This is a genomic window from Photobacterium sp. GB-1 (assembly GCF_003026165.1).
Taxonomy (GTDB): Bacteria; Pseudomonadota; Gammaproteobacteria; order Enterobacterales; family Vibrionaceae; genus Photobacterium.
Window position 1 is genome coordinate 1 of sequence record NZ_PYOB01000029.1, and the last position, 52,879, is coordinate 52,879.

The 52,879-nt window shown below is 42.3% G+C and carries 41 protein-coding genes, 6 tRNA genes and 1 pseudogene; 29 read left to right on the forward strand and 19 right to left on the reverse strand.

Annotated elements, in window-relative coordinates:
• The first annotated feature begins 21 nt into the window (after positions 1 to 21).
• Positions 22 to 98, forward strand: a tRNA-Trp gene (locus C9J45_RS19130).
• A gap of 106 nt (positions 99 to 204) precedes the next feature.
• Here the strand turns inward: C9J45_RS19130 and C9J45_RS19135 are convergent.
• The gene (locus tag C9J45_RS19135; protein ID WP_107292882.1) at positions 205 to 1,410 is read right to left on the reverse strand and encodes an NAD(P)-binding domain-containing protein; all 1,206 of its coding nucleotides are present in this window, start codon (positions 1,408 to 1,410) and stop codon (positions 205 to 207) included.
• A 37-nt stretch (positions 1,411 to 1,447) separates the two neighbouring features.
• The gene (gene ilvY / locus C9J45_RS19140) at positions 1,448 to 2,398 is read right to left on the reverse strand and encodes an HTH-type transcriptional activator IlvY (protein ID WP_199187167.1); all 951 of its coding nucleotides are present in this window, start codon (positions 2,396 to 2,398) and stop codon (positions 1,448 to 1,450) included.
• An 80-nt stretch (positions 2,399 to 2,478) separates the two neighbouring features.
• On the opposite strand from ilvY, the gene ilvC reads away from it, so the two are divergent.
• Complete coding sequence (ilvC, locus tag C9J45_RS19145; protein WP_005372215.1) at positions 2,479 to 3,963, forward strand: ketol-acid reductoisomerase; 1,485 nt, start codon at positions 2,479 to 2,481, stop codon at positions 3,961 to 3,963.
• Positions 3,964 to 4,030: 67 nt separating this feature from the next.
• Here the strand turns inward: ilvC and C9J45_RS19150 are convergent, their stop codons facing one another.
• From C9J45_RS19150 to C9J45_RS19175, 6 genes are all read right to left on the reverse strand, one after another.
• Positions 4,031 to 4,300, reverse strand: coding sequence for an accessory factor UbiK family protein (locus C9J45_RS19150; RefSeq protein ID WP_107208548.1), 270 nt, complete (start codon positions 4,298 to 4,300; stop codon positions 4,031 to 4,033).
• A gap of 108 nt (positions 4,301 to 4,408) precedes the next feature.
• Positions 4,409 to 7,486, reverse strand: a complete 3,078-nt coding sequence (locus C9J45_RS19155; protein WP_107208549.1) for a multidrug efflux RND transporter permease subunit — start codon at positions 7,484 to 7,486, stop codon at positions 4,409 to 4,411.
• Between the two features lie 16 nt (positions 7,487 to 7,502).
• Positions 7,503 to 8,606, reverse strand: coding sequence for an efflux RND transporter periplasmic adaptor subunit (locus tag C9J45_RS19160; protein WP_107208550.1), 1,104 nt, complete (start codon positions 8,604 to 8,606; stop codon positions 7,503 to 7,505).
• Between the two features lie 27 nt (positions 8,607 to 8,633).
• Positions 8,634 to 9,245 (reverse strand): TetR/AcrR family transcriptional regulator, encoded by a 612-nt coding sequence (locus tag C9J45_RS19165; protein WP_107208551.1) that lies wholly within the window; start codon positions 9,243 to 9,245, stop codon positions 8,634 to 8,636.
• A gap of 205 nt (positions 9,246 to 9,450) precedes the next feature.
• Positions 9,451 to 12,582: an efflux RND transporter permease subunit gene (locus C9J45_RS19170; RefSeq protein WP_107261860.1), complete on the reverse strand. Its 3,132-nt coding sequence runs from the start codon at positions 12,580 to 12,582 to the stop codon at positions 9,451 to 9,453.
• A gap of 9 nt (positions 12,583 to 12,591) precedes the next feature.
• On the reverse strand, positions 12,592 to 13,740 hold the full coding sequence (locus C9J45_RS19175) for an efflux RND transporter periplasmic adaptor subunit (RefSeq protein ID WP_107208553.1): 1,149 nt from the start codon (positions 13,738 to 13,740) through the stop codon (positions 12,592 to 12,594).
• Between the two features lie 310 nt (positions 13,741 to 14,050).
• Between C9J45_RS19175 and rep the strand changes: the two genes are divergently transcribed.
• Entirely contained in the window at positions 14,051 to 16,066 is a 2,016-nt protein-coding gene (gene rep, locus C9J45_RS19180) for a DNA helicase Rep (RefSeq protein ID WP_107208554.1), read from the forward strand.
• Between the two features lie 92 nt (positions 16,067 to 16,158).
• On the opposite strand, the gene C9J45_RS19185 is transcribed toward rep, so the two are convergent.
• Positions 16,159 to 16,566 carry a cytochrome c5 family protein gene (locus C9J45_RS19185; RefSeq protein WP_107288078.1) on the reverse strand — a complete coding sequence of 136 codons (408 nt, stop codon included), beginning with the start codon at positions 16,564 to 16,566 and terminating at the stop codon, positions 16,159 to 16,161.
• 278 nt (positions 16,567 to 16,844) lie between these two features.
• Between C9J45_RS19185 and C9J45_RS19190 the strand changes: the two genes are divergently transcribed.
• From C9J45_RS19190 to C9J45_RS19230, 9 genes are all read left to right on the forward strand, one after another.
• Positions 16,845 to 16,921: transfer RNA gene (locus tag C9J45_RS19190), tRNA-Arg, on the forward strand.
• Positions 16,922 to 16,956: 35 nt separating this feature from the next.
• A tRNA-His gene (locus tag C9J45_RS19195) sits at positions 16,957 to 17,032 on the forward strand.
• A gap of 76 nt (positions 17,033 to 17,108) precedes the next feature.
• Positions 17,109 to 17,185 (forward strand) — tRNA-Pro (locus C9J45_RS19200).
• Between the two features lie 9 nt (positions 17,186 to 17,194).
• Positions 17,195 to 17,270, forward strand: a tRNA-His gene (locus C9J45_RS19205).
• A gap of 53 nt (positions 17,271 to 17,323) precedes the next feature.
• Positions 17,324 to 17,400: transfer RNA gene (locus C9J45_RS19210), tRNA-Pro, on the forward strand.
• A gap of 900 nt (positions 17,401 to 18,300) precedes the next feature.
• Positions 18,301 to 20,019 (forward strand): ABC transporter ATP-binding protein, encoded by a 1,719-nt coding sequence (locus C9J45_RS19215; protein WP_107208556.1) that lies wholly within the window; start codon positions 18,301 to 18,303, stop codon positions 20,017 to 20,019.
• A gap of 56 nt (positions 20,020 to 20,075) precedes the next feature.
• The gene (locus tag C9J45_RS19220) at positions 20,076 to 21,635 is read left to right on the forward strand and encodes an ABC transporter substrate-binding protein (protein WP_107208557.1); all 1,560 of its coding nucleotides are present in this window, start codon (positions 20,076 to 20,078) and stop codon (positions 21,633 to 21,635) included.
• Positions 21,636 to 21,710: 75 nt separating this feature from the next.
• Positions 21,711 to 22,688 carry an ABC transporter permease gene (locus C9J45_RS19225; protein WP_005372184.1) on the forward strand — a complete coding sequence of 326 codons (978 nt, stop codon included), beginning with the start codon at positions 21,711 to 21,713 and terminating at the stop codon, positions 22,686 to 22,688.
• 3 nt (positions 22,689 to 22,691) lie between these two features.
• Positions 22,692 to 23,630 carry an ABC transporter permease gene (locus C9J45_RS19230; protein WP_006647518.1) on the forward strand — a complete coding sequence of 313 codons (939 nt, stop codon included), beginning with the start codon at positions 22,692 to 22,694 and terminating at the stop codon, positions 23,628 to 23,630.
• Positions 23,631 to 23,687: 57 nt separating this feature from the next.
• Here C9J45_RS19230 and C9J45_RS19235 read toward each other — a convergent pair whose 3' ends face one another.
• Positions 23,688 to 25,106, reverse strand: a complete 1,419-nt coding sequence (locus tag C9J45_RS19235; protein WP_107292883.1) for a hypothetical protein — start codon at positions 25,104 to 25,106, stop codon at positions 23,688 to 23,690.
• 275 nt (positions 25,107 to 25,381) lie between these two features.
• A complete protein-coding gene (locus tag C9J45_RS19240; RefSeq protein ID WP_107208559.1) occupies positions 25,382 to 26,749 on the reverse strand; it encodes a YjiH family protein in 1,368 nt (455 codons plus the stop codon).
• A 459-nt stretch (positions 26,750 to 27,208) separates the two neighbouring features.
• Between C9J45_RS19240 and C9J45_RS19245 the strand changes: the two genes are divergently transcribed.
• Entirely contained in the window at positions 27,209 to 27,796 is a 588-nt protein-coding gene (locus C9J45_RS19245) for a hypothetical protein (RefSeq protein ID WP_107208560.1), read from the forward strand.
• A 570-nt stretch (positions 27,797 to 28,366) separates the two neighbouring features.
• Here the strand turns inward: C9J45_RS19245 and gorA are convergent.
• Together gorA and C9J45_RS19255 are read right to left on the reverse strand one after the other, a co-directional pair.
• A complete protein-coding gene (gorA, locus tag C9J45_RS19250; protein ID WP_107208561.1) occupies positions 28,367 to 29,722 on the reverse strand; it encodes a glutathione-disulfide reductase in 1,356 nt (451 codons plus the stop codon).
• A gap of 206 nt (positions 29,723 to 29,928) precedes the next feature.
• Positions 29,929 to 30,768 (reverse strand): 23S rRNA (adenine(2030)-N(6))-methyltransferase RlmJ, encoded by an 840-nt coding sequence (locus C9J45_RS19255; protein WP_107247861.1) that lies wholly within the window; start codon positions 30,766 to 30,768, stop codon positions 29,929 to 29,931.
• Positions 30,769 to 30,984: 216 nt separating this feature from the next.
• On the opposite strand from C9J45_RS19255, the gene prlC reads away from it, so the two are divergent.
• Positions 30,985 to 33,027, forward strand: coding sequence for an oligopeptidase A (prlC, locus tag C9J45_RS19260; RefSeq protein WP_107292884.1), 2,043 nt, complete (start codon positions 30,985 to 30,987; stop codon positions 33,025 to 33,027).
• Positions 33,028 to 33,090: 63 nt separating this feature from the next.
• On the opposite strand, the gene gppA is transcribed toward prlC, so the two are convergent.
• Positions 33,091 to 34,581, reverse strand: coding sequence for a guanosine-5'-triphosphate,3'-diphosphate diphosphatase (gene gppA / locus C9J45_RS19265; protein ID WP_107208576.1), 1,491 nt, complete (start codon positions 34,579 to 34,581; stop codon positions 33,091 to 33,093).
• 22 nt (positions 34,582 to 34,603) lie between these two features.
• Positions 34,604 to 35,917 (reverse strand): ATP-dependent RNA helicase RhlB, encoded by a 1,314-nt coding sequence (gene rhlB, locus C9J45_RS19270; RefSeq protein ID WP_107208564.1) that lies wholly within the window; start codon positions 35,915 to 35,917, stop codon positions 34,604 to 34,606.
• 112 nt (positions 35,918 to 36,029) lie between these two features.
• On the opposite strand from rhlB, the gene trxA reads away from it, so the two are divergent.
• The 6 genes from trxA (at position 36,030) to fre (ending at position 42,046) form a co-directional block, all read left to right on the forward strand.
• The gene (gene trxA / locus C9J45_RS19275) at positions 36,030 to 36,356 is read left to right on the forward strand and encodes a thioredoxin TrxA (protein ID WP_005372169.1); all 327 of its coding nucleotides are present in this window, start codon (positions 36,030 to 36,032) and stop codon (positions 36,354 to 36,356) included.
• Between the two features lie 197 nt (positions 36,357 to 36,553).
• Positions 36,554 to 37,819 (forward strand): transcription termination factor Rho, encoded by a 1,266-nt coding sequence (gene rho, locus C9J45_RS19280; RefSeq protein ID WP_005372168.1) that lies wholly within the window; start codon positions 36,554 to 36,556, stop codon positions 37,817 to 37,819.
• A 126-nt stretch (positions 37,820 to 37,945) separates the two neighbouring features.
• Positions 37,946 to 38,959 (forward strand): hypothetical protein, encoded by a 1,014-nt coding sequence (locus tag C9J45_RS19285; protein ID WP_107261866.1) that lies wholly within the window; start codon positions 37,946 to 37,948, stop codon positions 38,957 to 38,959.
• A gap of 167 nt (positions 38,960 to 39,126) precedes the next feature.
• A complete protein-coding gene (gene ubiD / locus C9J45_RS19290; RefSeq protein ID WP_107292888.1) occupies positions 39,127 to 40,986 on the forward strand; it encodes a 4-hydroxy-3-polyprenylbenzoate decarboxylase in 1,860 nt (619 codons plus the stop codon).
• A gap of 73 nt (positions 40,987 to 41,059) precedes the next feature.
• On the forward strand, positions 41,060 to 41,326 hold the full coding sequence (locus tag C9J45_RS19295) for a 2Fe-2S iron-sulfur cluster-binding protein (protein ID WP_199187169.1): 267 nt from the start codon (positions 41,060 to 41,062) through the stop codon (positions 41,324 to 41,326).
• Positions 41,327 to 41,335: 9 nt separating this feature from the next.
• A complete protein-coding gene (gene fre, locus C9J45_RS19300; protein ID WP_107247864.1) occupies positions 41,336 to 42,046 on the forward strand; it encodes an NAD(P)H-flavin reductase in 711 nt (236 codons plus the stop codon).
• 64 nt (positions 42,047 to 42,110) lie between these two features.
• Here fre and C9J45_RS19305 read toward each other — a convergent pair whose 3' ends face one another.
• The gene (locus C9J45_RS19305; RefSeq protein ID WP_107291382.1) at positions 42,111 to 42,983 is read right to left on the reverse strand and encodes a carboxylate/amino acid/amine transporter; all 873 of its coding nucleotides are present in this window, start codon (positions 42,981 to 42,983) and stop codon (positions 42,111 to 42,113) included.
• Positions 42,984 to 43,129: 146 nt separating this feature from the next.
• Positions 43,130 to 43,552: a universal stress protein gene (locus C9J45_RS19310; RefSeq protein ID WP_107208568.1), complete on the reverse strand. Its 423-nt coding sequence runs from the start codon at positions 43,550 to 43,552 to the stop codon at positions 43,130 to 43,132.
• Between the two features lie 254 nt (positions 43,553 to 43,806).
• On the opposite strand from C9J45_RS19310, the gene ftnA reads away from it, so the two are divergent.
• The 4 genes from ftnA to C9J45_RS19330 all read left to right on the forward strand — a co-directional run bounded on the left by ftnA (position 43,807) and on the right by C9J45_RS19330 (position 47,329).
• Entirely contained in the window at positions 43,807 to 44,331 is a 525-nt protein-coding gene (gene ftnA / locus C9J45_RS19315) for a non-heme ferritin (RefSeq protein ID WP_107208569.1), read from the forward strand.
• Between the two features lie 69 nt (positions 44,332 to 44,400).
• Complete coding sequence (uspB, locus tag C9J45_RS19320) at positions 44,401 to 44,736, forward strand: universal stress protein UspB (protein WP_105061214.1); 336 nt, start codon at positions 44,401 to 44,403, stop codon at positions 44,734 to 44,736.
• A 150-nt stretch (positions 44,737 to 44,886) separates the two neighbouring features.
• The gene (locus C9J45_RS19325; protein ID WP_107208570.1) at positions 44,887 to 45,996 is read left to right on the forward strand and encodes a mechanosensitive ion channel family protein; all 1,110 of its coding nucleotides are present in this window, start codon (positions 44,887 to 44,889) and stop codon (positions 45,994 to 45,996) included.
• A gap of 145 nt (positions 45,997 to 46,141) precedes the next feature.
• Complete coding sequence (locus C9J45_RS19330) at positions 46,142 to 47,329, forward strand: NAD(P)/FAD-dependent oxidoreductase (RefSeq protein ID WP_107292885.1); 1,188 nt, start codon at positions 46,142 to 46,144, stop codon at positions 47,327 to 47,329.
• Between the two features lie 76 nt (positions 47,330 to 47,405).
• On the opposite strand, the gene C9J45_RS19335 is transcribed toward C9J45_RS19330, so the two are convergent.
• Complete coding sequence (locus C9J45_RS19335; RefSeq protein WP_107292886.1) at positions 47,406 to 48,314, reverse strand: LysR substrate-binding domain-containing protein; 909 nt, start codon at positions 48,312 to 48,314, stop codon at positions 47,406 to 47,408.
• Between the two features lie 147 nt (positions 48,315 to 48,461).
• On the opposite strand from C9J45_RS19335, the gene C9J45_RS19340 reads away from it, so the two are divergent.
• From C9J45_RS19340 to C9J45_RS19360, 5 genes are all read left to right on the forward strand, one after another.
• Positions 48,462 to 49,031, forward strand: coding sequence for an isochorismatase family cysteine hydrolase (locus C9J45_RS19340; RefSeq protein ID WP_107208578.1), 570 nt, complete (start codon positions 48,462 to 48,464; stop codon positions 49,029 to 49,031).
• 31 nt (positions 49,032 to 49,062) lie between these two features.
• Positions 49,063 to 50,130, forward strand: a complete 1,068-nt coding sequence (locus C9J45_RS19345) for an FUSC family protein (protein ID WP_107292887.1) — start codon at positions 49,063 to 49,065, stop codon at positions 50,128 to 50,130.
• Between the two features lie 283 nt (positions 50,131 to 50,413).
• Complete coding sequence (locus C9J45_RS19350; protein WP_370444651.1) at positions 50,414 to 50,647, forward strand: cold-shock protein; 234 nt, start codon at positions 50,414 to 50,416, stop codon at positions 50,645 to 50,647.
• A gap of 338 nt (positions 50,648 to 50,985) precedes the next feature.
• On the forward strand, positions 50,986 to 51,195 hold the full coding sequence (locus C9J45_RS19355) for a hypothetical protein (protein ID WP_107208574.1): 210 nt from the start codon (positions 50,986 to 50,988) through the stop codon (positions 51,193 to 51,195).
• A gap of 225 nt (positions 51,196 to 51,420) precedes the next feature.
• Positions 51,421 to 51,633 carry a cold-shock protein gene (locus C9J45_RS19360; protein WP_006647467.1) on the forward strand — a complete coding sequence of 71 codons (213 nt, stop codon included), beginning with the start codon at positions 51,421 to 51,423 and terminating at the stop codon, positions 51,631 to 51,633.
• 176 nt (positions 51,634 to 51,809) lie between these two features.
• On the opposite strand, the pseudogene C9J45_RS19365 reads toward C9J45_RS19360, so the two are convergent.
• Positions 51,810 to 52,879 (reverse strand): annotated as a pseudogene (locus C9J45_RS19365) (arginine decarboxylase); the annotation flags it as partial.

The window sequence follows — 52,879 nt, forward strand, 5'->3', positions numbered from 1 at the left end:
TTAAGTCTTTAAAATAACTACAGGGGTGTAGCTCCAATTGGCAGAGCAGCGGATTCCAAATCCGCGTGTTGGGAGTTCGAATCTCTCCACCCCTGCCATCTTCAAGAAAGCCTCGTCAGAAATGACGAGGCTTTTTTACGTCTGTATGATTGTAAATTCCCACATAAAGAAAGCCCCACGATAAAGTGAGGCTTAATATGATGATCATTGATAGTGATAAAAGTGACGTAGCCAACGTTCAGCTATCATTATTTCGTCATCTTCACATAATGATTGAATACCTGGTTTAAATTGCGTGGCATCTTTAATGAGCTTTAATCCTGCAAGCATATGAGCCGCTTCAAATAAATACAGAGTTGGATCGCCCATCCCTGTTTTAAAAGGCGTATTTGCTGATTCCCCCCCCGCAAAGAGATACACGCTGTACCCATGACGTGTTTTATATTCTTTGGTTAAATTATTGGTTTTCACTTCGGTGAGTACACCTTGTTGTAATAAATCAGGCAAATGAAGTTCATCATCAGCAGAGGTAACTGTGCTGATAAACATTGGTTGTGAAAGTGCATCAATCATCTCAGGTGTAATTGATTGATTGCCTGTGCAACAAAACAACATATTACAATGTTCGACTAAATATTTGATTGAGCAAGCTTGAATGCCGTCACGAGGAAACTGAGTTAATCTTCTTGGGTCGATATCAGTAACATGAATATTGGTAATACCTTTTGATCTGAGATGTTTTATCACACCGCGGCCAAGGTTTCCCGCTCCGATTACGCCAGTTTTTAGAAAGCCTGAATTATTAATTTTAAGGCCAAATTCTTCTCGTAATATTTGATCGGAATAGTGAACAATACATTCAGAAGCTTCAAAATCTGCTGGCGCTTTGATACTCAGATGGGAAACCGTAACAAGAGGCTTTGAAATTGATTTATTAAGATATTTTTGTAAGCCATTCGCGGTTAACTCAGTAATACCAATGCATTGTTCTTTGAAGGTGTCGCAAATATGTGTAATAGAGGACGAGAAATATCCACCGTGATCAAGAATAAGGAAATGAGTGTCAGGAGTAATATGTTGGCGGATAAACATCTCACAATACTCAATATTTTTTAAATGAGCTTTATTATTGTGAGTCGAAACAACATGACAACGTGGGATTTTCTTTATCGTTGCGAGAAGTTCTGGGTTTGCGCCTACAGTGGCATCTTTGGGAATGAATATAAGTTTGTCTGCGAGCTCGGCAAGAACGTTAATATAGGGTAAAGAGCCTTCATAGCAATGCATGACAGAAAAAATCACAAGATTATTAGGGAGAACATATTCTTGTGAGAGTTTTTTTAGAAATTGATAACCATGATCAGCATAAAAATCAGCACAATATGAATGCGTTAATATTGGACTAGGCACTACTGTTGTTCCTTGAAAAATGCACTAATAAAACGAGCTAAAGTAAGTTATCTACATAGCTATCATTAAAAAGCTGTAGTAAAGCATGCAATAGAGGCTCTTGCTCACGGGACTGTTTACAACATAAACCTAAACTCATCGGCTCTATTGATTCTGTGTTAAACCGTTGTACTTTATCACTAACAGGACTGTTGTTAATAACAACATCGGGCGCTATGCCTACACCACAGCCAAGCGCAACCATACTAACAATGGCTTCATGGCCTGATATTTGGGCATAAATAGAGGGTGTTATTTTCTTTTTCTTGAACCATTTATCAGCACGGGTTCGCGCAGGTCCAGATTCTGGCAGTATAAAAGATAAAGATTTCCAATCTGGATCATAAGTTAAGCTTTTTTGTAATGTGGGTGATGAGATTAATGGCCCAATCAACGACATCTGGATTTGATCAACTTCGATGTAAGTTAATTTAGACGGTAGGGTGTCTGGTTTAGCAGCAATAGCGATGTCGACATCACCGGATAGGACTTTCTCTATTGCGAGGGCAGGATCCCCTGTTTGAAGTTGAATTTCGATATGGGGATAAATGACGCGAAACTTATTTAAGATATTAGGAAGGTGGCTATAGCTTGCCGTCACCGAACAGAAGAGGGTTAATTTCCCTTGTAGCTGAGAATGATCTTCCTGTAATTCACTTTTTAATTCGAACCAATTACTCACAATTAAAGATGCGACGGGAAGCAATTTCTTTCCAGCTAGCGTTAATTCAACACTGCGATTATCACGCATAAATAAGGTTTGGCTTAACTCCTCTTCGAGACGCTGAATAACGCGACTTAATGCCGAAGGGCTGATATGCATGGCTTGTGCTGTTTGGCTAAAGTTATGGGACTCACAAAGGTGAATAAATAGTTGCAGATTTTTAATATTCATCATCCATGTTGCACAATTTGCAATTAGTTGTTGTGAATATAGCACTTTGCGCAACAAATTACCTGATCTACTATCAGGTTATTCGACAATAATATGTCGACTAAAGGATTTATTTTTTCACGGAGTTTGTTGTTATGGCTAATTATTTTAATACCCTGAACCTACGTCAGCAGTTAGATCAACTAGGTCGTTGTCGTTTTATGGATCGTGCGGAATTCGCAACAGAAGCTGATTACCTTAAAGGTAAGAAAGTGGTGATTGTTGGTTGTGGTGCGCAAGGTCTAAACCAAGGCCTAAACATGCGTGACTCAGGTCTAGATGTCTCTTATGCGCTACGCCAAGCGGCGATTGATGAGCAACGTCAATCATTTAAGAATGCAAAAGAAAATGGGTTTGAAGTAGGTAGCTACGAGCAACTGATCCCACAAGCTGATTTAGTGGTAAACCTAACACCTGATAAGCAGCACACGAATGTGGTTGAAACGGTTATGCCATTAATGAAGCAAGGTGCATCTCTTGGTTACTCACACGGTTTCAACATCGTTGAAGAGGGCATGCAAATTCGTAAAGACTTAACCGTTGTTATGGTTGCACCTAAGTGTCCAGGTACAGAAGTTCGTGAAGAATATAAGCGTGGTTTCGGTGTGCCAACACTGATTGCTGTTCACCCAGAAAATGACCCACAAGGTGATGGTCTTGAGATTGCTAAAGCATGGGCGGCAGCAACAGGTGGTCACCGTGCGGGCGTACTTGAGTCATCATTTGTTGCTGAAGTAAAATCTGATCTAATGGGTGAGCAGACGATCCTGTGTGGCATGCTACAAGCAGGCTCTATTGTTTGTTACGAGAAGATGATTGCTGATGGCATCGCACCAGAATACGCAGGTAAGCTTCTGCAGTACGGTTGGGAAACAATCACTGAAGCACTGAAGTTTGGTGGTGTATCTCATATGATGGATCGTCTATCAAACCCAGCTAAAGTAAAAGCGTTTGACCTATCGGAAGAGCTAAAAGATCTGATGCGTCCACTTTACAACAAGCACATGGATGACATTATCTCTGGTCACTTTTCTAGCACTATGATGGCTGACTGGGCGAACGATGATGCTGATCTTCTTGGCTGGCGTGGTGAGACCGCTGAAACACAATTTGAAAACTACCCATCTTCTGATATTCAAATCAGTGAGCAAGAGTACTTTGATAACGGCATCTTGATGGTTGCTATGGTACGTGCAGGTGTTGAGCTGGCATTTGAAGCAATGACGGCATCAGGCATCATTGATGAGTCAGCATACTACGAGTCGCTACACGAACTACCACTTATCGCGAATACTATTGCACGTAAGCGTTTATATGAAATGAACGTAGTGATCTCTGATACCGCAGAATACGGTAACTACCTATTTGCAAACGTGGCAACACCTCTACTTCGTGAGCAGTTCATGCCAAAAGTAGCGACGGATGTGATTGGTAAAGGCTTGGGTGAGACATCTAACTTTGCTGATAACCAGAAGTTAATTGAAGTGAATGAAGCGCTGCGTAATCACCCAGTAGAAGTGATTGGTAAAGAGCTACGTGGTTACATGAAAGACATGAAGCAAATTGCTGTTGGCGGTTAATTTTAGCGTTGATTAAATAGAAAAAAGCCCGGTTTATACCGGGCTTTTTAATGTCGGAATTTTCAAATTAAGCGTTATCGCTTTTCGCTTCAGCATCAAGTTTTGCTTCAAGCTCTGCCATTTTTTGCTCAAGTTCATTAAGCTTCTGTCGAGTACGAAGGAGAACCTGAGTTTGCACATCAAATTCTTCACGGTTCACGACATCTAATTTACCCAATTGCGCTTGGATCACTTGTCGTACTTTTTGCTCAACGTCATTGCCGAGCTCTTTTACTGGCTGTGGCATTGCGTCTTGAATTTGCTTAGCTACTTGCTCAAGCTTCTTTGGATCAAACATGATTCGCTTACTCCGTTGCGAGAATCGTTATTCTTCTATTGTAATCGTCGTACTAGCTAAAATAAAAGGGCGCGGAAGTTCCAGCGCCCTTTTTCATTTATTTATTACTTAGAAATGGCTATCTGTTGCATCGTCATCTTCAACGAATACAGGTAGCGGTTTGTGTTCGCTTGCGAGGAATGTATAGATAACTGGCAGAACAAACAAGGTAAACAATGTACCGATAGAAAGACCGGCCACGATAACGATACCAATACTAAAGCGAGAGGCTGCACCTGCGCCTGATGCGTAAAGTAGTGGAACCAAGCCTGCAATCATCGCACATGTTGTCATTAGGATTGGACGAAGACGTATCTTCGCGGCTTCCATGACCGCTTCTAAGCGATTCTTACCATGGTATAACTGTTCTTCTTTTGCTACTTCACAGATCAAGATGCCGTGTTTGGTTATCAAACCTATCAAGGTTATCAAACCGATTTGTGAGTAGATATTCAAGGTCGTCGCTCCCCATGCCAGTGCGATTAACGCACCACAAATAGCAAGTGGAACTGACACAAGAATAACCAGCGGATCGCGAAGTGATTCAAATTGAATCGCAAGTACTAGGAAGATAACAGCCAATGCTAAACCGAAGGTTGCGTATAGTGCATTACCTTCTGTTACGTACTGACGGCTCTCACCAAGGTAGTTATAGCTATAACCTTTAGGGAGAACTTTTGCTGCTTCGGTATTTAACCAACTTACCGCTTCACCAATGGATGTGCCAGGGGCTAATACGCCACTGATGGTTGCTGCGTTTTGCTGGTTAAAGCTTGGTAACGTTGGTGGGGTTGATTTCACCGTGATGGTTACTAAGCTACCTAGTGGGATCAGATCACCAGTATTGGTTTTCACATAATAGTTGTTTAAATCATTTGGATTGAAACGATTCTTACGCTCAACCTGTGGGATCACCTTGTATGAACGACCTAAGATATCAACACGGTTAATATCACCACCGGCTAACATGGTACTTAATGTGTTACCGATTGATTGCATCGTCACACCATAAGCGCCTGCTTTGTCTTTGTTGATATTGATTTTCATATCTGCCGAGTCGTACTTCAAGTTAAGATCTGAGTAGACGAACATCGGGTTGTCTTTCACCTTAGTCAGCATATCAGATGCCACTTGGAACAAACTTTTAAAGTTATTCGGCGTGGTGATCACGAACTGCACAGGGAAACCACCGCCAGCACCAGGCAAGCTTGGCATTTGGAACGCAGCCACTGACATTTGAGGAATGTCTTTGATTTTCTTAGCAACCTCATTTGCCACTTCGGCTTGGCTCTGATCACGCTGACTCCAAGGTTTCAAGGTCGCTAGACCAAAGGCTTGGTTAGATGCAGGGATACCGGAGAATACCTGTGCATACTCTACGCTCTTTTGATCGGTTAGCACCTTGTTAACTTGGTTCATGGTGTCTTCAATGTAATCCAAGTTTGCGTTTGATGGCGCATTACCTTGGAATACCACCACACCATTATCTTCAGCTGGTGCCAGTTCACTTGGAATGAACTTAAATAAGAACGGTAAGCTCGCAAATGCACAAATTGCAAATACAATCACGACTGAACGCATCTTCATGATGCCACCTAGCATTTTTTCATAGCGTAGGGTGAGGCGATCAAGGAAGCGATGCACTGTTTGTTCAAATTTATTTGGCGCTGCGTTTTCTTTCAGGAAGTGGGCACACATTACCGGCGATAATGTTAGTGCGATGATCCCTGAAATAAATACGGCGCCCGCGAGTGTTAATGCAAACTCTTTAAACAGCGAGCCTGTTAAGCCACCCATTAATGCGATAGGTGCGTATACCGCGCCTAGGGCGATAGTCATCGAAATAACCGGAACGGCAATTTCACGGGTACCAATAATGGCAGCACGGAAAGGGCTTTGTCCCATTTTCATGTGACGCTCAACGTTTTCAAGAACAACGATGGCGTCATCCACCACCAGTCCGATGGCGAGTACCATGGCCAGTAGTGTCATGAGGTTCCAAGAAAAACCAAACATTTGCATCACGAGGGCGACACCAACAAGTGATAGCGGGATCGTGATGATTGGGATCAGTACCGAGCGTAGTGAACCGATAAATAGGGCTATCACCACTAATACAATCACGGCTGCTTCAAGGATGGTTTTAATGACCTCATGAATCGAGTCGTTAATCGCAATCGTTGAATCGTACATCACCGTCATTTTGATGGTGCTTGGCATATTACGTTCAATGGTTGGCAGTAGTTTTAGCACATCGGATGCAATATCAATTGGGTTTGCACTCGGCGCTGCTTGGATAGCGGCGACTACGGCTTCTTGACCATTTGCTGTCGCACGGTAGCTGTCACTGCTTCTTGATAACGTTACTTTAGCAATGTCACCTAAGCGAGTGACTTGACCATCTTTACTAGTAACAACTAACTTTTCTAGTGTTTCAGGACTATTTGATTGCGTGTTAGCGCTGCCGTTATAAAGTACAAAGTCGTTATTAACCTGACCAACAGCAGATTGGTAGTTATTGGCTTTGAGTACTTGAATAACATCGGCAGCTGATAGGTTAAATGCCGCCATCTTTTGTGGATCTAACCAAACACGTAAGGCGTAAGGAACACCACCGTACATATCGACTTTAGACACACCGTTAACGGTAAATAACTGTGGTTTAACCACTCGCTCAATGTAGTCAGTGATTTGACTCGAGTTTAAGCTCTTACTGGTGAAACCTAAGTAAAGCACACCGGTATCACCACCTGTTGATAAGGTGATCGTTGGATCTTGGGTTTCTGTAGGTAGTTGTGAACGTACTGAGTTTACCTTCGCCAAAATGTCAGCCAAGGCTGCATTGGGGTTGGTATTCAGTTTCATTTGTACCGTAATTGTCGACATCCCCAAGGTACTTTGGGCGGTGATGTAGTCAATATTATCGGCTTGGGCAATGGCTTGTTCTAAGGGCTGAGTAATAAAGCCCTGCATCAGATCGGCACTTGCACCGTAGTAAGCTGTGCTTACGGTTACTACGGTGTTGGTCATTTCTGGATACTGTCGAACCTGCATTTTGAAAATCGCCTGAAATCCGAGCAATGCGATCATTAAACTGATCGAAATTGCGAGGACTGGGCGTCTGATAAATATATCAGTAAAGCGCATACTGAGTGTTCTCCAATTACAACAGTGGGGTTACGGCTGGAGCTTTAAGTGCATCATTTTCAACGATATGTACTAGCGTCTTATTACTTAAACGGATTTGACCTGTAGTAACAATTTGCTCGCCAGCTTTAATACCAGAAAGGATTCGCACTTGATTACCATGATTTTGACCTGTGGTTATCACTGTTTGAATTGCACGTAATTTACCGTCTTGTTCTTTTAGTACGTATACCGTGTCACCGTATAAGGTGTAAGTAATCGCAGTTTGTGGGACGATAATTTGATCGGGAATGGTTGGTAAGATCACGCGTGCACGAGCAAACATACCGCTACGTAATTTACCGCCACTGTTTGGAATATCTGCTTGAACTTGGATTAGACCTGTCTGGGCATTTACTGCCGGCTCAATCGCTGTGATTTGCCCCTTGAAGTTAATATCTTGGTAAGCATCGACATTGATATCTACTTCTTGACCAATTTTAATCTTAGAAATATCTGTTTGAGGAACCGTAAAGCGAAAACGCATGGTACGGGTATCTTCAAGGCGAACAATTTGCGTACCCGGTTGAATGTATTGACCTAAGTAAACATTACGTAAGCCAACTTCACCAGTAAAGGGTGCCACGATATCACGGCGTTGGATTGATTCTTCTAACGATTTGATCTGTGAGACAAGTGCAAGGTAATTAGCTTTTGCTTCATCAAGGTTTGATTTAGATACCGAGCCTTTACGATATAGATCTTGGTAGCGCTTGTAGGTAGCCTCTACTGCCGGTAATTTCGCTTTAGTACTTTCTAGGCTAGAGACTTCTACATTAGAGTTAATTGATACTAACTCTTGACCGGCTTTAACATGCTGACCTGATTCAAATGCAATTTTGCTGATCACACCTGAGGCTTCAGAAGTTAATGTTACACCTTGTACTGGTTCAATAAAACCAATCGCTTGAATGGCTGGATACCAGTTCTCTCCTTTTGTTGTCATCGCCGTAACTGGATAATTGGGCTCTGGCATATTTGCCATGTACTCCGCGATTTTTTTCTGTTTGAACAAGTTGAAACCAATGACGCTCCCGAATAACAGGAGGACAAGAAGTAACACGACTATCCATTTTTTCATTGTAAAGTTTGCTCCGGTTTTACGCTATTAATGCAGAATGATGGCGTCCCACGAAGCATTGATTACTGCTTCAAGTTCGTCATCGTTGATCTGTAAACCACCATTGATTTGACGTCGAGCTAGGTTACAACTCGTCTCAAGGCTCAAAACACTCAGAACCTCGTTATCAATATTTTTAAATAAGCCGCAGGTTTTTCCTTCATTAAACATAGTTGCTACGGAAGAAAATAATTTTTGGCTTAAGTGCTTCTGCTCTTGTCTACTGCGACAAGGCAGATTTTGGAACTGACCCCGAATGATCAATGGGGCATCACCATTTAGTGTCATATGCCATAAATTAAGCCACATGGTGCGATAACGCTGCTTAATTGGCATGGTATCGACAACATTGTTACTAATTTGAGCGGCGATATAACTTAAAATATGATCATGTAATTGGTTGAGTAAGTCGTCTTTATCGTTGAAGTAACGATAAATAGTTCCTGCTGCAACATTGGCTTCTTTAGCCACCATTTGCATTGAAAGGCCGTGAAAACCAAATTCAGCAAGTAGCTTTTCTGTCGCTGCCAATATACGTACTTTTTTCTCATTCATAGTGGTAATCATATTTGGGGGTGCAATGAATGAACGCTCGTTCATTATTGTAGATAGTCACCCTTGATACGCAAGTTTTTAATATGGCTTTTGCACAATATTCATTGATTATTCAGTTTAAGTTATATGCTAGGCGAATGGTGGCTTTGAACTTATTTGTTAGATGTTATAGGTGTTGCTTTTAGAGGAAGTTAGAGGTAAAAAAACGCACACCCAAAGGCATGCGCTAATTTATTTTTCGGAGGAAGTATTACTCGGCTACTTGCTCTTTATTGTCGGTATTTTTCTTTTTGCCGCGGCTGAAAATACGCTCAACCACCACAAAGAATATTGGAATAAAGAAAATCCCAAGGAATGTTGAACTTAACATACCGCCAAGTACTGCAGTACCAATCGCATTCTTACCGCCAGAGCCTACACCAGTACTGATTGCCAATGGCACAACACCGAGACCAAATGCCAGTGATGTCATGATAATCGGGCGCAGACGTACACGAACAGCGTGGAGTGTTGCTTCAACCAGTCCAGCGCCTTTTTCGTAGTACTCCTTAGCAAATTCGACAATCAAGATGGCGTTCTTAGTTGCCAAGCCAACTGTGGTTAATAGACCTACTTGGAAGAACACGTCATTTGGCATACCACGAGCGTTCATGGCCAGTAGTGCACCGATGATCCCAAGTGGCACGACTAATACCACGGCAAAAGGAACAGACCAGCTTTCATACAAGGCTGCAAGTACTAAGAATACAACTAAGATAGATAACGCATACAGCATAGGTGCTTGGTTACCTGATAGACGCTCTTCATAGGATAAGCCATTCCACTCAACACCGAAGCCTGGTGGTAATTGTTTCACCATCTCTTCAATATCAAGCATTGCCTGACCTGTACTGTAACCTGCAACTACGCTGCCCTGAATGTTGACCGCAGGTGTCGCATTGAAACGCTCAAGTCGAGGTGATGCGTATTTCCATTCACCCGTCGCAAATGCGGAGAATGGCACCATTTCACCTTTGTTGTTACGGACATACCAGGTATCTAAATCCGTTGGTTTCATACGATATTGTGCATCACCTTGTACGAACACTTTTTTCACACGTCCGCGGTCGATGAAGTCATTCACATACGAACTACCCCAAGCGGTACCCAATACTTGATTCACCGATTGAATATCAATGCCGAGAGCACGAATTTTGGCTTGATCAATATTGATTTGGTACATCGGTGCATCTTCTTGTCCGTTAGGACGAACCCCAATAAGGTTTGGATTTTGTGCCGCTAGAGCTAATAACTGGTTACGCGCCGCGATCAGTTTATCGTGTCCTTGGCCGCTTCTATCTTGGAGATAGAAGTCAAAACCACTGGCAGTACCCAATTCAATCACCGCTGGTGGCGCAAATGAAAATACCAATGCATTTTTGATTTGATGGAAGTAAGCCATTGAACGATTAACGATAGATTTTACATCCATTCCTGGTAACTGACGATCTGACCAATCTTTTAATCCAACAAAGGCCATACCCATGTTTTGACCACTACCGGCAAAACTAAAGCCTGACACACTAAACACACTAGCGACGCTATCTTTTTCTTGAGTTAGGTAGTAATCAGAGACTTTATCCATCACCTCTTGGGTTTGTTCTTGGGTCGAGTTAACTGGCAAAATAGCCTGACTAAACAAGATACCCTGATCTTCATCAGGTAAGAACGAGGTTGGCATACGCATGAAGATCCAACCGACAGCAACGGTTAGGCCAAGGAAGATAAACATCACGCGAATAGAGCGCTTGATCATCGCCGCAACACTTGATTCATAGCGCTTGGTTAAGTTATCAAAGGTGCGGTTAAACCAACCAAAGAAGCCTTTCTTCTCTCCGTGCTCTACCGGTTTTAGCATGGTTGCACACAAGGCAGGGGTCAAAATCACGGCCACCAAGACTGAGAGCGCCATGGCGGTAACAATGGTTATTGAGAACTGACGGTAAATAACCCCTGTTGAGCCTGACATAAATGCCATAGGAACAAATACAGCAGAGAGGGTTAAGGCAATACCGACCAGTGCGCCCGTGATCTGATCCATCGACTTACGTGTTGCTTCAACGGCATTTAAGCCTTCTTCATGCATCACACGTTCAACGTTTTCTACCACCACGATAGCATCATCAACCAGCAAGCCGATGGCAAGCACCATCGCGAACATGGTTAAAGTATTGATGGAGTATCCCGCCAGAGACAGCACCGCAAAGGTACCTAATAGTACAACCGGAACCGCAATAGTTGGGATCAAGGTTGCACGGAAGTTCTGTAAGAACAGGTACATGATGATAAACACCAGTGCCACCGCCTCAAACAGTGTATGAACAACCCCTTCAATCGATTTTTCAACGAATGGCGTAGTATCGTACGGGTAAACCGCGGTTAAACCTTCAGGAAAGAAAGGTTTTAGCTCTTCAACTTTCGCTTTTACCGCTTCTGCTGTCGCAAGTGCATTAGCCCCTGTAGCGAGTTTTATACCTAAACCACTAGCAGGTTTTCCGTTGTAAAGTACTTGAACTGAATAACTTTCAGCCCCTAATTCAACTCGTGCAACATCACTAAGGTGGACTGTTGCGCCAGAAGAGTCAGATTTAACAATAATGTTTTTAAATTCTTCTGGTGTTTGTAAGCGGCTTTGTGCGGAAACTGTCGCGTTAAGCTCTTGGCCTGGCAGAGAAGGAGATGCACCAAGTTGACCTGCCGAGATCTGTGCATTCTGCTCTTTAATTGCCGAAATAACATCAATACTGGTAAGGTTATATTTGGTCAGTTTTAAAGGATCTAGCCAGATACGCATCGCATATTGTGCACCGAAAGTGGTGATTTCACCCACACCCGGAACACGACTCATAGGATCGGCAACATTCGAACTGATATAGTCCGAAATATCGTTTTTATCCATTGAGCCATCTTCAGAATAGAAACCAACAACCATCAAGAATGATGAGCTTGCTTTGTTTACCTTCACACCTTGTTGTTGCACTTCCATTGGTAACAGAGGAAGGGCTGATTGCAGTTTGTTCTGCACCTGTACCTGAGCGATATCAGGATCCGCTTCAGCATTAAAGGTGAGGGTAATTTGAGTATTACCAAAGCTATCACTGGTGGAGGATAAATAGCGCAGGTTATCGATACCTGTCATACGTTGTTCGATAACCTGAGTAACGGTATCTTCCATGGTTTTTGCGTTTGCGCCAGGGTAGCTAGCGCTGATCACCACCGTAGGTGGTGCAATACTCGGATACTGCGACACTGGCAATTTGAGAATTGACAGTACCCCCGCAAGCATCACGATAATTGCGATCACCCAAGCAAAAATAGGGCGATCGATAAAGAAACGAGCCATATCTTATCTCTACTTTTGTGGTTGTGTGTTATCGGCTATGGTCGGTTGAACCAAAGCACCTGGGCGAACTTTTTGTAAGCCATCAACAATGACTTGGTCACCATCTTTTAAGCCTTTGGTGATACGCCATTGGTTATCAATCACTTGTGCTGTAGTTACAAGGCGAGATTCCACTTTGTTTTCGGCATTAACAACCATGACCGTTGCTTCGCCTTTACTATTACGGGTAACGGCTTTTTGTGGAACCATGATAGCTTTAGGATCGGTACCTGTGTTTAGCACTGCGCGAACATACATACCCGGAAGTAAGATACCGTCTGGATTTGGGAATTCAGCGCGTAATGTGACAGAGCCTGTATTAGGATCAACGTTGACTTCAGAAAACTGTAATACGCCGTGATGAGGATAAACCGAACCATCTTCTAGGATAAGTTCAACATCAGCATTCTGGCTAGCTTGGAGTTCACCTTGCTTTAATGCCGCTTTTAAACGGAGTAATTGCGCACTAGATTGAGCAATATCGACATTAATGGGATCTAACTGCTGAATAGTTGCAAGTACTTGAGCTTGCCCTGCATTAACTAATGCGCCAGGAGTTACAGAAGATTGACCAATACGACCTGAAATTGGGGCTTTAACTTTGGTATAATCCAAATTGATTTTGGCTGTATTGACGTTTGCTTTTGCTACTTCAAGTCCTGCGATAGCAACTTTATAGGCAGCTTGGTTATCATCGTTAGTTTGTTTGCTGAAAGCACCGCGTTCTACTAGCTTTTTACTACGAATAGCTAATGCTTTTGCTGATTCTAACGTTGCTTGTGCCTTGGCAAGTTCTGCTTTAGCACTTAAGTAAGCGGCATTATAAGTTGCAGAGTCAATGTTATAGAGTGATTGGCCTTTCTTTACATCACTACCTTCGGTAAAACCACGGTTTGTGATAATGCCAGAAACTTGAGGACGAACTTCTGCTTCTAAATAAGCTTTGCTTCGACCGGGTAATTCCACGCGGATTTCTTGTGGGTGAGATGTAATGGCAATAGTACCGACGGGGATACTTTTTGCTGCTTGTTGCGCAGTATTTTCTGCCGCATTCTGATCACAAGCTGTTACCCATAGTGCCATACTGACAACCATGGCCATTTTTGCGATTTTCCGCATGAAATCTCCTAATTTTAAGCAATATAACCGAGCGTAAATATCCAAATATATGGATTTACAATAGAGTAACCACTATTTACCATTTTGTAACCTATGATAACCGTTTAAACACAGAACGGTTATTTTTGGCATAAAATAGAGTTTCTACCATGGAGTCACGTAGAAATTACTATTTATACCTTTAGGGGATTGTTAATCATTACGTATGATTTTTTGTGATTGGTCTGAGTTTTAGTATTTGCTAAATGAATAAAACTCAAGTTTAAAGTGAATGTATATGCACCTTTTTAAACGAGCGTCAGGATAACGAATGAAACTGAACCCAAGGCAAACAGAAGCAGTAAAATACGTTTCTGGGCCATGCTTAGTACTTGCTGGTGCAGGCTCTGGTAAAACCCGTGTGATCACTAATAAAATTGCTTATTTAGTACAGCAGTGTGATTACAAAGCACGCAATATTGCCGCGTTGACTTTTACTAATAAAGCGGCACGTGAAATGAAAGAGCGTGTAGGGCAAACATTGGGACGTCAAGAATCGAAAGGGTTGATGGTTTCTACCTTTCATACTTTAGGTTTGAATATCATTCGTCGTGAATATAAGCATTTAGGTTTAAAAGCCAGTTTTTCACTGTTTGATGATCAAGACCAAATGGCGCTTCTCAAAGAGCTCACCGAAGATGAGCTTGAAGGCGATAAAGATTTATTAAAGCAATTAATGTCCTCTATTTCTAATTGGAAAAATGACATGTTATCGCCAGCCGATGCGGCAGCACACGCCCGTAGTGAGCGCGATCAATTGTTTGCACATTGCTATGAAATGTACCAGCGTCAAATGAAAGCCTATAACGCATTAGATTTTGATGATTTGATTTTACTGCCTGTTTTGTTGCTGCGAGATAACGCCGAAGTGCGTAAACATTGGCAGAACCGTATTCGTTACTTGCTGGTGGATGAGTATCAAGATACCAATACTAGCCAATACTTATTTGTAAAACTATTGGTAGGTGAGCGTGCGCGCTTTACTGTGGTTGGTGATGACGATCAGTCTATTTACTCATGGCGTGGAGCGCAGCCAGAAAATCTAGGCTTGCTGAATAAAGATTTCCCTAGTTTAAAAGTGATCAAACTCGAGCAAAATTACCGTTCGACCAGCCGTATTTTGCGAACAGCGAATATTTTGATCGCTAATAACCCCCACTTATTTGAAAAAGCCCTTTTCTCTGAGATCCCTGATGGCGCGATGCTTAAAGTGATCACAGCGAAAAATGAAGAGCATGAAGCAGAAAAAGTGATTGGTGAACTCATTGCTCATCGCTTTATGAATAACACCGCTTATAAAGATTATGCGATCTTGTATCGAGGTAACCATCAGTCACGCTTGTTTGAAAAGTCGCTGATGCAAAACCGTATTCCTTATAAAATTTCAGGTGGCACATCATTTTTCTCACGTTCTGAAATCAAAGACATCATGGCGTACTTACGTCTACTGACTAACCTCGATGATGACAACGCATTTTTACGTATCGTCAATACACCACGTCGAGAAATCGGCCCAGTGACACTCGAGAAGCTTGGGACATACGCTAACATGCGTGGCAAAAGCTTGTTTGCCGCGAGTTTTGAGATGGGGTTAGAGCAACACCTATCAGGTCGAGGTTTAGAATCACTGCAACGCTTTACCCATTGGGTTAATCAATTAGCAGATAATGCTGAACGCGGTGATACGGTGGCGGCTGTGCGTCAATTAGTGCGTGATATTCATTACGAAGATTGGCTATACGAAACCTCACCAAGCCCAAAAGCTGCTGAGATGCGAATGAAAAACGTCTCTGATTTATATAGTTGGATCACCGCTGATTTAGAAGGTGATAACTATGATAATGAAGAGAAAACCTTAAAAGAAGTGGTGCAACGTTTAACCCTACGCGACATGATGGAACGAGGGGATGATGATGACGATGCTGATCAAGTACAACTTATGACGTTGCACGCCTCTAAAGGGCTGGAGTTTCCTTATGTGTTCTTAGTGGGGACAGAAGAGGGGATCTTGCCGCACCAAACCAGCATTGATGAAGAAAACGTTGATGAAGAACGTCGCCTTGCATATGTTGGGATCACGCGAGCACAGCGCGAACTAACCTTTACTTTATGTAAAGAGCGTCGTCAGTATGGCGAGCTAATCAAACCTGAGCCAAGTCGATTCTTGTACGAATTACCACAAGATGATTTGGAGTGGGAAAGTGAGCGCAAACCTGTTTCTGCTGAAGAGCGGATGAACAAAGGGCAAGCGCATATTGCTAATATTCGCGCGATGTTTAAAAAGTAACCCTACAAAATAGCGGCCATATAAAAAGAGGGTGAGCATTAATAATGCTCACCCTCTTTATTTATGATTGAGAAATTTATGGTTGAGAAAAATTATAAGCCAGCAATCATATAATTAATTGCGGCAACAATTTCTTCATCACTACAATCCATACAGGCCCCTTTTGCAGGCATAGCCTTAAAGCCATTAATAGCATGATCGGCTAACACATCTTTACCTTGGGCAATACGAGCAGACCAATCACCCGCATCGTCTTTCTTTGGCGCCCCCATGACACCAGAAGTATGACAAGAAGCACAAAAAGTATTATAAACGGCATCACCATTACGTGGAGCTACTGTGACTTCTACAATAGGGGCTTCACCTTCAAGATGTAATGAACCTACAGGTTTAATGCGTTCAGCAATAGCTTCATCTGTCATGTCGTCAGCAACTGTGGGAGCTGCAATGGTGAATGCGACTACAGCAGCGAATAAAAATTGTCGAAAAGAAAAATCCATGGCGTTCACCTTATACTTCCCAATTGTATTTTTAGTTGTTGTTATCTTTATGCGCAGCTAATGTTGAAATTGAACGGTTAATGTTTTTAAATGATTATATTGTTGCATATTTGTTAGTATATCGGGTTGTGCTGTAGGATCAAACTTGTGCGCTGTATTTGTATGATACGAATCAATAGTTATTTGAGCATAAAATCAGCGAGCGAAAGAAAAATAAAAAAAAACACTTGCCGAGAGGCGTTCTGATCCGTAATATTCACCCCCGTCGATAGGGCAAGGCGCCCGTAGCTCAGCTGGATAGAGCGTTGGCCTCCGGAGCCAAAGGCCGAAGGTTCGAATCCTTTCGGGCGCACCATTTAAATGGTCGTATTGGCGGAAGGTAATACATTGGTGGCTATAGCTCAGTTGGTAGAGTCCCGGATTGTGATTCCGGTTGTCGCGAGTTCAAGCCTCGTTAGCCACCCCATATTATAGAGAGTTGATACGTCAGCTTTCTGGCTTTTTTAAAGCCCGCTTGTTTATTCAAGCACACAGAATTAAGTCGGTGAATAGCGCAGTTTGGTAGCGCATCTGGTTTGGGACCAGAGGGTCGGGGGTTCGAATCCCTCTTCACCGACCACTTATAATGGTGGCTATAGCTCAGTTGGTAGAGTCCCGGATTGTGATTCCGGTTGTCGCGAGTTCAAGTCTCGTTAGCCACCCCATTATTTAGGTTATCTTATTAAGAAGCCTTGGCATTAAAAGCCTAAAACATTGTCGGTGAATAGCGCAGTTTGGTAGCGCATCTGGTTTGGGACCAGAGGGTCGGGGGTTCGAATCCCTCTTCACCGACCACTATTAAGAAAACCGTATCGAAAGATGCGGTTTTTTTTCGTCTATAGAAAAGCTTAAGTCGCTCAGTGTTATTGATTAGATCGCCAAGGGTCGGGGGTTCCCTGATATTAGAACCTTGCTCTTCACCGACCATCATTAAGAAAACCGTATCGAAAGATGCGTTTTTTTTTCGTCTATAGAAAAGCTTAAGTCGCTCAGTGTTATTGATTAGAGCGCCAAGGGTCGGGGGTTCCCTGATATTAGAACCTTGCTCTTCACCGACCATCATTAAGAAAACCGTATCGAAAGATGCGGTTTTTTTTCGCCTATAGAAAAGTCCAAGTAGCCCAGTGTTGTTGATTGGGGCCAGAGAGGTGGAGGATTCCCTGATGTTAGAGCTTCGCTTTTTATCGTTCCTAATGAAGGAGCTGTATCGTAATCGTAGGTTTTCTTCGTCGCCAATCTGATTTTATGTGGTGATAGATTTTAATAAATTTCTAATTATCCACTTATATATCTAGTAAATTAAAATTTTTGGTTGTTACTGTTGTGTATTTTTATGAAAGCAGTTGATGTTGTGATTATGTAAATCGTGGTAGTTGTTGTTAGTGATAAATTATTCATAACTTGTCTTTTGTTTTTTTAGGAAATAGTGATTATTTTGATGATTTTGCATGATATTGCTGTTTTTGTGGGTGTTTTGCATTGAAAATATATTTAGGTGGATATAGTTTTACCGATAAGTAAAAGTGAATAATTATTCGATAATTCACATTTATTATAGTTTTTTGCTTTGAAATGTTGCTTTTGTGTGAAATATTTGACAGATTGATAGGCCGACATGCCATAGATGAATGTTCTGGTGTGGAAAGGATTCAAGTTTTTATATTGGCAGGATCTGCCAAGCAATTGAGGTCGGTCATGGCTTTATTAGAAGTAAAAAACCTTCGGATAGAATATCCATCCCGCCATGGGGTGCATGCTGCGGTGAAATCATTGTCGTTTTCTATTGAGCGCGGTGAAATTGTCGGCGTAGTGGGTGAATCTGGTGCGGGTAAATCAACCGTCGGCAATGCGGTGATTGATCTATTGAGTCCACCAGGACAAATCGCTAAGGGTGATGTGTATCTTGATGGGACAAAAATTTCAGGGCTGACGCCAGAGCAAATGCGTCAGGTACGTGGCGCTAAGATAGGGTTTATTTTCCAAGACCCAATGACATCGCTAAACCCGCTATTTACGGTTGAACAACAACTCACTGAAACTATAGTAACCAATTTACAAGTCACTCAGCAGGAAGCGTACAAACGTGCATTAACGTTAATGGAGCAGGTGGGTATTCCGCAACCGGAATTGCGCATTAAGCAATACCCTCACCAGTTTTCAGGCGGTATGCGCCAACGTGTCGTGATTGCTATCGCGCTGGCAGGAGAGCCTGATTTAATCATTGCTGATGAGCCTACAACAGCGTTAGATGTTTCGATTCAAGATCAAATTTTGACGTTGATCCGTGCGTTGTGTGTTGAGAAAAACGTCGGCTGTATGTTGGTTACTCACGATATGGGCGTTGTCTCGAATGTGACTGATCGCGTTGCAGTAATGTATCGCGGTGACTTAGTCGAGCTCGGCACCACAGAGCAAGTTTTACACCGTCCAGAACATCCATATACTCAAAGCCTAATTTCAGCTGTTCCACGTTCAGATATTAAATTACAGCGTTTTCCATTGGTGAATTATATCGAAGCGGCAGAAGAAACGCCGCCATTAGATGTTAAAAATCATTGGTTAGGGCAGCGCCAAGAGCAACGTGATTATTCAGGACCATTGTTGAATGTAGAGAACGTGAGTTTGCGCTTTGTGACCAAAGATTCTTTCTTTGAAAGTCGTCGGGAATATGTTCAAGCCAATAATGATGTCAGTTTCCAAGTCTTTGAAGGTGAAACCTTTGGCTTAGTGGGTGAATCTGGCTCTGGTAAATCAACCATTGCTCGTGTAATTGCTGGTTTATACCCGCCGAATGAAGGTCGGGTGACATTTGAAGGAATGGATCTAACGGCGCTGAAAAGTGAAGCTGACCGTCGTCCTTTCCGTCGTCAAATGCAGATGGTCTTCCAAAACCCCTATACCTCGATGAATCCACGGATGCGTATTTTCGATATTATTGCAGAGCCTATCCGTTTTCATAAATTAACCGAGAACGAAGCACAAACCCGTCAAATTGTGCATGATTTATTGGATCATGTTGGATTAGGACGTGCCTCTGGGGTGAAATATCCTCACGAGTTTTCAGGCGGTCAACGTCAACGTATTTCTATTGCTCGTGCTCTCGCAACACGTCCACGATTGTTGATCTGTGATGAGCCAACATCAGCTCTGGATGTGTCTGTTCAAGCACAAATTTTGAATTTACTTAAAGATCTGCAAGACGAATTGAATTTAACCATGCTGTTTATCAGCCATGACTTACCCGTGATCCGTCAAATGTGTGATCGCATTGGGGTGATGCAAAAAGGTACTTTGCTGGAAGTGGCGAAAACTGAACAGCTTTTTACCGATCCTCAACATGAATACAGCCAACATTTAATTTCACTAATGCCAGAATTTAAAGGGATTAGTCAAAATGGATTAAAGCGCGCTTAGTCCACATCAACAAACATTACTCGCGGGAGAGGTCCCGTGCATAAAGGAGTTATGCAATGAAAACCATCAAGAGCAAATTAGCCGTAGCATTGATTGCCGCGGGGTTAAGTTTTAGTGCTACTGCTGCAGAAATCAAACTGGGTTACGCTTCGGATCCTGTTTCATTAGATCCGCATGAGCAGTTATCAGGCGGTACGCTACAGCTATCTCATATGGTGTTCGATCCTCTTGTTCGTTTTACCCAAGATATGGATTTTGAGCCGCGTCTAGCGGAAAGCTGGGAGCGTGTTGATGATCACACGTTCCGTTTCAAATTGCGTCAAGGGGTGAAATTCCATTCGGGTAATCCACTTACGGCGGACGATGTGGTATGGACATTTAATCGCCTGCAAGATTCGGCAGACTTTAAAAAGATCTTTGCCCCGTATTCTGAAATGAAGAAAGTGGATGACTACACGGTTGAGTTGATCTCGAAAGGAACCTATCCACTGGTACTACAAACTGCGACATACATCTTCCCAATGGACAGCAAGTTCTACACAGGGAAAACCGCTGAAGGTAAAGATAAAGCGGAAATTGCGAAACACGGTAACTCATTTGCTTCTACCAATCTTTCAGGTACCGGTCCATTTATCGTTACAGAGCGTGAGCAAGGGGTAAAAGTTGAATTTACCCGTAATGCAAATTACTGGGATAAAGCGTCAAAAGGTAATGTAGATAAGCTAACACTATTGCCTATCAAAGAAGATGCAACACGTCTTGCAGCGTTGCTTTCTGGTGGTGTTGATATGATTGATCACGTTGCACCTAATGATCATAAACGTTTGAAAGAAGCAAAAGATGTTGATCTGGTGACACTACCGGGTACCCGTATTATCACGTTCCAAATGAACCAGAACAGCAATGAAGCGTTGAAAGATGTGCGCGTACGTCAAGCGATTGTACATGCGATTAACAACGAAGGCATTGTGAAGAAAATCATGAAAGGCTTTGCGACTACGGCAGGTCAACAGAGCCCAGTGGGATACCAAGGTTACAATGCTGATTTAGTACCGCGTTATGATGTGAAAAAAGCCAAAGAATTAATGAAAGAAGCGGGCTATGCCGACGGTTTTACATTAACCATGATGGCACCGAATAACCGTTATGTGAACGATGCAAAAGTAGCGCAAGCGGTAGCGGCGATGCTGTCTAAAATTGGCGTGAAAGTCGATCTCAAGACCATGCCAAAAGCGCAATATTGGCCTGAGTTTGATAAGTGTGCGGCAGACATGATGATGATTGGTTGGCATGCCGATACTGAAGATTCAGCGAACATGACAGAGTTCCTAACCATGACGCGTAATGAAGAAACAGGTCAAGGTCAGTACAACTGTGGTTTTTACTCTAACCCTGAAGTCGATAAGTTGATTGAAGCGGCGAACGTAGAAACCGATCAAGCCAAACGTAAAGTCATGCTACAGAAGGTAGAAGCGACGTTGTACAACGAAGCGGCGTTTGTCCCACTGCATTGGCAGAGCCTTGCATGGGGCGCGCGTTCAAATGTACACGCGGCCGATATTGTTAACCCAATGGAACAGCCTTACTTTGGCGATCTTGTGGTCGATGAAAAGTAAGTAATGTTATAGCGAAAGCGACAGTGCCGGAGCTTGCTCCGGCACTTTTTCAGGAAGAAAGAGAAGGGGCAGGGAATGTTTACGTTTCTGGTCAAGCGCCTGTATCAGGCACTGATAGTGATGTTTGTGATCAGTTTGGTGGCCTTTGCCATCCAAGATAACCTTGGCGACCCATTACGAGAGTTGGTGGGGCAATCTGTATCAGAAGCAGAACGACAACAATTACGTGATGATTTAGGACTTAACGATCCGTTTATCACCAAATACAGCCGATTTTTAGCTAATGCGGTACAAGGCGATCTTGGCACGTCTTATACCTTTAAAAAGCCTGCCACAGAGGTGATTTTAGACAAGTTAGTTGCCACCTTAGAGTTAGTTTTTGGTGCCACAATTATTATTGTCTTGGTCTCTATTCCGCTTGGCGTGTACTCCGCGATTCATCCCAATAGTTTCTTAACCAAAGCCATTATGGCGTTCAGTAGTATTGGTATATCAATTCCCGTTTTCTTAACTGCCATTATGTTGATGTACGTCTTTTCTATTGAGCTAGGTTGGTTACCTTCGTTTGGTCGAGGTGAAACCGCCAACTATTTAGGTTGGGAGTCGGGGTTCTTTACCCTTGATGGCTTAAAGCACCTTGTGCTGCCATGTGTTGCCTTAGCGTCGATTATGTTGCCGTTGTTTATTCGTTTAGTGCGCTCTGAAATGTTAGAAGTGTTGAGCTCTGAATACATTAAGTTTGCGAAAGCGAAAGGGCTACCGATGAAAAAGGTCTACTACCAACACGCCTTAAAAAACACCATGCTGCCGGTATTAACGGTTGGCGGGGTGCAGATCGGTACCATGATTGCTTACACCATTTTGACTGAAAGTGTATTCCAATGGCCAGGCACAGGATTACTGTTTTTAGATGCCATTAACCGTGTTGATACCCCACTTATCACAGCTTACGTGATTTTTGTTGGCTTGATCTTTGTTGTAACTAATACCATCGTCGATTTGCTCTATGGATTGGTTAACCCGACTGTAAACCTGACTGGCAAGGGAGAGTAAGTCATGAGTAATACACTAGCTGCACCAAGCCGTTGGGAGCGTTTTAAAAACTCCGATATTTTGTATTATTTTAAGAAAGACAAAGTGGCGATGGTGTGCTTCGCTGTCTTTCTAACGTTTGCCACCACGGCATTGTTTGCACCGTTTATAGCGCCGAGTAATCCGTATGATTTAGCGTCGATAGATATTATGGATTCAGAGTTACCGCCATCATGGATGGAAGATGGTGATGAGAATTTCTTACTTGGTACCGACGATCAAGGCCGTGATATTTTATCGACCATGCTTTATGGTGCGCGTTTATCACTAACGATTGGTTTACTTGCTGTTGCACTGCAAATGACACTGGGGATCGTGATTGGCTTAACTGCGGGTTATTATGGTGGCCGTGTTGATAGTTTCTTGATGCGTATTGCCGACGTGCAGTTGTCATTCTCGACCATGATGGTGGCGATCATCGTTTCTGCGATTTTTCGTACCGCATTAGGTGCTGAAACCTATGCGCAATATGCGGTGATCATGCTGGTGATGATCATTGGTATTGCTGAATGGCCTCAGTATGCACGTACAGTGCGAGCTTCGGTATTAGCCGAGAAGAAGAAAGAGTATGTTGAAGCGGCAAAAGTCATGGGCTTTAGAGCGCCACGTATTATGTTCCGTCATATTCTGCCAAACTGTTTATCACCGATCTTAGTGATATCAACGGTACAGGTGGCGAACGCCATTATGTCAGAAGCGGCCTTGTCATTCTTAGGCTTAGGTTTACCGGTAGATCAGCCATCATTGGGTTCACTGATCAGTATCGGCTTTAAATATATCTTCTCTGGCGCGTGGTGGATCACCGTCTTCCCAGGTATTTTGCTGGTGGTATTAGTACTGGTAATCAACTTGTTAGGTGATTGGTTACGGGATGTGTTTAACCCGAAGATTTATAAAGGTTAATGAGCTGACGTTTAGATAGTAAAAAGGCGACCTATTGGTCGCCTTTTTTGATTTGTATTACTTGCTTGATGCTTTCCACTTTGTCAGTAGATCTCTTGCGAATGCTTCATTAGAAGCAAACATACCAAACATGTTTTTAACTGTACTGTCTTCTGTGATCAGTAAATTACGATCTTTGGCAATGATCTTGAAGTTCATATCGTTATCGCCGTCTGGGAAATCGATAAATAGGTTATCGTTTTGAATTGCCCAACTAAGCTCCATTGACTCACCGTTTTCTTCAATCGTCACTTTATCAGTTGTAAAGCGCATTGTTGCTAACATTGGATCAGGGTTATAGGTTGTAGAGTCATCTGCAATAAAGAAGAAAGTCTTATTCGCAAAGGTTTCAGCATAAACAGCTTCTTTCTGACGCAGATCTTTCTTACTCCACAGGATTAGATCACCGTCATTTTGTGGTACAGCGAGTGAGACGTCTTGAGTCATGTAGATGAAAGTATCTGCTTCACCATCAGAAACGATAGCGTCACCGTTGATCGTAAATTCACCTGTCGATGTTTTACCTGTGTTGTAGCGTGTCATTTCTAGCGTGTTAGCAGAGATAACTTTTGCGTAATCAATACCTTCTTGAGTCGCATATGCTTTATTTAAGCTTACTGCCCACATTTCTTCGTTAACAGCAAAGTAGCTTGCAGTGGTGTAAATGGCTTTACTTACTGCTTGGCCTTTTTCATCAAATTCAATGTTGATGGTGTTCAAATCTTCTTTGTTGTTAATTTTTTCATCTAATATTTTGCTGATGTCAGTGGTTGTTTTAACGAGTTTGTCGGCATCGATAGCTGCAATGGTCGTTGGTAGTGTGGTTGTAATTGAACGCGCAATCGCATGCACTTTCTGTGCATTATCATCACTTTCTTTTTGTGCAACATAATCACCAGCAATGGTGTTAAGTGGCAGGTTTAGCTCATCTGCAAGGGCTTCTAATGTGGTGTCTTTTGTGTGTGCCATTGTAGTAAAAGGCGTCACTGAAATAGTGTTATTCTCAATATTATCACTTGCAGAAACGATGTATTGGAAGTCATTGCCTAACTTACCACTCTTATCTGAGTCACTAGTCACCGATGCTTTTGCTGATACTATGATATTGAATTTAGCATCTTCTTTGCTAATTTCAGCTTTACCGTTTTTGTCTGTCTTAACGTTTAACTGTTCATTAGTGTCACATACATTATTGTCGTTACGGTCAATACAGATATTTGCGTTGGCTAGGTAACCATCGATAGCTTGAATGGTGATAGTGCTAGTATCTGGCGTTGGTTGTTCAGTATCAGGCTTACCAGTGTCAGGGTTGCCTGTCTCAGGAGATGGATTTTCAACATCTGGTGCTGTTGGCGTTGAAGATGAATCGTCGTTACAGCCAGTAAGAGTTAGCGTCGCAAGAAGGGATGCTGCAACAAGAGACAGTTTAAATTGCATGATATAGATTTCCTTAAACAATATGCACAGTTAATCAGCCGAAAATAACATTAAAACAGTGATTTATAGTTGATTTTTCGATATGTTTGCAATTAAGGAAAATAAAATCAATGGTAAAAAAGTGCTTATTCTTATGATGAATACTATATTTTATAAAATGCGATAAGATTAACGAAATTGCTGGCTGGCATTAAGTCTAATGCTTTAGCTACATCAATATTTTGATAATAAAAAAGGCGACCAATGGCCGCCTTTTTTATCAGTGAAACTCAAATTTAGAATAGTAAATGTGCCATGCCTGCAATCACAGGCAAGGTGACCAGTGTACGTAGGATGAAAATTACAAATAGTTCCCACGCTTTAACGGGTACTTTACTACCGATCAGCAGTGCACCAATTTCAGACATGTAGATAAGTTGTGTCACTGACATTGCTGCGATGATGAAACGGGTCATATCGCTTTCAATGGTCGACGCCAAAATAGATGGCAAGAACATATCTGCAAAACCTACCACAATCGTCTTTGATGCTGCTTCCGCTTCAGGAATGTGCAGCAATTCTAAGAACGGAATAAATGGCATGCCAAGGTAATCAAACAGTGGTGTGTTCTCTGCTATCACCAGTGCAATAGTACCAATAGCCATTACAACAGGCAGTACGCCAAACACCATATCTACGGCATTTTTCACACCATCTAACGCAATTGCTGGAATACTTTTAACTTCAGCTGCTTTCTTTAGTGCTTGGTGTAAACCGTAAGAGAAAACGTTGTGACCTTGTGGCACATTTTCATCATGTTGACTCTCTGTTGTGCCATCAATGTAGATGTTTTTCTTACGTGATAGTGGCGGTAGACGAGGCACAATAATTGCCGCGACAAGACCAGCAAGGCATACCGTTAAGTAGAACGGTGCAAACATGTGCTCTAAGTTAACTTGCGCGATCACGACTAAGCTAAAGGTAATAGATACCGCTGAAAAGGTTGTACCAATAATGGCCGCTTCACGTTGGGTGTACATTCCCGATTCGTATTGCTTACTGGTCAATAATACGCCTACCGAGCCATCACCTAACCAAGATGCAATGCAGTTAACGGATGAACGGCCAGGCAAACCAAAAATCGGACGCATGATACGAGTAAATAAAGTGCCGAAAAATTCCAGTAGACCAAAATTGAGTAGAAGCGGCAGTAGCAAACCGGCAAAAATAAATACTGAGAATAGAACAGGTAGTAAATCGTTTAATACAAGACCGCCTGTCGCGTCGTTACGAAACATTACAGGGCCAATATTAAAGTACGCCATAACAGCAAAGATAGCACCAAGCTGTTGAACCACAAACCACATTGGTGATGGGTTTAGTAAGCCATTTAAAAAACCATTGCGTGTAATAAACCCTGGCTTAAACACTTTAGTGATGATCGACATGATAGCTGTAAAGCTGATCACGCCTGTCACAATCGATGTCAGTGAATGTTCAAACTGCGCTTGAATAGTTTTCGCTAAAACAGCGATAGGGATTGTAATGTCACCATTAAAATTAATCGGTGCCATAAAAAGAAAAACACCAATTAATGATGGGATAATGAACATTAGCCAGGTGTTTAAGGTGTTTTTAGGTGGTGCTACTGCTTGGTTATGCATCTTGATTTACAACCTACTGATAGAAACTGCCGAATAAATAGGAATACCCTCTATAGACCCTGTGAGAATAACTATTCACTGGTTTTCCATATTTAGGGAGGGAGAGATTACATTCTTTTAATAAAGCATGGAATAGTTGACTGGTAAAAAATGGTTAATTATGTAAATGTTTTTTGATTTTATTCTGATTTTTATGTGTTTAGTAAACGTTATGATTTAACAAATTAATAAAAATTAGTGTGTTATGACTATTATACTGTGATGGGTATTTGACTCATTATTCTAGAGGTTCTAGATACTCTTCTCATTTGCGCAATATTATTACTTATATGTAATAGTGTTTTTGCTTTGGTAGGGATTATGTTTTTCTTTGTAATGGTTATAATGATGACATTAAACAATATGTTGTATTTATTGCTTTAGCTTAATTATAACGTTACCAATTTATTGAGGTTTGCTATGACAGAACAACATCATAATCATTTTCACGTTGGTCAAATTATTGAAAATCATCCATTTGCAGCGGGAGATGGTGCTGTTCTGGAAATGTTCCGCAATGATATGACGAATGTTGTTTTTCTTGGTTTAGAGAACATTACTGAAGATGAACAACAACTGCTTGCTGAATCAGGTGCTGAGTTTGGTGTATTAAGCACTGAAAATGGCGGTTGTTTAGTGGTACTAAAACTCGGTGATCTGGCGTTTGATATTCAGTTTAATGCTGCGGTGATCCCTAATGAGTTTTTTGCACAACCTGCTGAAGATACAGCTTCATTAACATTAAACATGATGGCTGTTGATACACAAAGCAATGAAATGAAAGTGATCCGTGAGTTTTCATTGCCAGCAGAAGTTAGCCATAAATTAATTGATGTGGTTAACAAGCAGCGTGAAATCGAAGATGTGATGGCTGTGAATGCAGAAAACATGCATTTACTAAACACTATCAGCACTGAAGAGTTGCTAAAACAAATCACGCTTACGCAAATTCAAAGTGTGATTGCGCCAAGCTGTAGTTGTGGTCATGATCACCACCATCATCACTAATTAATGAATATATTTTAAAAAAACATCGCCTTTGCGCGGTGTTTTTTTTCGTCTTAATTACGCTTACGCTGTCGTGATTAAAAAACGTCAGGCCAAAGATTCATTTTGAGTGGTAGAGGGTATATAGCAAAAGGGCTTTGAACATGCCGTTCAAAGCCCTTTCTAAATTCTTTTTTCAGTAAGGTATTTTAATGCTTACTTATTGTTGCCGTTTTTGTATAGAGAAGAAAACGCTGGAGTGTATAGAGCAACAATTTTATTTACGATGCGAGTCATGGAATTACCTATAAAGTTTAAGCTGTTTTTACTGTACAACCTTCGCCCAACCCTAAGATATATAGGCATTCAGTCGTGTTTCGATGCGCGAATTATAGATATTTTTGGAACATTGAAAAATGAAAAAAACTAGTGTTTTAGTATTAGTTTTACTAATGAATTGGCGGTGTGTGTTAATAGGTAAAAATACGCTTTTAAACTAAGCTCTTTCGGTATCGTTGATAAAAGCAATAGCATAAAAAAGGCGATGTATTTCACTACATCGCCTTATCTATATTAGGTTCGTGTTAATGCCTAGCGCATTGTCACAAATTCCTCAGAGCCTGTTGGGTGAATAGCCACAACGCTATCAAAATCAGCTTTTGTTGCGCCCATCTTCATCGCGACACCAAAGCCTTGGATCATTTCGTCAACCGCGAAACCAATACCGTGTAGACCGACTACTTTCTCGTCATCGCCTGCACAGATCAGCTTCATCTTACATGGTTGACGGTGCGCAGTAACTGCGGTGTACATTGCTGTGAAGCCTGACTTGTACACTTTCACGTTTTCTTCGCCGTATTGCGCAATCGCTTCAGCTTCAGTAAGACCGATAGTACCGATTGGTGGGTGGCTAAATACTACTGTAGGGACTAATTTGTAGTCCATCTTCGCATCAGGTTTGTTGTTAAATAGACGCTCAGAAAGCTGACGACCTGCTTTAACTGCTACAGGTGTTAGTTCGATACCGCCTTCCATGATGTCACCGACACAGTAGATACCAGGAACGTTAGTTTGTTGGTATTCATCCACTTTGATGAAACCACGGTTATTGGTTTCAACACCCGCAGCGGCTAGGTTGATGGCATCTGTAGTTGGCTCACGACCGATAGCCCAGATCAGTACGTCAGTATTGTGTGATTCACCGTTTTCAAAGTACAGCGTGATTGAGCCGTCTTTTTCTTTCACTACTTCTTTTGGCACAGATTGCGTATGTAACGCTGGCCCTTCAGCTGCCATAACTTCAACTAGCGTATCTACAATCATTGGATCGAAGCTACGTAGTGGTGATTCTTTACGTACGAATAAGTGCGTATCTGTACCTAGTGCATTTAATACACCAGCGATTTCAACGGCAATGTAACCTGCACCAATGATAGCGGCACGTTTTGGTTGCTCTTTTAGTTCGAAGAAACCGTTAGAGTCGATACCGTAGTGTGCGCCTTGGATTGCAGGAATTGATGGACGGCCACCAACAGCAATAAGAATGTGATCAGCGGTGTAGTGTTCACCGTTTACTTCAACCGTTTTCTGGTCAACGAAATGGGCAAAACCGTTGATCACTTCAACTTTGTTATTGCCTAGTACATTGTCGTAAGAAGTGTGGATACGGCTGATGTAAGCTTCACGGCTTTCGACCAGTTTGCTCCAGTCAAAACCTTTTACATCAACATTGAAGCCGTAATCTTTTGCGTAAAGGTGCATAGCTTCAGCGATTTGAGCACCGTGCCACATCACTTTTTTAGGTACACAACCTACGTTTACACAAGTACCGCCGAGTGCTTTTGCTTCGATAATCGCAACTTTTGCACCATACATTGCAGCACGGTTTGCCGATGCAATACCGCCGCTACCACCGCCGATACAGATGTAATCAAAATGCTTTGCCATGACTTTACTCCATTAATATTCGTTATATTCGTGACGAGCTATTGAGCTAGTGTAATAAAGATTGGGGTGCCTGACGAGGATTTAAAATCGGAAAATACGATTGATTTGCTATTAAATCATCGGAAATTGAGATTGTGGCACGAATTATCTGGTACAGGCAGCATACACTGCCTGTATTTAAAGGGAGGAAATATTGCCAATGGAGCTTATTCAGGCACAACCCATTTAACGGTGTGGTGACCATGATTAGGCGCAATGGCTTGCTGTAACCAAGGTAGAATGTCACGCATTTGGCTTTCTAGCTTCCAAGGCGGGTTAATCACAATCATGCCTGATGCTGTCATACCGCGCTCTTCACTATCAGGCTCTACACCCAGTTCAATTTGTAAGATTTTTGGGATATTTAAATCTTTTAAGCCTTGAAGCATGTTGTCGATAGTTTCACGATAAACCACAGGGTACCAAATCGCATAGGTACCTGTCGCCCAACGTTGATGGCTTTGCTTGATCGCTTTTACTACATCTTGGTATTCATGTTTAAGTTCATAGGGGGGATCGATCAGTACCACACCGCGACGCTCTTTCGGCGGTAGGGTCGCTTTTAAGCGAGCAAAGGCATCTTCTTTATACATTTTTACTTGGCGATCGCCACGGAACTCTTGCAGGAGTAGAGGGAAATCACTTGGGTGAAGTTCGGTGAGTACCATACGGTCTTGATCACGGATTTGTGCGCGTGCCACTTTTGGAGAGCCAGGGTAGTAACGCAGCTCTTCGCCGTGATTAAGATCTTTAATCGTTTCAATGTAGCTTTGGATCGCTTCAGGGATATCATCACGTGACCAAATACGTGCAATACCTTGTTTAAATTCACCGGTTTTTTCGCTGCGCTCATCTTGCAGATCGTAACGACCTACACCTGAGTGGGTATCGTGATAGACGAAAGGTTTATCTTTCTGCTTGAGTGCATCCAAAATTAAGCTTTGAACAATGTGTTTAACCACGTCGGCATGGTTGCCAGCATGGAAGCTGTGACGATAACTCAGCATGAAATCAATCTCTATCGGTATATAAAAGGAGAGGGGTTAAACAGTATTATCGTTAATTCTCACCTATTATCCAACCATGACACCACCTTTAGAGTGAACAATCATGAGTAAATGCGTGAATTCTTGCCTTTTTATACACTAAACCACGCAAACGATTGAAATTTACCTATCGCGGGCGCATGTTAATAATAAGATAAAAAAATAAAGGAAAAGCGTATGTCTAACCCATTATTGACGATGACCGATTTGCCACCGTTTGCTCATATTAAACCTGAGCATATTAAGCCCGCGGTTGAACAAGCGATCGCAGATTGTCGTGAAAATGTAGAATCTGTGTTGATGGAAATGGCAGAGCCAACTTGGGAAACCATCTGTGCGCCTTTAGCTGAAACTGATGATCGCCTAGGTCGTATTTGGTCACCTGTCGGTCATCTTAATGGCGTGAAAAATAGTGCTGAATTACGTGAAGCGTATGAAAGCTGTTTGCCTCTGTTATCTGATTACAGTACCTGGGTTGGACAACACAAAGGATTGTACGAAGCCTATAAAGCGATTAAAGCGAGCGATAAATTTGCGTCGTTGAATAAAGCGCAGCAAAAGTCGATCAAAGACGCCTTAAAAGAATTTGAGCTATCAGGTATTGGCTTACCTGCACAAGAGCAAGCGCGTTACGGTGAGATCAGTAAACGCTTATCTGAGCTATCTTCAACCTTTAGTAATAACGTGTTAGATGCCACCATGGCATGGAACAAGGTCATTACTGATGTTGAGCAATTAAGCGGTTTGCCTGAATCGGTTTTGCTTGCGGCAAAAGCGAACGCAGAAGCGAAAGAGAAAGAAGGGTATTTATTCACCTTAGAAATGCCTTCGTACTTACCGGTAATGACTTACTGTGATAATCGTGAACTCCGTGCTGAAATGTATGAAGCGTTCGGTACCCGTGCCTCAGATCGTGGTCCTAATGCAGGTGAATTTGATAACACTGAAGTCATTGCAGAAAAACTGAAACTGAGCCACGAACTGGCTCGTATGTTAGGGTTTAACAGCTACAGTGAAAAATCACTGGCGACCAAAATGGCGGAATCTACCGAGCAAGTGTTAGGTTTCTTAAATGATCTTGCTGATCGTGCGAAGCCACAAGGTGAGCGTGAGGTGGCTGAGCTACGTGAATATGCTAAGAATGAATATGGTATCGACGATCTACAGCCATGGGATTTTGCTTACTATTCAGAGAAGCTAAAACAACATCGTTACAGCATTTCAGATGAAGAATTACGTCCATATTTCCCTGAAAAGAAAGTCGTTGCAGGTCTCTTTGAAGTATTAAAGCGTGTGTTTGGTTTAGAGATCAAACAACGTGACGGTGTAGAAGTTTGGCATGATTCGGTAACGTTTTATGACATCTTTGATAATAAAGGCAAACTTCGCGGTAGCTTTTATCTTGATCTTTACGCGCGCGATCATAAACGTGGTGGCGCATGGATGGACGAATGCATGGTTCGTCGCACCCGTATTGATGGCACACTACAAACCCCTGTCGCCTACTTAACTTGTAACTTTAACCGTCCGATTGGCGATAAGCCGGCATTGTTTACTCACAATGAAGTCGTAACCTTGTTCCATGAAACGGGCCACGGTATTCATCACATGCTAACGCAAGTTGATGTAGCGTCAGTATCAGGTATTAACGGTGTGCCATGGGATGCGGTAGAGCTACCAAGCCAGTTCCTAGAAAATTGGTGTTGGGAAGAAGAAGCACTGGCGTTTATTTCTGGTCACTATGAAACAGGCGAGCCACTACCAAAAGAAATGCTAGATAAGATGCTCGCAGCGAAGAACTTCCAATCAGCGATGTTTATTTTACGTCAGCTTGAGTTTGGTCTGTTCGATTTCACGCTATACACCGAATATGATCCAGAAGTGGGCGCACAGGTGTTAGATACCTTATTTAAAGTGAAATCACGTGTCTCAGTGGTACCAAGCCCAGAATGGGGACGTTTTCCACACAGCTTTAGTCATATTTTTGCTGGTGGCTATAGTGCAGGTTACTACAGCTATTTGTGGGCAGAATTATTGTCTTCTGATGCGTTTTCACGCTTTGAAGAGGAAGGCATTTTCAATCCGCTAACAGGTCAAGACTTCCTAACTTGTATTCTTGAGCAAGGGGGCAGTGAAGAGCCAATGGCGCTATTCAAACGCTTCCGTGGTCGAGAGCCTGAGCTAGATGCAATGCTGCGTCATAGTGGTATTACGGGTTAATTATGACTATTGCTGTATAAAAAAAGGCTCCTTTAAGGAGCCTTTTTTGATCGAGTAGAATGTTTAGTCTTGCGATGTCACGACCATAGGCCAGCCCATATCTGTTTGACGGGTTGCTTCTTGGTGTAGCTCACTACGCGTTAGCGGGTTGTTGATCAGCCATTTTGCAGGCAACAGTAACGTTAACTTATCGTTATCAACTTGCAGGCTAAATGGCGGTAAACAATGGGTATCACGACGGTGGCACATAATCACGGCAATACGTAATAAACGCAGTAATCGCGCCGCGCTTTGAGCTGAGAGTGCATGTTGCTCAGGTAAGCTGGTGAGAGGACCAATGTAGCGACGTAAGATTTCGGCCAGTAAATGACGTTGAGCACGGGTAAAACCAGGAAGATCTAGGTGCTTGATTAGATAAGCTGCATGATCTGCACTTTTCTTAAATTCAATGCTTGTCCCTATCTCATGCAATTTTACCGCCGCTTCCAATAAGTTTTGTGCTTGAGGCTCTAGTTGCCAATTTGGGCATTGGCTTAACATCGACATTGCCATATCGTTGACAATATCGGCATGTTCGGTATCAATTTGAAAGCGTTGCTGAACACTGTTTATGGTACGAGTACATACATCATGATGGCGCATTTGTTCCATCATTTCATACACCATGCCTTCACGTAGCGCGCCACCAGCTAGCGTCATAGATTCAATTTTTAATGACTCAAATAGCGCGATTAAAATTGATAAACCACTAGGGAATACTAATGCGCGTTCTAGTGTTAAACCTTCAATATCAAGATCTTCTAAGCGCTCGTATTGCATAGCTTGACGTTGTAAGCGCTTAAGCTTTTGCAAGGTAATGATTTCATCCATTCCTTGCGCCAGCATAATTTCTTGTAGTGCTTGTACCGTTCCACTGGCACCAACACAAGATTCCCAACCGAGTTCGGTATAGCGTTCAATGATCGGTTCAATGACTTCTTTGGCGCCATTAATTGCCGCTTCGAAGTTGGCTGAAGTGAGGTAGCGATCTTTAAAGTAACGTTCAAGCCAAGTCACACAACCAATTTTTAAGCTGGTTAAAGCGCTGCTATCAAACCCTTTGCCAATAATAACTTCAGTGCTGGCACCGCCGATATCGACCACTAAACGTTTATCACTACCACCAGAGGTGTGTGCGACCCCTTGATAGATAATGCGGGCTTCTTCTTCACCCGGAATAATATTGACCGGATAACCAAGAATAGCCTTCGCCTTGGAAAGAAATTCTTCTGCGTTCACTGCTGTACGTAAGGCGGCAGTACCAACGATACGGATATGGTCGGCTTTGATATCTTGTAAGCGTTCGGCAAAGAGAGCCAAACAATCAAGGCCACGCTGCATCGCTTCTTCGCTGAGTACATTTTGGTTGTTAAGCCCTGCGGCTAAACGCACTTTACGTTTGATTTTCGCGAGTGTCTGAACACTGCCATTTACTTCGCGCACAATCCACATGTGGAAACTATTTGAGCCGAGATCAATGGCGGCATAAAGCGGTGATACTGAATTTCTTTCCATAGACATACATTACTTATCGTTATTACGCAGGCTTATTGTTTTGAGGCGGACGACGGCGATTATTGCGCGAACGTTGTTGCCCTTGACCTTGGCCTTGACGTTGAGTGTTACGGCGACCACCTTGACGAGGATTTCGTTGGAGGCGGATCGGTGCTGGAAGATCGTCTAACAATGCTTCTGAATCATACTTTGACTGTGGAATACCATGTTCAATGTAAGTTTCAATAGCGGTTAGGTTAATAGCGTACTCTTCACAAGCAAAACTGATTGAGTGACCACTTAGGCCTGCACGACCTGTACGACCAATACGGTGTACATAATCTTCTGCATCATCAGGGAGATCGTAGTTAAATACGTGCGTTACTGCAGGGATATGCAAACCACGTGCAGCGACATCGGTCGCGACTAAGATATCAACATCACCGTTGGTGAATTGATCCAAAATACGCTCACGTTTTTTCTGTGGCACATCGCCAGTTAGCAAACCAACACGATGACCATCAGCAGCTAAGTGACCCCAAACATCTTCACAGCGGTGCTTGGTATTAGCAAAAATAATTGCGCGTTCTGGCCACTCTTCCTCGATCAACGTTTGTAATAAACGCATTTTTTCTTGGTTAGATGGGTAGAACAATTCTTCTTGAATGCGGTGGCCCGTTTTTTGTTCCGGCTCAACGACAACGCTTTCAGGACTATTCATATGTTCAAATGCTAATTCTTTCACACGGTAGGACAATGTGGCTGAGAATAGCAGGCTTAAACGCTCGCTCGGTGCTGGCATGCGACGGAACAAGAAGCGAATGTCTTTAATAAAACCTAAATCGAACATACGATCGGCTTCATCAAGTACTACGACTTGAATGCTCGCTAAATCAATAACACGTTGCTTGTAGAAATCAATAATACGGCCACACGTACCGATTAAGATATCCACACCCTCATCAAGAATCGCTTTTTGCTTCTCGTAAGGTTCGCCACCGTAAGCGAGGCCGGCTTTCAAGCCCGTACTTGCAATCAGTGATGATGCATCATTATAAATTTGGATCGCCAATTCACGCGTAGGCGCCATGATAATGGCACGCGGTTGATTGGTTTTTCGATGTGCAGGCGCAGCAGTCTCCAATAAATGGTTAAAAGTAGCGGTTAGGAAGGCAATGGTTTTACCCGTACCTGTTTGAGCCTGTCCCGCGATATCATGGCCAGTGAGCATAACTGGCAATGCCAAGGCTTGGATCGGGGTACAATTATGGAACCCTTTATCATCCAATCCTTTTAAAACTAGAGGGTTTAACCCTAGCTCGGCAAATTTCCGCTCTGTGATGTGAGTCGTCTTCATTGCTATAGAATATCAGCTTAGGGTTGCAATACGAAACGTATTCCATTCAAATAGGGTAACGATTTGCTGGTAAAATAAGATCAGCTAACAAAATCAACTGTTGGAGTGGAAGATGAGCGACAAGATTGTGCAGCTTACAGATGCGAGTTTTGACACTGATGTAATCAATGCTGCTGGCCCGGTATTAGTCGATTTTTGGGCTGAATGGTGTGGTCCATGTAAAATGATTGCCCCTATTCTTGACGAAATCGCTGATGAATACGAAGGCAAGCTAACGATTGGTAAATTAAATATTGATCAGAATGCGGAAACACCGCCGAAGTTTGGTATTCGTGGTATTCCGACATTACTGCTGTTTAAAGACGGTGGTGTAGCGGCAACAAAGGTTGGCGCGCTGTCGAAAACACAGCTTAAAGAGTTCTTAGACGCGAACCTATAAGTGCAATTTTACAAACCATGGACAATTTGTAAGTTGTACATGGTTTGTCTAACGTCTATGCTAGACGGATAGAACGTTTAGTGTTACCTTAGCGCACAGAAATTACATTTTCGTTCATTTCTTGACCAGGCCCTATTGGTCATCTTTATCTCAACTAATATAGAACCCCGATTTTGACAGACAAGAAACCCACCACTATGAACCTTACAGAATTAAAGAGCCAACCGATTTCTAAGTTGGTATCACTTGGCGAAAGTTTAGGATTAGAAAACCTTGCCCGCTTGAGAAAGCAAGACATCATCTTCTCCATTCTTAAGCAGCATGCGAAGAGTGGTGAGGATATTTTTGGCGATGGTGTTCTAGAAATATTACAAGATGGCTTCGGCTTCCTTCGTAGCGCTGATAGTTCTTACCTTGCTGGCCCTGATGATATTTATGTATCACCAAGTCAAATCCGTCGTTTTAACTTACGTACTGGCGATACCATTGCCGGAAAAATTCGTCCACCAAAAGACGGTGAGCGTTACTTTGCACTACTGAAAGTTAACGAAGTAAACTACGACAAGCCAGACAACGCCCGCAATAAGATCCTATTTGAAAACCTTACCCCACTGCATGCAAACTCACGTATGCGTATGGAACGTGGTAACGGTTCTACAGAAGACATCACAGCACGTGTTCTTGATTTAGCATCACCTATCGGTAAAGGCCAGCGTGGTCTGATTGTTGCTCCGCCAAAAGCGGGTAAAACAATGCTACTTCAAAACATTGCCCAAAGTATTGCCCATAACCACCCTGAGTGTGAGTTAATGGTATTGCTTATTGATGAGCGCCCAGAAGAAGTGACCGAGATGCAACGCCTTGTAAAAGGCGAAGTGATTGCATCAACGTTTGATGAGCCAGCATCACGTCACGTACAAGTGGCTGAAATGGTAATTGAAAAAGCAAAACGTTTAGTAGAGCACAAGAAAGATGTGGTTATCTTACTTGACTCAATTACACGTCTAGCACGTGCATACAACACCGTAATTCCTTCTTCTGGTAAGGTATTAACTGGTGGTGTAGATGCCAACGCCCTTCACCGTCCTAAGCGCTTCTTTGGTGCTGCACGTAACGTAGAAGAAGGCGGTAGCTTAACTATCATCGCAACAGCACTCGTTGATACTGGTTCGAAAATGGATGAAGTTATCTACGAAGAATTTAAAGGTACAGGTAACATGGAACTTCACCTTTCTCGTAAGATCGCTGAGAAACGTGTATTCCCTGCTATTGATATCAACCGCTCAGGTACGCGTCGTGAAGAGCTACTAGCGAAAGCGGACGAGCTACAGAAGATGTGGATTCTACGTAAGATCGTTCACCCAATGAGCGAAACTGACAGCATGGAATTCTTAATTGATAAGCTATCAATGACGAAGACTAATGATGAATTCTTTGATGCGATGCGTCGTCAGAAGTCATAATACGCTGTACTGAGTCACAGATTTTGAAAACGTCGCCCACGGGCGGCGTTTTTTATTGACAGAAATTACCTTGTATTGCGATGGTATGGGTAAGGAAGAAGAGTTTTACTTCGCTAGGGAGGCGTTATGTTACGACATTGGTGTGCGCTAGGCTTGCTGATCGCCTCGGCATTACAGCCTATTTCTGCGACAGAGATAACCGAAGCGAAAATCCAGCATATTAAGCAAATGCCACAATTTGTTGCTCACATTGAGGCGCTCAAACCTTATTATGATCACAGTGATTTTCAGTCATTGGAGATTCTGCTTGATCAACTCCCACCATTAACTCAAGAAGTGGCTCGTAGCCAGTTGATCAAATACGCCAGCGAAGTCGGTCGTTTTAACACTGCTCGTATTGCGTGGCTCAAAATTCAAGCAAAACGACAATCACCGTTTACTATTACCGAGCAAGGTGATGGTTATACCGTCAGCCGAATGGCTTTCTTTTATAGTAATCAAGCCAATGGGCTGCTGCGTGAGTGGAAAAAAGACTTAGTGAGCCAGCGAGCTGTGATTAACTTAGAGCGAGGAAAATTGACGTTATCTGAATGGCTAAAAGGCGATTTAGAGCAGCAACAGAAGCGCAGCCAAGTGATTGCACGTGCGATCCCGCAATTATCACCGCCAGCAATTAATGCGCTGGTTGAGCAGTTTCATTCAGATCCTCAGCTGATTTGGCTGCCAGATAACAGCATCTTAGCAACCTTAGCAGCACACTCTAATGATGCGAAGTTGTATGATGTGTTATGGCGTCGCCGTACCGATCAATACAGCTTGGCAGAATTAAACCGTTTATCTCAAATTACCGCTTCTGATTTTGTGGTAAACCAATTAATTGCAGCAACAGCAAATCCTTCATTAAAAGAGTCAGCATACCGCGCTTTAACCAGTTTTAAGCCATTGCCTGATAAAGCCAAAATCTTTTTACAGAACCAGTTAGGTAACGAAATAGAACGTTTGTTGATCACGCCTCACTTACTTAAGCAAGGTCATGGTCACTGGTTACAACAACTCTTAACCGCCAGCAGTGATCCTGATTTAGTTGCTCACATAGAAGAGTTGCTATCGATGGGCTCAGTGTCTGCAATGAAACCCTAACCCCTTTATTTACTCGGGTGATAACCAGCTTAATTGAAACATCTGGTGGCGAAATTAGACCGCAGAGTGGGTGTTTTAGCCTCTACAACTGGTTATACTAGCGAAAATCATTCTCATCACTACGCTGTTATTTTCGGTTATGGCGTAGCTCAATCGTGGTATCAGATATGAAATTCAAGGATCTGCGAGACTTCATCGCCTATTTAGAACAAAACGGGCAATTGAAGCGAATTAAGCAAGCAGTCGATCCCGATCAAGAAATAACAGAAATTAGCGATCGCACTTTACGTGCTGGTGGCCCTGCGCTTTTGTTTGAAAATCCTATTGGTTACAACATGCCAGTGCTTGCCAACTTGTTTGGTACGCCACAGCGTGTTGCGATGGGAATGGGGCGCACAGAAGTGAAAGAGTTGCGCGAAGTCGGTAAATTATTAGCGTATTTAAAAGAGCCTGAGCCACCTCGTGGTTTTCGTGAAGCGTTAGATAAGATCCCAGCATTTAAGCAAGTACTCAATATGCCAGTGAAGCGTCTGCGCAATGCGCCGTGCCAAGAAATTGTGTGGCAAGGTGATGAGGTTGATTTAGATAAAATCCCTGTAATGAGCTGTTGGCCTGATGATGTGGCACCACTGCTTACATGGGGCTTAACCATCACTAAAGGACCACATAAAAAGCGCCAAAACTTAGGGATTTATCGTCAGCAAAAAATCGCGAAAAATAAAATCATTATGCGCTGGTTGGCTCACCGTGGTGGGGCGTTAGATCTGAGTGAATGGATGGAAACCCATCCGGGTGAGAAATTCCCAATCACTGTCGCTTTCGGTGCCGATCCGGCCACGATTTTAGGGGCTGTGACGCCAATTCCAGATACCTTATCTGAGTACGCTTTTGCAGGCTTACTGCGTGGGCGTCGTACTGAAGTGGTGAAAAGTTTAACCAATGACTTAGATGTGCCAGCAAGTGCAGAAATTGTCATGGAAGGCTATATCGACCCTGAAGAGTTTGCTGATGAAGGCCCGTATGGCGATCATACTGGTTACTACAACGAGAAAGAGCGTCATCATGTCTTTACCATTACGCATATCACCATGCGTAACGATCCGATTTATCACAGCACCTACACTGGTCGTCCGCCCGATGAGCCTGCAGTATTAGGTGTGGCACTTAATGAAGTCTTTGTGCCTATTTTGCAAAAGCAATTTCCTGAGATAGTTGATTTCTACCTGCCACCAGAAGGGTGTTCATACCGCATGGCAGTGGTGACGATGAAGAAGCAATATCCGGGTCATGCCAAACGTGTGATGATGGGCGTATGGTCTTTCTTGCGCCAATTCATGTACACCAAGTATGTGATTGTGTGTGACGAGAGTGTCGATGCCCGTAATTGGGACAGTGTGGTGTCTGCGATGACAACTCACATGGAACCTGTACGTGATACCTTGTTCATTGATAACACGCCGATCGATTCCTTAGATTTTGCTTCGCCTGTGGTTGGGCTTGGCTCTAAAATGGGCTTAGATGCAACAGTGAAATGGGACGCTGAGCTTGCGAGTACACCATCAATTGCAACCAAATATGATCAGCAATTTGATGTTGAAGCGGGCATAGCTGCTTTGCGTGACACTTATTCTGAGATCATTGATATTTACTTACCGACGGCAAGTAAGCAGCAGATGGCGATTGTAAGTATTACCAATACTGAAGCGGATCAGGCGCAACGTGTGATGCAAGGTGTTTGGGACTTCATGGCGCAGTTTAGTGATGCAAAATTTGTCATCTTGTGTGATCAAGACGTCAACGTGCGTGATTGGAACGATGTTATTTGGGCGATCACTACACGTATGGATCCTAGCCGTGATACGGTACAGCTAGCGTCAGTATTAGACCAAAGTAGTAAGCTTGGATTAGATGCGACGAATAAATGGCCTGATGCTGTGGCACGTGAATGGGGCAACCCAATAGTTAAAAATCCGCAAGTTGTCGCGAAAATAGATGCGATTTTGGACCAACTTGGGATCGAGATCTAACTGTTTATCGCTATACTGAGCGGTAGAGTGAGTATTATTTATTGCTGCTTCAAAGAGTAAGTAGTAAGAGAAAATTATGTATCAAGTACGCCTGTTGCCAAACAACATCACCTTTACTGCGTCAACGCAGCAAACGGTATTACAAGCAGCGCTCGACGCAGGCATTACTTTTCCCAATCGCTGTCAGGTAGGGGCATGTGCTATGTGTCTGTGCCGTAAAACATCCGGTGAAGTGAGTTATCAGTTAGCGCCAATGCTCACTGAAAAAGAACAAGCGGAAGGATGGATTTTTACCTGCCAAGCGGTCGCGGAAAGTGACTTGGTGTTAACGTTAGACTAGAGGAAAACCATGTCTATCCAGTGCGAAGTAAAGTCAGTACAACCCTTAGCCGCGAACACGTATCGCATTTTGTTAAAGCCTGAGCAGGCGATTGATTTCAAAGCGGGACAATATCTGCTTGCGGTAATGGGCGAGAAAGATAAGCGTCCATTTTCAATTGCCAGTAGCCCATGTCGTGAAGGCGAGCTTGAACTACATATTGGTGCGGCAGAGCAAAATGCGTATGCATTAGAAGTAGTAGAAGCGATGAAAGCGGCATTAGATTGCAATGAACCTGTGGTGATTGATGCTGCCCACGGTGATGCATGGCTGCGCCATGAAAGTGAGCGTCCACTACTAATGATCGCCGGTGGTACTGGTTTTTCTTATATCCGTAGCATGCTTGATAACTGCATTAGCCGTGGTTTAACCCAGCCTATTTTTGTGTATTGGGGTGGTCGTGGTATCGATCAGCTGTATGCGAATGAAGAGATGCAGGCGTTAGCAGCAAAACACGGCAACATTACCTATGTGCCTGTAGTTGAAAATGCCCCTGCAAACTGGTCAGGCAAAGTCGGTAATGTATTGGATGCTGTTGCAGAAGATTTTGTTTGCCTATCAGCGTACGACATCTACGTGTGTGGTCGTTTTGAAATGGCAGGTGCCGCCCGTGAGCGTTTCTGCAGTGATAAAAATGCGCAAAGAGAACATATGTTTGCTGACGCATTTGCGTTTATTTAACGATTAAATGTTTAAACCAAAGCCAGCGTTAAACGCTGGCTTTGTTGTTTTTATAACAAGCGATTTACCATTGGCTTTGCTGAACTTTGCGTTTCACCCAGGTTTCATTTAGCCACAGTGAAAACATTATGATCACGCCACCGACTATCAAACGTGAATAATCCACATCACGATTCCAAATCACGATATTCACAATCAACCCAGCAGGTACCAGTGCATTATTCATGATTGCCAGCGCGCCAGCATTGACTAACGTCGCCCCTTTATTCCAGATGAAATACCCTAAGCCTGAAGCAACGATACCAAGATAAACCAATATCCCCCATTGAGTATCGGTCGTCGGTAGCTTGTCGTTATTGCCAAACAATAAGAACATCGGTAACGCGATACAGATAGCACCAATGTAAAACCAGCCAAATACCGTATGTTGTGGCAACTCTGTGGTTTCTTGTTCGATAATTCGCTTATAGCCCACTTGCCCGATAGCAAAACACAGGTTCGCCCCTTGGACGATGAAAAAGCCGATAATAAAGTTTTGGTTGATGCCTTCAAACTTGATCACAGCAGCACCCAGTACAGCGATTGCTGCGGTGAGCAAATACCACGGAGAAAACTGTTTATGGAGTGCATCGTAAATCAAAGTGACATAAATTGGGGTGAAAATAGTAAACAGTAATACTTCAGGCACACTGAGATATAAAAAAGATTGGTAGTAGAAGCAATACATAATCCCTAATTGGAAAGCGCCAACCATCATTAATTTGAGCGCTAATTTGGGATGAATATGTTTAAAGCGTAAAAAAGGGATAAAAACCAACGCGGCTAAACTGACACGAGTTAATACCGAAAACCAAGGGTCAACCTGACCTGCAAGGTAGACGCCAATTAAGCTAAAAGAAAACGCCCATAAAAGGGTGATGACAGATAAATATCCCATTACGCCAGCAACATCCATTTGAAAAATTAAGGGTATGCAGTGTAGCGAAAGTTAATCTTGTCGCCTATGAAAGATAGAGTAGAAAATAACAGGTATGAGCAGCAGCCAACGGTGTTGGCTGCTGGATTAAGAGGGGGATAGCGAGATTATTTCAGTGGAATCATTAATAAATCAACAGGCGTACGGCTTAGAAGTTGGCGGGTTGATGATAAGATTTTGCTCCAGAAATCTTGATGATGACCACAAATGACCAAATCAACATCCATGTTTTTTATCGCATGACAAATTTCTTCACTCAGATCACCGCTACCGACAAGGGTATGTGACACCGGATAGTGTGCTTTTTGTGCCAGTTGATGAAGGCGTGTTTGCGCATCATTTTCAGCACGCTCATGCATCTCTGCTAAATTAATATCAATGAGTCCGGTGTATAAATCAGCGTAATCAACATCGATATGGATCAGAGATAACTTCGCATCTAGGGCTTTGGCTAATAGCGCGGCCTTATGGACTAATACTTCGCTATCGTCTGATAAATCGATGGCGGCAAGGATATGTTTATAGACCATTAACTGACACTCCATATTCATTAGGTATGATTCATATTAGCATTGAGTATGGGGCAAAAATATCGATTTAGTCGCATCTTATTACGGAGTTGTGGTTAATTATTTTTCAAAAACAAGTAAGCGATTTTACTGTTGATTTCGTACTTCATGAAAAATAAAAGAGAATTATCTCAGTATTTTTTTTCGTTAGTTGCATTCTAAACAATGCGCAGTGACAATGTCTTGATTACACTTAAACAAACAGGAGTAGTGCAATGTTAGCCAAGGCTATGGTTGATAACCTAAACGAGCAAATCAACTTAGAATTTTTCTCTTCAAACCTATACTTACAGATGAGTGCATGGTGTGAGGATAAAGGTTTCGAAGGTGCTGCTGAATTTTTACGTGCTCATGCCGTTGAAGAAATGGAACATATGCAACGTTTGTTTACTTATGTGAGCGAAACAGGCGCATTGCCAATTCTTGGTACGATTGAGGCGCCAAAACACGAATTTGCATCACTAGGTGATGTATTCCGTGAAACCTATGAGCACGAGCAATTAATTACTAAGAAGATCAATGAGCTTGCTCATGTTGCATTTACTACGCAAGATTACTCAACATTTAACTTTTTACAGTGGTACGTATCAGAGCAACACGAAGAAGAAAAATTGTTTAAAGGCATTTTAGATAAAATTGAGTTAGTCGGTGAAGACGGTAAGGCACTATTCTTTATTGATAAAGATTTATCCGCGATGGCAAAAGCAGAGTCTACATCTGTTATGGATTCACAAGCCTAATATTGATAGGGAGCAAATTTGCTCCCTTATCTCCCGGCGAGTGGAACCGCATTTTTTGGGAGAATATATATGAGTAGTGATGCATTTCTTTTCGCACTTTTTTTAGTGGCAGTTGTTAATACGTCTCGTTACATCAGTACCTTAAGAACATTGCTGGTGGTGATGCGAGAATGTGATCCCCTGTTGTATCAGCAAGTGGATGGGCGCGGTTTTTTCTCTTCTCAAGGTAATGTCAGTAAACAGATCCGTTTATTTCATTACATCCGCAGCGAGCAATATAAAAAGCATCATGATCCGGTCTTTATGGCGAAATGTATTAAAGTACGTAAGCTATTTGTTCTCGCCAGTACCTTTATGATCACCTTTTTTATCGCGATTTTTGCGGTTGCCTTTCTTGGCTACTAACACTTCTTCGACGGAGCACTAAGAACCTTGTTTTTAGGCTAGCTTTGCGCGGTGTCCGATGTTTAGTATGATCTCAATATAATATGACGGATAGGCTATATCGGTAGCCTATTTTTTGCGTATCGCTAATCATAGAGAAACAGAAACGTTATGGAAAAGTTCATATATTGGTGGTCGTCGTTAGAAAAGGGCGCATCTGTCGATTGGATGTATAACATTGGCTTACTGTTATTGTTGAGCTCGGTGTTATGGGGCGGATGGATCTTATTGTCACGCCGTTTAGCTATAGTGGCAGAAAAAAGTCAGTTTATTTGGGATGACGCATTAATCAGTGCGATCCGCGCCCCCATTACCTTATGTATTTGGGTTTGGCCGGGACTGCTGTCGATAGGCATATTAGTCGATAACTTGACCAGTTATTCCAGTACATCATTATCGACTCTTCGTCATCTGTTGCTGATCTGGACCATTGTTTGGACGCTATTTCGTTTAATTTCCAATATGGAGCAGACCATATTGGAAAACCGACCGCAGCGTGATGCGACAACCGTAAATGCGATATCGAAGATTTTGCGTTTAATCGTCATGGTGTTTGGCGGTTTAATTGCGATGCAAAATCTGGGCTTGAGTTTATCAGGCTTACTCACCTTTGGTGGTGTTGGTGGTTTAGTTGTCGGTATGGCAGCCAAAGATCTGCTGGCGAATTTCTTTGGCGGCATGATGTTATATTTTGATCGTCCGTTTAAGGTGGGTGATTGGATCCGCAGTCCTGATCGTCAAATTGAAGGTACGGTAGAGAAAATTGGTTTCCGTATGACCATTATTCGCACCTTTGATAAGCGTCCAATGTATGTGCCTAACTCGGTGTTTAGCTCGGTGGTGGTAGAAAATGCGTCTCGCATGCTCAATCGCCGTATTAAGCAAAGTGTCGGTTTACGGTATTGTGATGCTGCGGTGGTGGGTGATGTCGTGCGTGATATTAAAACTATGCTACAAAACCATCCAGATATCGATACTCGACAAACCTTGATTGTGAGTTTTGATACTTACGGTGCGTCGTCACTTAATATCTTGGTATATACCTTTACCAAAACGGTTGAATGGATTAAGTACAAAGACGTACAGCAGGATGTGATGCTTAAAATTGTTGAGATTGTACATTCGCATGGGGCCGATTTTGCTTTCCCAACCACAACATTAGACATGCCTGCAGCGGCATCTACGGCATTGGCCTCTATTGAGCGTGCTCAGCAAGCTTAATAGGTTTGCTATCAGGATAAATTATTACGGTTGGTATTACGCCATTAGGTAGGTAAAATAGCCGCCGCGAGAGAGAAAGGATGCTAGCGACTAGCATCCTTTTTTCGTTTTTCCCTTAGTGTTTTTGAAAGGCAGATAGTAATTCATGGCAAATAAATACGATGTCGTCATTATCGGTGCGGGTGCTGCAGGACTGATGTGTGCAGCTGAAGCAGGTAAGCGTGGTCGCTCTGTATTGGTGGTTGATCATGGTAAGAAGCCGGGACGTAAAATCCTGATCTCAGGTGGCGGTCGTTGTAACTTTACCAATATGGATGTGGCCGCGAATAATTTTGTTTGTCGTAATCCACACTTTGTGAAATCTGCGCTATCTCAATACACCCAGTGGGATTTTATAGGCATGGTTTGCCAACACGGGATTGATTACGAAGAGCGCGATCATGGCCAGTTATTCTGCCTAGATTCCGCCAAAGACATTGTTCAAATGTTATTGTCTGAATGCGATATGCCTAATATCGCCCAACGTTACCAAGTCGATGTTCATAGTATTGAAAAGACTGAATCTGGATTTACTCTAGGGCTTAACACTGACACTGTCAGTTGTGAATCGCTGGTGGTTGCAACCGGTGGTTTATCAATGCCTAAACTGGGCGCAACCCCGTTTGGTTATCAAATTGCCGAGCAGTTTGGCTTGAAAGTGATCCCAACTACTGCAGGTCTTGTACCGTTTACGCTGCATGTTGAAGATAAAGAAGCGCTCGCGGATCTGTCTGGTATTGCTGTTCCTGCGGTCGTTGAAACTGAAGATGGCACTTCATTTAAAGAGAACTTACTGTTTACCCACCGTGGTTTATCAGGCCCTGTGATTTTACAGGTATCGTCATACTGGAAGCCGGGTCAGAAGATCACCGCAGATTTATTACCGCATTTAACCTTGGCTGACACCTTAAATGAGATGCGTGAAGCACATCCAAACCAAAGCTTGAAAAACTCGCTGTCTCGCTTACTGCCTAAGCGTCTTATCGAGGCTTTGATTGAGCGTGGTGATGTACAAGATAAACCGTTAAAGCAACTTAATCATAAAGAGCTGGCATTACTGAGTGAATACTTCCACCAATGGCAGATCGCGCCAAATGGTACAGAAGGCTATCGTACAGCAGAAGTGACATTAGGCGGCGTTGATACCGATGAGCTATCCTCAAAAACCATGGAAACTAAGAAAGTTAAAGGCTTGTACTTTGCGGGTGAAGTGATGGATGTGAGTGGTTGGTTAGGTGGCTATAACTTCCAGTGGGCATGGAGCTCTGGTTATGTTGCTGGGCAATATGCCTAATTTATTTCATACAATATTTTGTCTCTAGTTTTAATACTCTCTTATTAAGAAAGATAAGAGAGTATCTCCCTGCCTATCACGACGTTACTGACTTTTCTTGTTTGAGCGTGTCTTGTAGCCAAGCAATGACGTTTTGTACTTCTGGCCTGTTCTGGCTTTCTTTCTTACTGACGATGAAATAGCTACAACGGCTTAATACACTATGGGGTGTAAGCTCTGCTAATAAGCCTGCTTTTATTTCATCGTTGACAAACATTCGATGTGTAACAAAAACACCCAACCCTGCGATAGCAGCTTCAATTGCCTGCACAGAACTTTGAAAATAACGCCGCTTGGTGTTGTTAGGTACATCGACGCCTAAGCTTTGACACCAATGTGTCCAATCTGAGTCACGTAGAGAGCGATCCACCCAAATCGTTGGCTGTTCAGCAAAGTAGTTATCTAAATCATCAGGAAGAGGCTTTTTTGTGGGGCTACCGACTAGCACCAACCTATCTTCACTCCAAGGAACCACATTGTATTCAGGCCATTCATTTCCCTCACCATAACAAATAGCAATATCAAGGCTATGGGGCAGAAGATCTAATGCCAACGTCGAATGCGTAGAAAAGCGTAAATCAATATCAGGATACTTTTCTTGCAATGCAGGCATTCGAGGAATTAACCATTTTAGCCCTAAGGAAGGAATAATACTGACAGAGACTTGCTGCTGAGAGGTTAACTCTCGAAGAGTTGCCTGCTCAATGATATTTATCCCCTCTTGAATGGCACGTTGATAGCGTTTTCCATCTTCCGTTAACGTCATTTGACGTGTTGTGCGATGAAATAACCGCTTTCCGAGATAGCTTTCAAGGCTTTGAATACTTTGACTAACAGCAGAGTGAGTGACGCACAACGCATTGGCTGCTTTAGAAAAATTAAGGTGTTCACATACGCTGAGAAAAACAGGTAGAGATTTTAATGGCGGTAGATGCTTCATTTTCATCTGTTAGAAAAACTTACATAACCGTAAGTATATATCGTTTCTCTCTATTGTTGCTAAAAACTAAAATACAGTGAAAACAAGAAGAAATATTCGTTTTTAGCAGGATATCTAATTGAAGTGCTAATGATCTAACAAGAGAAAATTATGATGAAAAAAGCATTACTCGTTATCGATTTTATTAATGATATTGTCCACCCCGACGGCAAAATCCCATCATGTGCTACGCATGTTCAAGAACAAAATGCGATAACCCATGCCAACCAAGCGCTTGCATATGCCCGTAAAAATGATTGGTTAGTGATTCTCGTTAAAGTCGGATTCGAATCCCATTATTATGCCCAACCTAAAAACTCGCCAATCTTTGGTTTGGCCAATCAATATAAGGCATTGCAGTTAGGCTGCTTTGGTACTGAATTTCATGATGATTTAGATGTACAAACGAGTGACTTTATTATTGAAAAACCAAGAATTAGCCCTTTTTACGGTACACCATTAGAAGCGGTTTTACGTGCCAACCGTATTGAACATGTGTATTTAGCTGGTGTGAGTACCACTTTAGCTATTCAATCGACGACCCGAGATGCGCATGACCGCGATTATAAAGTGACGATTATTGAAGACGCTTGTGCTGCAGACAGTCAGCAAACACATCAACAGTCTATTGAGTTGCTTTCTCGACTTGCCGAAGTGATCAGGGTTGAGCAGCTTACCTGTTAGTAATTGAGACAAATACAAGAGCATAAAGCCGATGAAAATGACATGGGGCTATAATCAGTGGCATATAAAACAGACACTATCTGCATGGTGTGATGTACCAACGCTTGTGTGCATGACGGTTGCTATTTTTCCCTGTTTCATTGTGGCGTGTATAACCGGCGATCATCATTACCTGCAACTGGGGTTGGTGAGTGGGGCACTTTTTTGTGTGCAAAATAGTTTAGGTTTAAGTGGGTTATTAGAAACGTGCTTACATTGGCTGGCTATTATTTTAGGTTTTACGGTGTTGTATTGGGTGCAAAGCTCTCCACTGTTGTTTGCTTTGTTCTGCGCTTTATTGGGGGCGATTTGCGCCAGTTTTGCTTATTGGGATAAAAATTTAAAATCGTTAGGAAATTGGATATTGATCCCTGCGTTATATTTAAGTTGTGAGCTTTATGATCGTGTAAACCCTCATACATTTACTCATGCGTATATAAAATTACTTGAACAATTACCCGTTACCTTAATTGGACCAATATTGGTTTTAGTCTGTTTAAATATGGCTAAAATGCCGAAAGATCGGACATATGCTCTGATTGGTAGGGATCATCCCTATATCGTTAAAAAACAACCAGCGGTCATTTACTCGGTATTAAGTATTTTCTTCGCTATTTTTATGACCGCTGTTTTTGTTAAATATTTCGCTATAAAACAAGGACAGTGGGTTATTTGGTCTTCGGTGAGTGTGATAACCGGAGAGCTAAGTAGCATGCATAAAAAGTTTAAACATCGAGGTAGAGGGGCGGTATTAGGTTTAAGTTTAGGAGGAGGAGCTGTTTATCTATCTTCATTTATTGGAAGTGCTACAGTACTAAATAGCTTTGCCGCTTTTCTTATTCCTTTAACTCTAGTCATTAAACCTTATCCTGTCGCTTTTACATTACGTTGTATGCTTATTGCCATTGCTGCTGGCTCGATGGCACATACAGAATCAATTGCGATGGCTCGAATGTTCGATGTTGTATTGGGTGGTGCGATTGGTGTGATAAGTGTTTATGTTGTGACTTATGTTATTAGCCCTTTATTTAAAATAAAGAGAGGAAAAGAGGACTATTGAAGCGACATTTAAACCTAAAACATTTATTTTAAATTTAAAAGTATTACTATCAATGAGTTACAACGATAACCAATAATTATAGAAAATAACCCTTTACAATTATTGGTTATAAGACAATAATGGCGTCGCTCTGTTGTTCAGAGTTATTAATGAAACATCAAGTAAAAGTAAAACCTCAGAATTTCTTCGTTATTGTTGTCATCCTCAGTGTTTCCCTTAGCTTCATCGTCACATTCAATAATTCAAGCTTTCAGCGCATCGTGATTTTTTATTGCGATAACTCATGAATTTTAATTTAAATAAGGGACACAATATGTCTACTGGTATCGTTAAGTGGTTCAACGAAGAGAAAGGTTTCGGTTTCATTACTCAGGATAATGGCGGCGCTGACGTATTCGTTCATTTCCGTGCTATCGCTTCTGAAGGTTTTAAAACTTTGGCTGAAGGCCAAAAAGTTTCTTTCGAAGTAGAGCAAGGTCAAAAAGGCCTACAAGCAGCTAACGTTGTAGCGCTATAAGAATTTAAGTTGGCGCAAAGAGTTATATACTATTTGCGCCGCTTTCAAAGTAAAAATAATTAGTTATACCGTACCATCGAAAATAATAACCACTGCCAATATCTGCTTTTGTTTGTATTTGTCGTTACGTTCCTATTTCCCTCGTTACCTATAATAAATAGATTTTATACTCATTTTATAATTTAAATGTACTAAGAAATATCTTAGAAATTAATTTAAGTTAATGATAAAGCTAAGGATATGCTCATGTCTCGATCTCTTGGTCGTAAACGATTTTGGTTTCAACAAAACCGCCCTGTAAATACAATAAATACACAAACAGAAGAAGCAGTAAAATAATGAACGTAAATTTTAACTTATTAAAAAATAAACATTCTTGGAATTCAACAATTCATCAGTTAAATAGTGATGTATTAACCCGACATGTATTAATGAAAGGGAATGTTGATAATGTGGATATTAATTTCTCATACTGTGAAAAAACCGGTAAAGGCGATATTACTAATGCTGATAATAAACTAATTGGTAATTTCACTATCTCTTATTAATACCTAAAGGGTATTAAATTAATCGAATAAACTCATTCGCTTAATTTAATAATCTTACTCGCTGAAAATTGAAATTTGTCATTTTTTTCGTAGAAGAAAACTGTTTATCGCCGCATTTATGTTGTTTTATCCGTGTTTCCCTTTGCTTTATCGATAGTTCAAACATCGTTATTTCGGCCGTCGCGTGTTGCGACACCTCAATGAAATACATATAAGGGACACATAATGTCTAATAAAACACTTGGTTTAGTAAAATGGTTTAACGAAGAGAAAGGTTTTGGTTTTCTAACCCAAGACAATGGCGGCGCTGACGTCTTCGTTCACTTCCGTGCCATCGCTTCAGAAGGGTTTAAAACCTTAACTGAAGGTCAGAAAGTTTCATTTGACGTAGAGCAAGGCCAAAAAGGCCTGCAAGCGGCAAATGTTATCGCGCTATAAGTTTATCTGTTGATAAGCATGAAATGCTGGCTAAGGCCGGCATTTTTTATATCTGTAATTTGGCGTCATGGATTGTGATGTAATCGCATAATATTAATTTTATGAATGGAATAACATAAAAAAATCCCCACTCAATGAGCGGGGATTTAGGGTAGTCACGTTATCGACTTAGTCGATTATAGAGCGTCTTTTTTGATACAAAGAACGTGGTATTTACCGTCTTCGATCTCTGCGCCTTCAGTTTCGTGTTCGAAACCTGGGAATTCTGCATCCCATGCTTCTAGTGCTTTCAAGTACTGAATTTGAGGACTTGTTTCGTCACCGAAGTTTTCACCACCCATTAGCATTGGGATGCCTGGTGGGTAAGGGATAACAGAGTTCGCTGCAACACGACCCACTAGCTTGTCAGAAGGTACTAGCTCAACTTCATCAGATACGACGAACTGGTAAGCAGTACGTGGTTTCACTTCCATCTCTGGAAGGCTAGAGTAAGCGTGGTTTAGTACTTGGCTTGGGTTATGACGAACTAGGTACTTAAACATACGCTCGCCAAGATCTTTAAGACCAAGACCTTTGTACACTTCTGGTGCTGATGCAACTAGCTCAGGCAACAGTGTTTCGATATCTGCGTTAGCATCGTAGTGACGCTTGAATGACAACAATGTGTTGATCAATGTGTCACGCTTACCTTTAGTAATACCCATTGAGAATAGGAACATTACTTGGAAGTCAGTAGTACGTGTTGGTACGATACCGAAACGACCTAGGTATGCAGTCACAAGTGCTGCTGGAACACCTGTTTCTAGGAAGTTACCGTTGTCGTCAAGTCCAGGAGTTAGCAAGCTAACTTTGATTGGATCAAGCATACACCAGTCATTGTCGATTTCGTCAAAGCCGTGCCACTTGTCGCCAGGAGTTAGTTTCCAGTTCTCTTGGATAGTCATTAGAGACTCAACAGATGCATCTTCAAAGTTAACCTTGTCACCGTTCATTTCTGTAACAGTTTCTGCGTTCCAAGGTTTGAAGAACCAATCGTTGTCATTGGTGTAGTTGTTGAATAGCTGACGCATGTTTTGACGGAAGATGATCGCTTCGCGGTTTACTTCGTCAGTCAGTGTTTTACCACTTTCGCCTTTCATCATGTTAGCTGCAACATCGTTAGACGCACAGATTGCGTATAGTGGCGATGTTGAAGTGTGCATCATGTATGCTTGGTTGAAACGGTCAAAGTTGATCGCGTCTTCAC

Bases quoted from the DNA above. Each gene is read 5' to 3' on its own strand.
- ilvC (WP_005372215.1), top strand. From the start codon at position 2,479: ATGGCTAATTATTTTAATACCCTGAACCTACGTCAGCAGTTAGATCAA.
- C9J45_RS19150 (WP_107208548.1), bottom strand. From the start codon at position 4,300: ATGTTTGATCCAAAGAAGCTTGAGCAAGTAGCTAAGCAAATTCAAGAC.
- C9J45_RS19155 (WP_107208549.1), bottom strand. From the start codon at position 7,486: ATGCGCTTTACTGATATATTTATCAGACGCCCAGTCCTCGCAATTTCG.
- C9J45_RS19160 (WP_107208550.1), bottom strand. From the start codon at position 8,606: ATGAAAAAATGGATAGTCGTGTTACTTCTTGTCCTCCTGTTATTCGGG.
- C9J45_RS19165 (WP_107208551.1), bottom strand. From the start codon at position 9,245: ATGAACGAGCGTTCATTCATTGCACCCCCAAATATGATTACCACTATG.
- C9J45_RS19170 (WP_107261860.1), bottom strand. From the start codon at position 12,582: ATGGCTCGTTTCTTTATCGATCGCCCTATTTTTGCTTGGGTGATCGCA.
- C9J45_RS19175 (WP_107208553.1), bottom strand. From the start codon at position 13,740: ATGCGGAAAATCGCAAAAATGGCCATGGTTGTCAGTATGGCACTATGG.
- rep (WP_107208554.1), top strand. From the start codon at position 14,051: ATGAAACTGAACCCAAGGCAAACAGAAGCAGTAAAATACGTTTCTGGG.
- C9J45_RS19185 (WP_107288078.1), bottom strand. From the start codon at position 16,566: ATGGATTTTTCTTTTCGACAATTTTTATTCGCTGCTGTAGTCGCATTC.
- C9J45_RS19215 (WP_107208556.1), top strand. From the start codon at position 18,301: ATGGCTTTATTAGAAGTAAAAAACCTTCGGATAGAATATCCATCCCGC.
- C9J45_RS19220 (WP_107208557.1), top strand. From the start codon at position 20,076: ATGAAAACCATCAAGAGCAAATTAGCCGTAGCATTGATTGCCGCGGGG.
- C9J45_RS19225 (WP_005372184.1), top strand. From the start codon at position 21,711: ATGTTTACGTTTCTGGTCAAGCGCCTGTATCAGGCACTGATAGTGATG.
- C9J45_RS19230 (WP_006647518.1), top strand. From the start codon at position 22,692: ATGAGTAATACACTAGCTGCACCAAGCCGTTGGGAGCGTTTTAAAAAC.
- C9J45_RS19235 (WP_107292883.1), bottom strand. From the start codon at position 25,106: ATGCAATTTAAACTGTCTCTTGTTGCAGCATCCCTTCTTGCGACGCTA.
- C9J45_RS19240 (WP_107208559.1), bottom strand. From the start codon at position 26,749: ATGCATAACCAAGCAGTAGCACCACCTAAAAACACCTTAAACACCTGG.
- C9J45_RS19245 (WP_107208560.1), top strand. From the start codon at position 27,209: ATGACAGAACAACATCATAATCATTTTCACGTTGGTCAAATTATTGAA.
- gorA (WP_107208561.1), bottom strand. From the start codon at position 29,722: ATGGCAAAGCATTTTGATTACATCTGTATCGGCGGTGGTAGCGGCGGT.
- C9J45_RS19255 (WP_107247861.1), bottom strand. From the start codon at position 30,768: ATGCTGAGTTATCGTCACAGCTTCCATGCTGGCAACCATGCCGACGTG.
- prlC (WP_107292884.1), top strand. From the start codon at position 30,985: ATGTCTAACCCATTATTGACGATGACCGATTTGCCACCGTTTGCTCAT.
- gppA (WP_107208576.1), bottom strand. From the start codon at position 34,581: ATGGAAAGAAATTCAGTATCACCGCTTTATGCCGCCATTGATCTCGGC.
- rhlB (WP_107208564.1), bottom strand. From the start codon at position 35,917: ATGAAGACGACTCACATCACAGAGCGGAAATTTGCCGAGCTAGGGTTA.
- trxA (WP_005372169.1), top strand. From the start codon at position 36,030: ATGAGCGACAAGATTGTGCAGCTTACAGATGCGAGTTTTGACACTGAT.
- rho (WP_005372168.1), top strand. From the start codon at position 36,554: ATGAACCTTACAGAATTAAAGAGCCAACCGATTTCTAAGTTGGTATCA.
- C9J45_RS19285 (WP_107261866.1), top strand. From the start codon at position 37,946: ATGTTACGACATTGGTGTGCGCTAGGCTTGCTGATCGCCTCGGCATTA.
- ubiD (WP_107292888.1), top strand. From the start codon at position 39,127: ATGAAATTCAAGGATCTGCGAGACTTCATCGCCTATTTAGAACAAAAC.
- fre (WP_107247864.1), top strand. From the start codon at position 41,336: ATGTCTATCCAGTGCGAAGTAAAGTCAGTACAACCCTTAGCCGCGAAC.
- C9J45_RS19305 (WP_107291382.1), bottom strand. From the start codon at position 42,983: ATGGGATATTTATCTGTCATCACCCTTTTATGGGCGTTTTCTTTTAGC.
- C9J45_RS19310 (WP_107208568.1), bottom strand. From the start codon at position 43,552: ATGGTCTATAAACATATCCTTGCCGCCATCGATTTATCAGACGATAGC.
- ftnA (WP_107208569.1), top strand. From the start codon at position 43,807: ATGTTAGCCAAGGCTATGGTTGATAACCTAAACGAGCAAATCAACTTA.
- uspB (WP_105061214.1), top strand. From the start codon at position 44,401: ATGAGTAGTGATGCATTTCTTTTCGCACTTTTTTTAGTGGCAGTTGTT.
- C9J45_RS19325 (WP_107208570.1), top strand. From the start codon at position 44,887: ATGGAAAAGTTCATATATTGGTGGTCGTCGTTAGAAAAGGGCGCATCT.
- C9J45_RS19330 (WP_107292885.1), top strand. From the start codon at position 46,142: ATGGCAAATAAATACGATGTCGTCATTATCGGTGCGGGTGCTGCAGGA.
- C9J45_RS19335 (WP_107292886.1), bottom strand. From the start codon at position 48,314: ATGAAAATGAAGCATCTACCGCCATTAAAATCTCTACCTGTTTTTCTC.
- C9J45_RS19340 (WP_107208578.1), top strand. From the start codon at position 48,462: ATGAAAAAAGCATTACTCGTTATCGATTTTATTAATGATATTGTCCAC.
- C9J45_RS19345 (WP_107292887.1), top strand. From the start codon at position 49,063: ATGAAAATGACATGGGGCTATAATCAGTGGCATATAAAACAGACACTA.
- C9J45_RS19350 (WP_370444651.1), top strand. From the start codon at position 50,414: ATGAATTTTAATTTAAATAAGGGACACAATATGTCTACTGGTATCGTT.
- C9J45_RS19355 (WP_107208574.1), top strand. From the start codon at position 50,986: ATGAACGTAAATTTTAACTTATTAAAAAATAAACATTCTTGGAATTCA.
- C9J45_RS19360 (WP_006647467.1), top strand. From the start codon at position 51,421: ATGTCTAATAAAACACTTGGTTTAGTAAAATGGTTTAACGAAGAGAAA.